The sequence below is a fragment of the Halorubrum saccharovorum DSM 1137 genome (assembly GCF_000337915.1).
In the GTDB taxonomy this organism is placed as follows: Archaea; Halobacteriota; Halobacteria; order Halobacteriales; family Haloferacaceae; genus Halorubrum; species Halorubrum saccharovorum.
Window position 1 is genome coordinate 1 of the sequence record NZ_AOJE01000060.1, and the last position, 54,828, is coordinate 54,828.

The window sequence follows — 54,828 nt, forward strand, 5'->3', positions numbered from 1 at the left end:
TGGCGGCCGCCGACGAGACGGTCCGGGACCTCCGCGACCTCGGCGCCGACGCCGTCGGGATGACCGAGCGCGAACTCGCCGACCGGATCGCCGACCGGCTGGCCGCCCACGGCGGCGAGGGGACCGCCTTCGAGACGATCGTCGGCGCGGGACCGAACGGGGCGAGGCCGCACCACGGGCACGGGGACCGCGAGATCCGTGCGGGCGAGCCGGTGGTGCTCGACTTCGGCACCCGGGTCGACGGCTACCCCTCCGATCAGACGCGGACGCTCGTCTTCGACGGCGAGCCGCCGGCCGAGTACGAGCACGTCCACGAGACCGTGCGAGAGGCGCAGGCGGCCGCGGTCGAGGCGGTCGAACCGGGCGTCGCCGCGGAGGCGGTCGACCGGGCCGCCCGCGAGGTCATCGAGGACGCCGGGTACGGCGACGCGTTCGTCCACCGCACCGGCCACGGGGTCGGGCTCGACGTCCACGAGGAGCCGTACATCGTTGCCGGCAACGACCGGGCGCTGGAGCCGGGGATGGTCTTCTCGGTGGAGCCGGGAATCTACCTCGACGGGCGGTTCGGCTGTCGGATCGAGGACCTCGTCGCCGTCACCGATGACGGGTGCGAGCGGCTGAACGACACCGATCGCGGCTGGCGGTGAGGAGACGGCCTCCTCGAAAAAGCGGCGCAGGGACCTCGCGCGCCGTTCCGGCACGCGATCGCGGGAGTCGTGTGCGTGATCCCAACCAGCACTTGCTGCCGCAGCGCATAATCCTAACACCGAATTATTTCGGGTTCCCCGGGCCGACTCGCGCGAGGTCGCCACCGCGCGGCGTCGGGCCGGGCGTCGCCCGGTTCCGCCCGCCGCCCCCGGTTCGCATCGAAACCATTAGTGTCGCCGGAGCGAAAGCGCCGGGTATGAGCGACAACGACGAGGCCGAGGCGGAGGAGACGGAGGAGCCCCCCGTCGAGCTTGGCGAGGGTCCGGACGTGGCGGGCGAGCCGATCGCCCGCGTCGCGTCCCGGCTCACGTGGCCCGCGAAGCGCAGCGACCTGCGCGCCCAGGAGGGCGACGCGACGATCCGGACGCCCGAGGGCGCCCGCGCCCTCGACGACGTGCTCGCGGAGTCGGAGGTTCCCCTCTTCGAGAGCCGGAGCGAGTTCGTGACCGAGGTCGAGGAAGTCGTCGGCCGCGGTCCGGTCGCGACCGAGTAGCCGTTCCCGATTCGCTTTCGCTCCCGGCGTCTTCTCCCGTTCGCCGCCGATATCGCCTCGACTGATTACAGCCGATCAGGTCCCCCCTCCCCCGCGTCTCGCTCCAGCCACGAGGTTGCGACCGACTCGAACGGCCCGGAGTACTGCATCAGCGTCGTGCCGAGGATCGCCATCACGAGTACGTAGCCGACCGCGAACGCGTTGATCGTCGCCGCGAGCGCCGGGTCGAACGCGCCGGCCTCGCCCGCGGTCACCGCGATCGTCGCGATGATCAGCGAGAACTCCCCGCGGGTGGTCATCCCGAGCGCGACGCGGGCCGACCGACGGGCGTCCAGGTCGAACGCGCGCCCGGCGAGGAAGCCGGTGACGAGCTTCGTCGGGGTCGTCACGACCACCGCGAGCGCGATCAGCGCCGCCACCCCGCCGAACAGGAGCGGGTCGGTGACGAGCCCGATCCAGAAGAAGAACACCGCCGCGAACGTGTCGCGAACGGGTTCGAGCAGCGCCTCGATGTCGTGTGCGTGCTCCGTCGAGGCGAACGCCATCCCGACGAAGAAGGCCGCGACCGCCTCGCTGACGCCGAGCGCGAGCGCCCCGCCCGCGACCAGCACCACCGCCGCGATCGACCGGAGCGCGACGAACTCCCGGTTGTCGGTCTCGACGAGCTTGGCGAACGCGGGCGTGCCGAACCAGACGAGCGCCAGGAGACCGAGGATGAACCCGATCGCGATCCCGATGTCGACGACGGCCGCGCCCACGTCGCCGCCGCCGAGGGCGATCGCGGACGCGACCGCGATGTACACCGCGATGAACAGGTCCTCGTAGACGAGGGTGCCGAGCATCGGCTCCGCCTCGTCGTTGGCGATCCAGCCGAGGTCGATGAGCGACTTCGTGATCACCGCGGACGAGGAGATGTAGACGATGCCGGCGATCAGGAACGCCGGCAGGAACGCCCCGAAGACGAGCCAGCCGAGGACGAACCCGACCCCGAAGTTCGCGAGGTCGATCGTCCCGGCGGTACCGATCTGGGTCCGGCGCGCGAGCAGTCGGTCGAGGTTGAACTCCAGCCCCAGGAAAAAGAGGAGGAAGACGATCCCGAGCTCCGCGCCGATCGCGATGAACTCCGACTCGGCGATATACGCTGTTCCGATCACCGGCAGCGAGAGGCGTCCGAGCACGAACTCGCCGAGCGCCATCCCGCTGACGATGTAGAAGGGGATCACCGACTGGCCGAACCGGTCCGCGAGCGCGCCGACGCCGGCGATCGCGGCGAACATGACCCCTAATTCGAGGAGGGCCTCAGCCACCGACGCTCACCTCGCCGCCGCCCGGCGAGGCAACGTCGCATCGACCGCTCATCCGGTGAGGATCTCCTCGAACGCCTCGCAGTTCTCCGGCGTCCCCACCCCGATCAGCGTGTCGCCCTCGCGGAGGGTGGTCTCGGCGCCCGGGCTGTCGATCACCTTGTCGTCGCGCTGGATCGCGACGACCGCGAGCCCCGTTCGGTTCCCGATGTCGGCGGTCTCCAGCGTCTCGCCGACGAGCGGGGATCCCGGGGGCAGCTCGTACCACTCGAGGAGGATCCCGCCCGGTAGCGTCGTCTCCTGGGTGTCGGGCTCGACCGGCTGGAAGTACGCGCCCTCGACGATCGACCCGATCGTCCGGGCGAGGTCGTCGCCGAACTCGAACACCTTCTCGGAGTCGGCGTCCGGCTCGGGTCGACGGAACACCTCGCGTTTCCCCGTGTTGTGGATGACGACGATCATCTCGCCGTCGTCGAGTTCGATCTCGAACTTCTTCCCGACGCCCGGGAGGTCGGATTCCGTGATCGGCATACCGGAGGCAAACGAGGCCACGGTCTTAGTAGTGTAGTTCGGGCCGCGGTCGGCCCCCTCCGGGCGGCGGTCCGTCCGACGGGCGTCTGTCGCGCACCAAACGCTAAGTACGCCCGGTCCGAGGGAAGTGGTATGTGGCGCTCCCGGAAGAGCCGGGACCGGCGGACGGTGATCTGCATCGCGTGTGGCGACTCCGTGCTGCGCGAGAACGCGCGCGAGTACGACAAGGAGGGTGACCGCTGGAACCGGCGCGACAAGGAGTTCGAGTACCTCTGTACCGACTGCGACGACGAGATCTGTCACCAGCCGCGGGACGGGCTCGAATCGCTGATCCTCTCGATCGAGTCGGACGGGCTCTCCCGCGAGGAGTTCCTCGACCGGTACGCCGACGCCGTCGCCGACGCCGGCGAGTCGCCCGAGCGCTCGGAGCGCGACCGGTAACGCGATCGACACGCCTTCCTCACCGCGTTCGAAACCCGAGTGACGCATGTCCCTCCACCCGACGCTCCCCGTCCCTCCGGCTCTGCTCCAGACCGCGATCGATCCGCTCCCGACGCTGATCGGCGTCGCCGCGCTGCTCGTCGGCCTCGCGTTCCTCGCTCACGGCGGGCGGGGCTCGCTCGACGCGCTCCGCGTCGCTCGCGCGACCGCCACCGACCCCCGGTCGCTGCAAGCCGGCGACCGCCGGGTGCGGGTGTCCGGACGCGCCGAACCCGCATCGGGCGCTCACGGGGGCGCCGACGACCGGGAGGACGACAAGGGGAGCGGCGACGCGGCAGCCGCCGAGACGCTCCCCGCCCCGTTCACCGACGAGGCGTGTCTCTGCTGCGCGTACGACGTGTCGGAGTACAAGAGCCAGGGACAGGGTCGGTCCTGGGTCTCGATCGACTCCGGCGAGGCGGGAGTCCCGTTCCGAGTCGTCGTCGACGGCGCCGGCGTTCGCGTCGACCCCGCGGCCGCCGGCTTCGCGTTCGGCGTCGACGAGGACGTCGAGGTCGGGGCCGACGAGACGCCGCCCGAGCGCGTCCGTCGGTTCACCGACGCGGTGGAGGCGGTCGACGAATCGGAGACCGGGTGGGAGTTCGGTCCGCTCACCCTCGGCGACGACCCAAAGCGCCGGTACCGCCAGCGCGTCCTCCGTCCCGGCGACGACGTGACGGTCGTCGGCGACGCGACCGCCTTCCCGGACGCGCCGGTCGGCGAGGTGAAAGCGCGGATCGACGGCGGCTCTCCCTTCGTCGTCGGCGACGCGAGCGCCCGCCGGACCGCGCTCCGGCTGGTCGGGCGGTCGGCGGTGCCGGTCGTCCTCGGCCTCGTCTCGCTCACCGTCGCAGCGTTCGCCCTCTCGCCGATCCTCGGCGCGGTCGTCGGGTGAGCGCCGCTCCCGTCTCGCTCTCTCGGTCGGACGAGGCCGCCTCTCCGCCCGACAGGCCTTTCTAACGGACCCGCCTTGGTCTCCGTATGTCAGACGACGAGCCGAAACCGGGGTCCGCGGAGGACCAGGGTCCCGTGACGATCACGCCGGAGCTGGCCGACCGCCTCGCCGAGAAGCGGACGGAGCTGTTCGAGGAGTTCGAGATCCGCGACGAGTTTCCGAACGAGGTCATCCGCGAGGCCGAGGCCCGGACCGAGGGCGTGTACGAGGAGATCGAAGCCGAGATCGACGAGCGGGAGGACCTCCGCGACCTGACGACGTGGACCACCGACCCGATCGACGCGCAGGACTTCGACGACGCCATCTCCATCGAGCGGGAGGAGGGCGCCTACCGGCTGTGGGTCCACATCGCCGACGTGACCCACTACGTCACCCCCGACACCGCGATGTGGGAGGAGGCGGTCCAGCGGGCCAACACCGTCTATCTGCCCGATTACACGATCCACATGCTCCCGCCGGTGCTCGCCGAGACCGTCTGCTCGCTCGTCCCGAACGAGGACCGGCTCGCGCACACCGTCGAGATGGAGATCGACGACGAGACGCTCTCGTTCGAGAACATCGACATCTACAAGTCCGTCATCAACTCCGACGAGCGGCTCACCTACAACGAGTGCGAGGAGCGGCTGGAGGACCCCTCCCTACCCCTCGGCGAGGAGAACGCGCTCGCCTTCGAGCTCGCCGACCGCATGCACGAACAGCGCAAGGAGGACGGCTCGCTCGTCCTCAATCCCCGTCGGGACCGCGCCCACACCATCATCGAGGAGTCGATGCTGAAGGCGAACAAGGCGGTCACGCACACGCTGATGTGGGACCGCGGCGTCGAGGCGATGTACCGCGTCCACCCGCAGCCGACCCCCGACCAGTGGAACGAGGCGCTCAAGGAGATCCAGGAGCTCGACTCCGTCTCCATCCCCGGCGACGCGTGGGGCGACGACCCGCGGAAGGCGGTCAACGCCGCCCTCGAAGAGTCGCCCGGCCGCCAGCTCAACAAGATCCAGCGCGCCGTGCTGAAGGTGATGCCTCGCGCGAAGTACATGAACGACCCGTTCGGCGGCCACCACGCGCTCAACTTCGACATCTACGGCCACTTCACCTCGCCCATCCGCCGGCTCTCCGACACGATCAACCACTGGATCGTCCACGAGAACGACGTGCCCGAGAACCTCATCGAACTCTGCGACCACGCCAGCGACAAGCAGAAGGACGGCGAGACCGCAGAGCGGCTCTACAAGCAGTTCCTCCAGGAGGTCGGGCTCGATCCGCACGCCGTTAACAACCGCGGCGTCGAGGTCGTCGAGGATCCCGAGGAAGCGAAGCATACCGCCTGAAGGGCGACGATTTCTGATTACTCCTCATCGTTCCACTCTCGTTTTCGGCCTCTCGTCGGCTACGTCGACGCCGTGTACAGCAGCAGCCCGACAGCGACGAGAGAGACGAGCAGGATCCACCCGACCATGATAATCCCCATCTGACGGTGCGTGAGGTTCTGTCCCTCAAGGATCTCGGAGATGCCCATACGTCGCCAAACTGACTCGGAGTATATAAGCGGTCTGGGTCGGAAGTCGGTGGCTCTTCTCACGGCTGACCGCCTCGCGTTTCCGTCGCCAGGCGGCGGGGGAACCAAGGGGCCGCCTCTTCCGTCCGGTCTGCGATCAGCCTCGTTTCGGCGAATCCGACCCAAATCGATAGAAACGAGGCCTCTGATTGCGGTTTGTGTATCCTCGAAGAAACGAACGACTAGACGGATGGAGTGAGTGAAGAAGTGGACTCGCGGGGATTTGAACCAGAACCAGACGTGCTCGCTCGCTTCGCTCGCTGCGCGCGACTGGTAGGGTTCAAATTCGCGCTCGTTACAGATTTGCGCCGCTCGCGACATTGCTCGCGGCGCAAAATTATGGACTCGCGGGGATTTGAACCCCGGGCCTCTTCCTTGCGAAGGAAGCGATCTGCCGCTGATCTACGAGCCCGCACCCGAAACCAATCGCCGTTCGTATTTGTACCTTACCTTTCGGCGACCCGCACGCGGGTGCTTCCCATTCTCACGCTGCGCGGCGGCGTCACAGCTCGCGACGATGCCCGCCGATACCGACGGTGTTAGGTACCGGGGTCGACGAGGTTCAGTCGACTTCGAGGGCGACCGATCGCCGGTTCCCACTCCCAACCCGATTAACGTTTCTGGGACGCATCTCACTTCCGTTACTCTTTTGCGTGCGGACGACCCAGATCCGGACATGGCAGAAGCGACGTCGACGGCGGACCCCGACCCGGCCGCGATCGCGGCCCTGAAACACGTCGGGCTCGTCGGCGGCCTGAGCGAGACGAAGGTGTCGTGTGCGGCCCTCGGCGACCGGCTCGACGCCTCGACGCAGACCGCCTCTCGGCGGCTCCAGACCCTCGAGTCCGCGGGGTACGTCGAACGCGACGTGGTCGGCGACGGCCAGTGGGTGCGCGTCACCGACGCAGGCGAGGCGGCCCTCCGCGCCGAGTACGCCGACTACCGCCGGCTGTTCGAGACCGACGTGGAGCTCGTGCTCCGCGGCGCGGTCACCGGGGGGATGGGCGAGGGGCGCCACTACATCACCCTGTCCGGCTACGCCGAGCAGTTCCGGTCGCGGCTGGGCTACGAGCCGTTCCCGGGCACGCTCAACGTCGATCTCTCCGCGGAGAGCGTCCGCCGGCGCGGCGAGATGGCCGGCATCGACGCGGTCCCGATCGACGCGTGGGAGGGCGAGGACCGCACCTACGGCGCGGCCTCGTGCTACGGCGTCACGCTCGTCGCCGGCGACGAGCGCTACGAGGAGGTCCACGCGATCGTCCCGGACCGGACCCACCACGACGACGACCAGCTCGAGCTGATCGCCCCCGAGCGGCTCCGCGACGCGCTCGACCTCGACGACGGCGACGCGGTCGAGGTCCGCGTGGCCGCGACGAGCCGGGCGGACGCGCCCGAGGACGAGGCGGAGTCAGAGTCGGAGTCGGAAGAGAGCGGGGCGGGCCCCGTCGAGACGGAGGTCGCCTGATGCGCGCCGACGTCGACGCCGACGCGGAGGTCGCGCCCGCGGACGCCGACGCGGGTCCCGGCTCCGACGCCGACTCCGTCCGGCGCGCGCTCGACGCGTTCCGCGCGGGCGACCCGGTCTGCGTCCACGACTTCGCGGACCGCGAGGGGGAGACGGACATTATTTATCCGGCCGGCGCCGTCGACGAGGCGGCGGTCGCCCACATGCGCAACGACGCGGGCGGGCTGATCTGCGTGGCCGTGAGCGACGCCGTCGGCGACGCGTTCGACCTCCCGTTCCTCGCGGACGCGCTCGACCACCCCGCTGTCGACGACGACCCCGAGTACGACGACCGCTCCTCGTTCTCCCTCCCCGTGAACCACCGCGAGACGTTCACCGGGATCACCGACGAGGACCGCGCCCTGACGATCGTCGAGCTCGCGAACGCGGCCGCCGCGGCCGACGCGGACCCGGACGCGTACGGTCCCGAGGACTTCGCCGCGGAGTTCCGCGCGCCCGGTCACGTCCACGTGCTCCGGGGCGCCCGCGACGGTCTGCGCGGCCGGACCGGCCACACGGAGCTCGGGCTCGCGATGGCCGAGGCGGTCGACGCCGCCCCCGCCGCCGTGGTCTGCGAGATGCTCGACGACGAGACGGGCGCTGCGCTGGCGCCCGCGGACGCCGAGGCGTACGCTCACCGGCGCGGGATCCCTTACGTCGAGGGGGCCGCGCTCGTCGAGGCGCTCGAATAACCGGCCGTCGCGCCGTGCGGTGGCGCACCTCCGAGCGGAGTTGTCGGCCGCGTGGGGCCGAGGGGCCGGAGCGTCGTTGGCGTCGATCGCGTAGACCGCCGCGTTCTCCGCATGTCACAGATTTAAGCCCGCCGACCGCAACCTCCGGGTATGGGATTCGACGAGATGGACGTCGACACGATCTGGAAGAACGGTGAGTTCCTCGACTGGGAAGACGCGACCACTCACGTTCTGACCCACGCGCTCCACTACGGGAGCGGCGTGTTCGAGGGCGTCCGCTGTTACGACACCGAGCGGGGACCGGCGATCTTCCGGTGGGACGAACATCTCGACCGGCTGTTCGACTCCGCGAAGATGTACGACCTCGACATCGAGCACTCCCGCGAGGAGATCACCGAGGCCACCCTCGAACTGCTCGACCGGCAGGACCTCGAGTCCTGTTACATCCGGCCGATCGCCTACTACGGCTACGACTCGCTCGGCGTCTCGCCGAAGGACTGCCCGACCGACCTCGTCCTCGCCGCGTGGCCGTGGGGCGCGTACCTCGGCGAGGAGGCGCTCACGGACGGCGTCGACGTGATGGTCTCCTCGTGGCGGAAGCACGCCTCCTCGCAGGTGCCGACGAACGTCAAGACCACCGGCCTGTACGTCAACTCCATGCTCGCGGGCGAGGAGGCCCGCCGAAACGGCTACGTCGAGGCCATCGTCCTGAACAAGGAGGGCAACGTCGCCGAGGGTCCGGGCGAGAACATCTTCGTGGTCAACGACGGCGAGATCTACACCACCGGTCCCGCGCAGTCGATCTTGGAGGGGATCNCGCCATCAGAGATGTGTATAAGAGACAGCGTCGAGGCCATCGTCCTGAACAAGGAGGGCAACGTCGCCGAGGGTCCGGGCGAGAACATCTTCGTGGTCAACGACGGCGAGATCTACACCACCGGTCCCGCGCAGTCGATCTTGGAGGGGATCACCCGCGACACCGTCATCGAACTGGCGGAGGAGCGCGGCTACGCCGTCCACGACGAGGCCGTCATCTCCCGTGGACAGCTGTACACCGCCGACGAGCTGTTCTTCACCGGCTCCGCCGCCGAGGTGACCCCGATCCGGTCGGTCGACGACACCGAGATCGGCGCGGGCACCCGCGGCCCGGTCACCGAGGAGCTGCAGAGCGCCTTCTTCGATCTGGTGGAGCGCCGGACCGACGCCCACGACGACTGGTTCACGTACCTGTAGGCCGGCTCTCGCCGTGGGCTTTCACTCGCCGCCGATCGGTTCCGTCCCGGATCAGTCCCCGCCGCCCGCACCGTCGCTACCCCCGTCTGTCGACCGACGCTCGGACTCCCCGGGCGTTCCGTCGGTGCGGACCCCGCCGACGCCGCCGGGGCGTCCGGTGGCTCCCTCGGGCGCGCTCTCCTCCTCGACGGGGACCTGATGCGCGGACTCGGCGAAGCCGGCCGAGAGGACGCGGGTCATCCCCTCCTCGACGGTCTCGCCGGTCTCCTCGATCTTCTCCGGTTCGACCTCGATGACGAAGCCGGTGGTGATGTTCGGGGCGGTCGGCATGAACAGGACGATCTTCCCGTCGCGGGTCTTCTTCCCGGTGCGGAACGCGGTCATGCGGATCCCCGGCCACGTCTCGATGTACACCGGGCTCTGTAGCTCGTCGGTCCCCGAGACCGCCGTCTCGATCGCGAGCTTCGAGGCGTTGTACACCACTCGCAGCGCCGGGATCCGGTTTATCGCGCCGTCCACGGTCGACTCCGCCAGCCGGCCGAGCGTCGTCCGCATGAAGTAGCCGACCGCGAGGACGCCCGTCGCGAACACCGCCAGCGCGATGATCACTCGGGAGACCGGCTCCAGCGGCGTGGGGATGATCGCCGGCTGAAGCTCCTCGATCAGCGGGATCGACGCGATGTACTGGTAGATCCACTGGAGGACGAGAAGCAGCACCAACAGGGGGGCCAGCACGATGAGGCCGCTGGCGAAGTCGCGTTTCCACGTGGACATCTATCGAGTCCGTATCTGTCGGCAATCCTTAAAGGGGCTTCTACGTGCCGAGCGGTCCCAGCGGACGCTCGCCGGAGCGTGGCCGCCCGTCATCGCCCTACGACCGCCCGCAGCGCGAACGTCAGGTTCTGTCTGCGCTCGCGGACCCGCCGGTAGAAGTACGAGAGCCACTTGGTCCCGTACGGCGCGTACTGGGCCACGTCAACCCCCTGCGCGGCGAGGTCTCGCTGGGCCGCGTCGCGGACGCCCATCAGCATCTGGACCTCGTAGTCGGTCCCGTGCTCCCGGGCGAGCCGGTCGGCGAGCGCGATCATCCCGGGGTCGTGGCTGCCGACCGCGATCCCCCGGTCGCGGCGCTCGAACAGGAACCGGAGGTCATCGCGGTACGCCTCGTTAACCCGCGACTTCTCCGTGTACGCGATCGACTTCGGCTCGTCGTACGCGCCCTTCACGAGCCGGAGCTTTCCGGGCACGTCACCGAGGCGATCGAGGTCCTCGCGGGTGCGCTTGAGGTTCGACTGGACGCACTGGCCGACGCTCCACGGGTACTCCGCGGCGATCGACTCGAAGGCGTCGAGGGTCGCGTCGGTGGTGTCGGCGTCCTCCATGTCACACCAGACGAACGCGTCCAGCTCGTGGGCGCGGGCGACGATCTCGCGGTAGTGCTCCTCGAACAGATCGTCGGACACGTCGAGGCCGATCTGGGAGGGCTTCACCGAGATGCAGGCGTCGAGCCCGCTGTCGGCGATGTCCTCCAGGAGCGCGAGGTACGCATCGGTGTCGGCGCGGGCGTCGGCGGGATCGTCGTAGTGCTCGCCGAGCAGGTTCAGAATGACGGCGACGCCGTCCTCGTTGCGCGCTCGGGCGTGCTCCAAGGCTTCCGGGACGCTCTCGCCCGCGACGAACCGCCGCGCGATCGGAGGGATCATACCGTTTCTCGGGGCGGTAGCGACTTCATTGTTGTCGACCGGGGCGGCAGTGCGGGCGGCTTTCGACTGCCGACCGCTGGCCGGTCTGTCGGCCGCCGATCGCATTCGGATCCGGGATTTATATACCCCGGACGGCCGACGGTCGGGTATGATCGGTCCGCTCGTCGCGACCGCGTTCTGGGCGATGTTGCCCGCCTACGTGCCGAACAACGCCGCGGTGCTCGCGGGCGGCGGCCGCCCCATCGACGGCGGTCGCGAGTGGCGCGGCGCCCGCCTGCTCGGCGACGGGAAGACGTGGCGCGGCACCGCGGTCGGTACCCTGACCGGTGTCGTCCTCGCGCTCGCGCTCAACGCCGTCGCCGCCCCCGCAAGCGCCGCGATCGGCGTCGATCTCCCGACGTTCGCGCTCCCGGCGGCGTTCGCGCTCGCGTTCGGCGCGATGTGCGGCGACATCGGCGCCTCCTTCCTCAAGCGTCGGTCGGGCAGGGAGCGCGGGGCGGCGTTCCCCGTGCTCGACCAGCTCGACTTCGTCGTCGTCGCGCTCGCGGCCGTCTTCGTCGTCGACACCGACTGGGCGCTCGCGGTGTTCACCCCGTCCGTCCTCGTCGTCGTGCTCGTGATGACGCCGGTCCTCCACGTCGTCACGAATGTCGGCGCCTACGCGCTCGGGCTGAAGAACGAGCCGTGGTAGGTCGCCCGGATCCTCGACACGAGTTCGCACGCCTCATCCGCTTGCTGTAGGTTTTTGCGGCGACGCGCACAAGCGATCGATCAGATGACTCCCGAACTCGACGAGATCGACCTCGACACGGTCCCGCTCGGCCGGACCGGACTCCGAACGAGCGAGCTCCAGCTCGGCACGTGGCGGTTCGGCCGCGTGACCGAGGCGGGCAACGTGGAGATCGACGAGGCCCGCGCCCGCGAGCTGCTCGACGGGTACGAGGCCGCCGGCGGGCGCTACATCGACACCGCGGACGTGTACGGCGGCGGCGACTGCGAGCGCTGGATCGGCGACTGGCTCGACGAGCGCGACCGCGAGCGCTACACGATCGCGTCGAAGGTGTACTGGCAGATCCGCGACGGCGACCCGAACAGCCGCGGCACGAACCGCAAGAACGTCCGCCACCGCGTCGACGCCCTCCTCGATCGGCTCGACACCGACTACGTCGACATCCTCTACATCCACCGCTGGGACGACGAGACGCCGGCTCGCGAGCTGATGAAGACCCTGAACGGGCTCGTCGAGTCCGGCAAGGTCCACTACCTCGGCGCCTCCACGCTCCGCCCGAACGCCTGGAAGGTCGCCCGCGCCAACGAGATCGCCCGTAACGAGGGCTGGGAGCCGTTCACAGTGCTTCAGCCGCGCTACAACCTCGTCGACCGCGAGGTCGAGGGGGATTACCTGGAGTTCGCGCGCCAGCGCGACCTCGCCGTCTCCCCGTGGAGCCCGCTCGGACAGGGCTTCCTGACCGGGAAGTACGACCGGGACGAGGACCTCCCGGAGGAGTCGAAGGCCGCCGAATCGAGCCGCTTCCAGGAGGCGTACCTCACCGAGGAGAACTTCGACGTGCACGACGAGCTCGACGCCGTCGCCGACGAGGTCGACGCCACGCCCGCGCAGACCGCGCTCGCGTGGCTCGCCGGCCGCGACGGCGTCACCGCGCCCATCGTCGGCGCGCGCACGACCGACCAGCTCGCGGAGAATCTCGCGGCCGCCGCGATCGACCTGTCCGACGAGCAGATCGACCGGCTCACCGCCGCGAAGCCCGGCCCGTACGACGGGCTGTGAGCCCGTTCGATTCCTGACTCGGGGCCTACCGCTCCGCGCAGTACTCGACGAAGTTCCGGAGGATCTGCAGTCCCGTCTCCCCGCTCTTCTCCGGGTGGAACTGCGTGCCGAACACGTTGCCCGCCTCGTTGGCGACGACGGCCGGGAAGTCGACGCCGTAGTCCGCGGTGGCGACGACCGCGTCCTGGTCGTCGGGCGCCGCGTAGTAGGAGTGGACGAAGTAGGCGTACTCCCCGTCGACCCCCTCGACCAGCGGGTGGTCGCGAGCGACGTCGAGCTCGTTCCAGCCCATGTGCGGTACCTTCCGGTCCACGTCGAACCGGACGTTGGTACCGGGGATGAGATCGAGACCGGTCACCTCGCCTTCCCCCTCGTGGTCGGCCTCCTCGCTGGAAGTCAGGAGCATCTGCATCCCGAGACAGATCCCGAAGAGAGGACGGCCGGCGTCGGCGTGGTCCGTCAGCGCCTCGCGCAGGGGGCCGGCGTTCTCCATCCCCTCGCGGAACGCGCCGACGCCGGGGAGGACGACGCCGTCGGCGGCCGCGAACGCCTCGGGGTCGTCGGTGATCTCGACCGACGCGCCGGCGCGCTCCAACCCGCGGGTCGCCGACCGGAGGTTCCCGAGGCCGTAGTCGACCAGAACCACGTCCGCCAGCGTCTCCGCGGGCGGCTCGAAGGTGCTCATACGTCCCCTCGGAGGGGGACGGAAAAGTCGGTTTCCCTTGTGACAGTCCGTCGATCGCCCGCCGTTCGTTTCAGAACTCTCCGAGTCGCGACTGCCCCCCCGACTCAGCGCCGGCGGTCCCGCTCAGCTCGCCCGCTCGCGCGATGGTCTCGAAGAACCCGTCGCGCTGGCTCCGATCGTACAGCGTCGCCGCCGGGTGGACGGAGAGCAGCACGCGCCGAGACGCCCCCGCGATACGCGCGTCGACGACCGTTCCCGACTCCGAGGTGATCGCCACCGACCGGTCGAGGAGGTGTTCGCTCGGCACCTTCCCGAGCGTCACGATCAGTTCGGGATCGAGACGGTCGATCTCGCTATCGAGGTGCCCCCGGCAGTTCGCCAGCTCCTCGGTCGTCGGGTCCCGGTTGTCCGGCGGGCGGCACCGCACGCAGTTGGTGATCCGCACGTCCGCCCGCGCGAGCCCGGCGTCGCGGAGCGCGTCGTCGAGCACGTCGCCCGAGCGCCCCACGAAGGGCTCGCCCTCCTCGTCCTCCTGTGCGCCCGGTCCCTCGCCGACGAACAGCAGGTCGGCGTCGGCCGGCCCGACGCCGTCGACGATCCGGCTCCGCGACTCGACGAGCGCCGGACAGCGCTCGCAGGACGGCACTCGGAGGTCCTCGTCGAGCGCGGCCTCGTCGAGCGCGTCCCCGTCGGGCGCGTCCCCGTTCTCGGTCATGGATCGAGGTGCGGCCGGGGTCGACATAAGTCCGTCCGCCTTCCGACGACGTTTCGCTTTGATGGAGTCTCGATCGCATGGGCGGGGTCAGGTATTCATAAGCGGTCGCTGACGGCAGATCGACGGTGAACACTTCCAAAGCCCCAGCCGCTCGGCCGTACGTGATCGGTGATTCCGCGGTGAACACTTCCAAAGCCCCAGCCGCTCGGCCGNCGGTGAACACTTCCAAAGCCCCAGCCGCTCGGCCGTACGTGATCGGTGATTCCGCGGTGAACACTTCCAAAGCCCCAGCCGCTCGGCCGTACGTGATCGGTGATTCCGCGGTGAACACTTCCAAAGCCCCAGCCGCGAGGACTCGCGCGCCTCGCTGCGCTCCTCGTCACTCGCTCCGCTCGTTCCTGCGGTGCTTGCGTCGTCGTGCTTCGTCCTCGCGACTGCCCCTTTGAGTCCCACCCCGACCGCACCGCAACCGCACCTCACGCCTCCCCAGCCTCGTCGGGCGTCCTCCGCGTTGCTCCGGACGCCCGACTCCCTCGCACGCGCTCCTCGCGACCGCCTTCGGCGGCCGCTCGGAGGCGCGCGCCACCGCGTCTTGTTATAAGCAATCAGCGTACTCCACCATTCAGTCCCGCTTTTCCACCACGATCGCCCGCAGGTCGTTGACGTTCGTCCCGGTCGCCCCGGTCCGCAGGAGCGAGCCCGCGTCGTCGAGGAGCGGGTACGCGTCGTGCCGGTCGAGGGCGTCGCGGGCGTCGTCGGGGTCGAGCGTCGTCGCGTCCCCGATGGCTCCGGCGGCGTCGGTCGGCCCGTCGAGCCCGTCCGTGTCGACGCTCGCGACGACGACTCGGGGGTCGCCCCCGTCCTCGGTCGCTGACCCGTCCCCCAGCGGCCCCTCCGCGAGCGAAAGTCCCGCGCTCGCGACGAACTCCGCGTTCGGGCCGCCAGTCCCCGGATCTTTCGCGTCTCCGACGGTCACGGTCGTCTCGCCGCCCGAGAGCAGCACGGCCGGCGGCTCGACCGGCGACCCGCGGGCGGCGCACTCCTCGGCGATCGCGGCGTGGGTCGCCCCGGCCTCGCGCGCCTCGCCACGGACGCTCGCGGAGAGCACCAGCGGTTCGTACCCCCGATCCGCCGCGGCGCTCGCGGCCGCGTCCAGCGCGGTCCGCCCGTTGGCGACGACGAACGCCGCGCTCCGGTCGAACGCCGGATCGCCCGCGGTCGGGGTCTCTGGCAGCTTCCCCTCGGAACCTGCGCGAAGGCGCTCGCGCACCGCAGCCGGAACGTCGATGTCGTACCGGTCGAGGACCGCCAGCGCGTCCGCGTACGTTGAGGGGTCGGGGACGGTGGGGCCGCTCGCGATCGTGTCGAGCGAGTCGCCGATCACGTCGCTGACCGCGAGCGTGACGGCCGTCGCGGGGGCGGCCGCGCGGGCTAACCCCCCGCCCTTCACCGCCGAGCAGTGCTTTCGAACCGCGTTGATCTCGTCGATCGACGCGCCCGACGCGAGCAGCTCCGACGTGAGCGCGCGGAGGTCGTCGACCGAGAGCGGGCCCGCGGGGGCAGCCAAAAGCGCGCTCCCGCCGCCGGTGATGACCGCGAGAACGAGGTCGTCGGGGCCGGCGCGCTCGGCCGCGTCGAGGACCCGCCGGGCGCTCTCGACGCCCCGATCGCTCGGCAGGGGATGGTCGCCCGGGAGCACGTCGATCGCGGCCGTAGACGGGGGACCTGTCGGGTCTCCGGACGAGCCGTCGGCCGGATCGTCCGTGACGACGACCCCCTCGTCGATCCCCCGGTCGTTCTGGCCGAGAACGCCGGCGACCCCCTCCGCCGCGCCAGCGGTCGCCTTCCCCGCGCCGAGGAGGACGACCCGGTCGTACGCGTCGAGGTCGTACTCGCCGACCGCGCCGCCGACGCCCTCGATCCGGAGCGTTCCGTTCCGAACCGAGACGCTGTCGCGGATCAGGCGTTCCGGGAGCGCGGCCTCGATCCCGGCCGCGAGGCAGTCGATGGCCACCTCGTGCGCCCGCGTCCGTGCGAGCCGCTCGCGGTCGCGAAACGTCACAGCGATGTCGTCGGTCATAGCGGTGGCTCTCGGCGAAGCGACATATATCCGACGCGGGCGGGCCATCGCGATCGACGACGCCGGACGAGGTCGCGGCTACCCCTCCGTCGTCGCCTCCCGGTGAGCGCTCGCCGCGATCGCGGCGATCCGGAGCGGCTCCGGCCGGCGGAACCCCTCGCGGACCAGCCCGCGGACCGCGCTGGCGGCCTCGTCCGCGCCGATTCCGACCGCACGGACGAACAGGGGTTCAGTGGGCTCGCTCGCGCTCCCACCAGACGCATCGCGTTCCACTCGAACTCGGGACGGGAGGGACCGGTAGGTGTCGAGCCGTCGCGCGAGCGCGTCGCCGTCGAACGCCTCGCGGAGCGCCGGTTCGAGCCCGGGGCCCTCCTCGTAGCTCACGGCGTACGTCGGTCGGTCGACGGCGCGGTGTATCCGCCACAGGTCGAGGAGATTGAACCACGCGGGCGCGACCCCCGCGACGGCGACGTGGCGCACGTCCTCGCGGCCGAGCCGGTCGAAGAGCGCGATGACGGCGTCGGTCGCGTCGGTCCCGCCGACGGTACAGGTTTCGAACCCCAGCCCGTCGAGGGTCCCGTCGTCTCTGACGACGGCCCCGGCTAGGCGGCTGGTTCGGTCGCCGTCTGAGAACGCGACACCGAGCGTCCGGCTCGGCGGGGTCACCCGATTACGTCTCCTCGGACTTGATCTCCTGGAGCCGGTCGAGCAGCTCGTCGTTCGACGCGCCGGGCTCGTAGTCGACGGAGCCCTCGTGTACCTCTTCCGCGGCTCGGACTCCGTCATCGTCGTCGAAATCCGCATCCAGGTCTTGGTTCTCCTGTTCGGATTCGTCGTAGCTTCCGAAGCCCATATGTGAGTACAACTAACACGCCGTGACGGATAAATCCCCGGGCGCTTTGGGGGCGAAGAGGGGCTCCGCAGGCCAGTTTCCGGATCGGGACTGACGCTTTTACCCATTCGGCGCCCCTCGTGCGCGTATGGAGCCGATCACCGTCACCGCGGACGCGGAGGAGTTCACCTGTAACGCGTACCTCGTGCCCGGCGAGGCGCCGACGCTCGTGGACGCCGGCACGATGCCGGGCGTCGACGACGTGATCGCCGACGCGCTCGACGAGGCGGGCGTCGACGGGCTCGACCGGGTCGTGTTGACCCACCAGCATCACGACCACGTCGGCGAGCTCGACGCGGTGCTCGACCGCTTCGACGCGACGCTGTACGCCAACGCCGCCCACCCCAGACGCGACGTGGCGATCGTCGACGGCGACGAGGTCCTCGTCGGCGACGAGCCTTGTGAGGTCGTCGAGACGCCCGGACACGCCGCTGACCACGTCGCCTTGGTGGGCGACGAGCGGCTCTACTCCGGCGACGTGGTCGTTTACAACGACGGCGCGTTCGACGACGGCTCGTTCGGTCGCACCGACATGGCGGGCCAGTCGCGCGAGGAACTGATCGAGAGCCTGCACGCGATCCTCGACCGCCTTCCTGACACGATCTCCGGGATGTATCCCGGCCACGGCGACGTGTACCGCGCGAGCGACGGCCCCGACACGGTCCGGGAGGTCATCGAGCGCGCGACCGAGCGCGCCGAGCGCCGCGAGCCGAAGTACCCGGACGAGTAGCGGGCGAATCGGGCGGACGACGCTGACGGCTACTTATAAAGAATGTGCGGTGGCGCGTGCCTCCGAGCGCCCAGCGGGCGCGAGGAGCACGCGCGAGGGAGCCCGCGGCCGCCAGTGGCGGCCGCGGCGAGGCTGGGGAGGTGTGAGGCTGCCGTGCTGTGCAGGGCGGGCTGGGGCTTTGAGAGTGTTCTCCGTCGATCGACAGTCACCCGCTTATAAGCGAGCGGCTGGGGCTTTGAGAGTGTTCTCCGTCGATCNGGCTGGGGCTTTGAGAGTGTTCTCCGTCGATCGACAGTCACCCGCTTATAAGCGAGCGGCTGGGGCTTTGAGAGTGTTCTCCGTCGATCGACGGTTACTTATAAACGTCCAACCGAATCGTCCGAGTCCCGATCTAGTCCCAGAACGACTGCGTCCGCGCGTACTCGCGCTCCTGGCGGAGTACGTCGCGGTAGAACTCGTCTTCGTCCTCACGGAGCTTGTTGATGATCCGCGCGGCGTTGTGCGGCCCCACCCCCCGCGCCGCCAGCGCGATCACGGCCCGTTTCCCGTGTGTCTGGACGAGGCTCGCCGCCCGATGGGCGCGCTCCGTGCGGCGCTCCTGCTCCTCGTCCTTCTCCGACGCGCGGACCGCCGCGATCGTCTCGTCGTCCCACGGGTTCAGCGCGGCGACCCGCGTCGATCCGCACTCGGGACACTCCGGCTGGTCGGGGACGCGCCGGACCTTCGTCGTCCGCTTCCAGTCGGCGCAGTGGAGACAGAAGAGGATCACCCGATCGTTCCGGATCCGCTCGCGGATCGTCTCGATCACGTCGGCGTCGGCGTTGTCGGGGACGAGGAACTCCGTGCCGGAGGACCGTCCGGCGGTCCCCAGCGGCGTGCGCTCGCGCGCGATCTCGGCGGCGAGCGACCCGTCCTGCATCCCCTCCAGCACCTCGGCGGTCTCCCCGACCGCGAGGTCGGCGTGGAACACCTCGCGGAGCGCCTCGTCGTAGACCGGGGTGCCCTCTAACGCCGCGAGCAGGCGGTCGCCGCCGAACCGCCCGCGCCCCTCGCGGTAGCGCTTGACCGAGCCGAACTTCGCGGCGACCTGCGCGAGCGTGAACTTGAGCGCGTCCGACTTCTTTAAGGCGAGTTCGAGGTACGCCTCCAGCCGGTCGGGGTCGGTCGTCTCCAACACTTCGCGGAAGGTGCCGGGGTCGACGCCGTGGGGGACCTCGAACTCGATCCGGTACGGGTCCACGTCCATCCCGATCGACGAGCCCGCGCGCTGACCGACGAGCGCGGCGAGCAGGCGCGCGAGCGTCTCGTTCACCTCGTGGCCGAAGGCGGCGTTGACCGCGACGGTGCGCGCGCTCCCCTCGATCACGACCCGGCGGTCGGTGGGAACCGGATGGTCGGCGTCGACGTGGTCGACGACGGGTTTCAGGGCGCTCGCGATCGTCGCCTCGTCGGCGGGGTAGCGCTCCGCGAGGTCGCCCGCGACCGCCTCGGGGGTCGAGCCCGCCATGAGCGCCTCCCCGACCTCGCCCCGGATCCGGCCGACCTCCTCGGCCACGGGCTTCGGGACCGGGATCTCCTGGCCGATCCACGAGGGCACCTCGCCCGCGGGGTCGGCGATCGGCGTGACGTTCACGCGCTCCTCCTCCTCGTCGACCTCGGTGATGCGCCACATCTCGCCGCGCTGGATGAACGTCTCGCCCGGCCCGGCGAAGTTGACGACGAACCGCTCGTCTAAGGTGCCGATCCCCCGCCGCGAGGACATATCGTACACCTCGTAGGTGGACTCGTCGGGGATCATCGAGAGGTTCGCGTAGAAGTACTGCCACGTTCCGCCCGACTTCTCGAGGGTGTCCGACTCCTCGTCGAGCCACAGCAGGCGGTTGCCGTCCAGTTCGCGGACGACCTCCTGGAACTGCGGCTCCGAGAGGTCGGCGAACGGGTACGCGCTCGTGACGGTCTCGTACGCCTCGCGGGCGTGCACGTCGCCCTCGTCCATCACGATCCCGACGACCTGGTTGGCGACGGTGTCGAGGCTGCCGTGGTGGATCGCGGCCGGCTCGACGAGCTCGTCGCCGGCGCGGCGCGCGATCGCCAGCGCTTCGAGCGTGTCGTCGCCGCCCTGCGTCACGACGGTCCCCTCCGACACGAGATCCCGGCGGTGCCCCGCGCGCCCGACGCGCTGGAGCAGGCGGGCGACCTCGCGCGGGCTCCCGTACTGCACCACGTGATCGACGCGCCCCACGTCGATCCCCAGTTCCATCGAGGAGGTGCAGACGAGCCCGTCCAGATCGCCCGACTTGAACCGGTCCTCCACGTCGATCCGCACGTCCTTCGAGAGCGAGCCGTGGTGGACCTCGATCTCGGTCGGGTCGTCGGCGTCCTCACCGTCGCCGTCCGCGTCGTCTCCCCCGTCGCGCTCGGTCGCCTCGCGCTCCCGCTCTGCGAGCGCCTTGAACCGCGAGCCGAGCGCCTCCGCGGTTTGCCGCGTGTTGACGAAGATCAGCGTCGACTCGTGGTCGGCGACGATCTCCCGGATCGTCCGGACGTGGCTCGCGGTCGTCTCGTCGACCGCCAGTTCCCCGGCGAGGGTCGCGTCGCGGTCCGTAATCGGCGGGTCGAGCACCCGCACGTCGGTCCGGGTCCCGGCCGCGACCTCGACGATCTCGAACGCGCGGTCGCCCTCGCGATCCGGGTCGCGTTTCCCCGAACCGACGAGGAACCGCCCGACCTCCTCGGGGGTTCCCACGGTCGCGGAGAGCCCGACCCGCTGGAAGGGCCCCGCCACCCGACGGAGGCGTTCGAGCCCGACCGTCAGTTGGGCGCCGCGCTTCGCCGAGGCGAGCTCGTGGACCTCGTCGATCACGACGTGCGCGACGTCTTCGAGGGCGAGTCGCATCTTCGATCCGGTCAGGATCGCCTGCAGGCTCTCCGGGGTCGTGATGAGCACGTCGGGCGGGTCGTCGGCTTGCTTCGACCGCTCGTACTGCGTGGTGTCGCCGTGGCGCACCGCGACCTCGACGCCGAGCCGGTCGCCCCACCACTCCAGCCGGTCCATCATGTCGCGGTTGAGCGCGCGCAGCGGGGTGATGTAGAGGGCGGAGATCCCCTCGCGGGGCTGGTCGCCGGGGGCGTCGCGGGCCTCGACGATGGCGTCGAAGACGGGGAGCATCGCGGTCTCCGTCTTCCCGGTGCCCGTTGGCGCGAGCACGAGCGCGTTCTTCCCCTCGGCGAGCGGCGGGATCGCCTCGCGTTGGGGCTCGGTGGGGGTCGAGAAGCCCTGTTCGGAGAGCGCCTCCCGAACCTCGCTCCCGAGGTGGGCGAACGCGTCCATGCCCGACGGTTCCGACATTACGTGATCGTCGAACGTTGGGCGCTCGACCGATTAAGCCCGTCGCTGTGCGAGATCCGGACGAGCGGTTGAGGCCGCTTGCGTCCGCGATAGGCCGGCCCCGTTCGGTCGACGCCAGGTAGCTGTCCGCTCAGTCGACGATCGGTAGTTCGACGACGAACACGCTACCCGTCGGCTCGTTGTCTTCGACCCACACGTCCCCGCCGTACTTGCCGACGAGCGTCTTGACGAGGTAGAGCCCGATACCCGTCCCACCGCTCTCGAGGCCCTTCTCGCCTTCTTTGAAGATCTGTTCTTTATGTTTATCCGCGATACCGGGTCCGTTGTCGGCGATCGACACGCGCACAGAATCGTCTGTAACTCGCGTCGAAACCGCGATTTCGGCCACGTCATTGTTGTTGTGGACGACCGCGTTCGTCAGCAGGTTCCGGAACACCGACTCCAACATATCGTCCGCCAACACCCTCACGTCGGGGATCGCCCCGTCGACGGAGACCGTCGCCCGGTCCTGATCCGAGCGAATCCTCTCAATCTGCTCGGAGAGTTCGTCGCGGAGGCTCATCGGGGTCCGGTCCGCGCCGACCTGTAGCAGTACATCGGTGACGTCTTTGGCGGTCTCCGTGATCTCGGCCGCCTGCTTCGCCGCCTCGATGACCGTCCGCGCGTACGTTCGGCTCTGATCGTCGGGGAGCGAGTCTTCGAGCAGTTCGGTGTACGACTCCACGACCATCAGCTGGTTCCGGATGTCGTGGCGAACGACTTGGTTGAGTAAGGTGAGGCTGTCCCGCTGCTGCTCGAGCGTCCGCTCGTACTCCTTGAGCTCGGTCACGTCGCGGGCGTATCCCAGAACGGCGTCTTCCCCCGTTTCCGGCACCTTGTAGGGAATTTTCACCGTCTGCAGGATGCGCGTTTTGCCGGCTGCCGTCGTCAACGTTTCCTCACCGATCGCCTTCGGTTCGCCCGACTCGATCACCTCCAAGTCGTCCTGTCGGAACTCGCTCGAATCCTCGGCGTCGGGGATGATTTCGGCCTCAGAGTGCCCCTCGACCTCCTCGGGCGTCTTCCCGTACGCCTCCGCGGTCGCCTCGTTGGCCAAGAGGTACTCGCCCCCGCGGTTCTTCACGAACACCAGGTCCGGCACGAGGTCGATAATCTTCCGAAGCTCCTCGCGGGTCGCCTCAAGGGCGATCTCGTACTCCTTCCGCTCCGTGATGTCTTGGAACAGCCCTAACGCACCGACGACATCCCCCGCGTCGTCGAACTGCGGATCGCCGATCGCTCTGACCCACCGGGTCTGCCCGGACGCCGTGACGATCCGCAGTTCGAGGTCGTACGGCTCGCCTTCCTCGGTTAGTCGGTCGAACGCGGTCTGGATCGCCTCTCGGTCGTCCGGATGGTAGAAATCCACGGCCTCCTCCAGATCGACCGACTCGTCAACCGGCACCCCGTGGATGCGATACACCTCGTCGCTCCACGTGAGCGACTCGTCGATCAGATCGACCTCCCACCACCCGATCGACGCGCTCTCTTGGGTCCGCTCAATGAGCTCTCGAGTGCGCTCCAACTCCTCTTCTCGTCGCTTTCGATCGTCGATGTCGAGGTGGATGCCGACCGCCCGCACCGGCTCCCCGTCAGCGTCGCGCTCGACGACTTTCCCGATGTCGCGGATCCACTTCCACTCGCCTGTCGCGGTACGCATCCGGTGCTCCGTGTCGTAGTACGTCGATTCCCCATCGATGTGCTCCGACAGTGCACCTTCGACCGGCCCGAGGTCGTCGGGGTGGACGCGACGCTCCCACTCCTCGAGGTGCGGTTCGATCTCGTCTGGTTCGTGTCCGAGCATCCGGGCCCACTGCTCGTTGAACTCCACCTCGTCGGTGGTCATGTCCCAGTCCCAGATGCCGAGTTGGGCGCCTTCGACCGCGAGTTCGAGACGGTCTTTGAGCTGCTGAAGCGCTCGTTCTCCCTCTTTCTGCTCGGTGATATTCGTCGAGACGCCACAGACGGCCACGATCGATCCCTCATCGTCGTACACGGGTGACTTTCGAGTGAGGCGGACGCTTTCCCCCGCGGGAGTCGGGATCGTCTCCTCAAGTTCGATCTGCTCTCCGCTCTGGAGGACTTGTGAGTCGTCCGACCGGGCCTGTTCCGCGATCTCCTCCGGGAAGAGGTCTTCGTCGGTCATCCCGACGGGGTCCTCTTCTACGTCGAACAGATCGCGGCACGCTTGGTTCATCAGGAGATACCGACCGTCGGCGTCTTTGAGAAACACTGCCGCCGACATCGTCTCCAACACGGTCTGGAACCGGCGGTACGTGCGCTGGTGTGCGCGCTCCTGTTCCTTTTGCTCCGTGATGTCTCGGGCGACCCCGACGATCCGCGTTATCGTTCCCTCTTCGGTGATCGGCGTCAGCTTCGTCTGCCAGTAGCCCGTGCCGCCGGGAAACGTGAGTTGCTCTTCGTACTCGATCGTTTCACCCTGTTCAATGCAGCGGCGGTAGTTCTCGGCGACGGCGGCACCCTGCTCGTCGCCGAGGAGTTCCCGCGGCGTCTGACCCCGCATCGCGTCCTCGGTGAATCCCGTCTGATCCTGGTGCGCGGTGTTGTTCTGTTGGAACGTGAACTCGTAGCCATCGCCGGTCTGCTCGACGTCGACAAGAAAAACGGCGTCGTCGATCTCGCGAAAAATCGCCTCGTACACGGTATCGACCTCCCCGTCGGCCACACCGAACGCGTTAGCGTTGTTGTTCGAATGTGTATCTCCGTCCATTATCCCTCTTACCGGTTAATTCGTTTAGTCAGCTGATAAGAGTGCGGATATCAACGCACGAAAGGATCCCCTGCGAGTCGCGTGAGCGTCAATTCCCATCGTTTTCGTCGGACGCACGACCGCTCACGACACGCCCGCGCGACGACAGCGCCACCGCCGATTCGCGCGCGTCACACGTCGGGCCGCGGTCGCTACGTCACGCCGCCCGCGTTCTTCGCGTACTCCTCGTGTACTCCCGACTCGAGGATCGACTCGATCTCGTCGACGACCGCCAGCACGTCGGCGAACGAGGTGTACGGCGCAGCCGGACACACTCGAACCACGTTCGGCGGCCGGAAGTCGACGATCACTCCGCGGTCGCTGAGGGCCGCGCTCAGCCGCTCCGCGTCGGGGTGTTCTAAGGCGACGTGACCGCCGCGAGCCGCGTGCTCGCGCGGGGTTCCGACCGAAACATCGGGAAGCCGGTCGTCGACGAGGGCGATCAGGAAGTCCGTGAGCGCGAGCGACTTCTCGCGGAGGCGCTCGATCCCCGCCTCACGCAGGAGTTCGACCGACCCCTCCAGGGGCGCGGCCGCCAGCAGCGGCGGCGTCCCGATCTGCCACGCGCCCGCGGAGTCGGCCGGGGTGTACGCCATCTTCATCTCGAACTGTGTCGCCTTCTCGTGGCCCCACCACCCCGCCAGCGCGGGCGTGAGCCCGTGATGGCGCTCGGCGACGAACAGCGCGCCGATGGATCCGGGACCGGCGTTGAGGTACTTGTACGTGCACCACACCGCGAAGTCGACGCCCGCGTCGCCGAACTCGTGGGGCACCGCGCCCGCGGTGTGGGCCGCGTCGAAGCCGGCGTACGCGCCGGTCTCGTGGGCGGCCTCGGCTATCCGCGCCACGTCGAACAGCTGGCCGGAGCGGTACAGCGCGGTGGGCATGAAGACGAGCCCGACATCGTCGTGCGCCGCCAGCGCGGCCTCGATGTCCCGGGGGTCGATCGTCCGCCCGTCGCGGCTCTCGACGACTCGGAGCTTCTCGTCGGGATCGATCCCGCGCTGACGGAGCTGCGCCCGGACCGCGTAGTGATCGGAGGGGAAGTCGAGTTCGTTGACGAGGACGGCGGGGTCGGTGTCGGGGTCGCCTCCCGGCGCCCACGTCCCGTCAGCCGCCTCGAACCCCTCTCGCTCCGGGCCGTTCCCGGCGAGGAGTTCGTCGAGGAACGTGCCGACGAGCGTGTGAATGTTCACCGTAATCGAGTTGCCGATGACGACCTCTTCCGGGTCGGCGCCGACGAGGGGCGCGAGTGCGTCGCCGAGCCGCTCGCCGACCTCGAACCACGGCGGGTCGGCGTCGGTCCACCCCGCGATCAGCCGGTCGCGCCACTCGTCGACGACGCGGTCGAGGCTCGCGAGGGCGGCGTCGCTGGCCGGGCCGAGCGAGTTGCCGTCCATGTAGAGAACGCCGTCGGGCACGCGATACCGGTCGGCGAACGAAGCGAGCGGGTCGTCCTCGTCGAGGCGGGCGGCGAGGAGCGCGGGGTCGGAATCGGCCGCGCCGCCGGCCAGCCCGTCCCCGGCGAGGGCGTCGCGCGCGGGGGCGTACGGGTCGTCCATACACGAGTGGACCTCGCCGGCGACTAAGCCCTTCCGGGCCGCCGGATCCGCTTCGAAGGGGGGCCCGAGTCGCTACTCGACGATGTCGATCGCGGGCCGACCGGGCTCAGCCTTGCGGGCCACGCTCTCGTCGGCGTCTCCGGCGCGCTCGACGCGGACCGGGGCGTCGAACTCCCGCTCGATCAGCCACGAGGCCGCGCGCAGCGCGTCGTACTCCTCGTCGCCCGACAGGGTCTCCTGGAGCGCCTCGCGGTTCGCCTGCAGGTCCTGCCCGTAGGAGGCGGCGTCGTCACCCTGTTCCCGGATGTGGCTCTCCCCCATCAGCTCCGAGATGAGGTTGTCGGCGTCGCTGTCGATCGCGATCGACAGCGCGTCGAACTTCCAGTCGGGCGCGACGACCACGTCGATCCGCTCGGGGTCCTCGATGCCGGCGACCTCGACGATGTCGCGCACGTCCTCGCGGGTGTTCGCGACCAGCCGCCGGCGGCGCTCGACCGTCTCGCGGTCGACCGTCGCGGTCGGCCAGTCGGCCTCGACGACGAACCCGTCGCGGTCCAGCGTCGACCACAGCTCCTCGGCGAGGTGCGGGACGACCGGCGCGAGCAGGCGGACGGCGACGTCCAGCCCGCGCTCGTACGTCTCCGGGTGCGGGTCGGCGTGGTCCCGGTAGCTCCGGAGCGTCCCCACGAGGTCCTGCGCCTCGCGGAGCGCGACGTTGAAGGTCAGGTCGTCGTACTCCCCGCCCGCGATGGCGACCGCGGCGTCGACCTCGTCGGCGACGTAGTCGTCGATTTCATCGCGGTCGGCGGCCTCGGCGTCGCCGTCTCCGGCGAGCGCGACCTCCCCCGCGACGTACTCTTCGACCAGATCCGTCAGCCGCGCGAGGAAGCGGTGCGTCGACTTGACGCCCTCCTCGGACCAGTCGAAGTCGCGCTCGGGCTGGGCCGCCTGCATCATGAACAGCCGGGCCGTGTCGGCGCCGTACTCGTCGACGATGCGCTGGGGGGAGACCGTGTTCCCCTTCGACTTGGACATCTTCTCGCCCTCCAGCTGGACCATCCCCTGTGCCAGCAGGTTCGTGAACGGCTCGCGGTGCTTCAACCCCTCCTCGTCGGCCAGCACCTTAGTGACGAACCGCGAGTACAGCAGGTGCATCACGGCGTGTTCGATGCCGCCGACGTACTGGTCGACCGGCATCCAGCCGTTCGCGCGGTCCAGGTCGAATGGCGCGTCGTCCAGTCCCGGCGAGACGTAGCGCAGGAAGTACCACGAGGAGTCGACGAACGTGTCCATCGTGTCCGTCTCGCGGGTCGCCGGCTCGCCGCACTCCGGACAGGTCGTCGCCTTCCACTCCTCGGCGGCGTCCAGCGGGTTCCCGGTCGTGTTGATGAACTCCGGCAGCTCGACCGGCAGGTCCTCCTCGGGCACCAGCACCGAGCCGCAGTCGTCGCAGTGGACGACCGGGATCGGGGTCCCCCAGTAGCGCTGTCGGGAGATCCCCCAGTCGCGCAGGCGGTACTGGGTGGTCGCCTCGGCGCTCTCGATGTCCGCCGTCAGGCGCTCGCGGGCCGTCTCGCTGTCGAGGCCGCTGTACTCGCCCGAGTTGATGACGACGCCGTCGTCGGTGAACGCCGCCTCGCTCACGTCCGGCGCGTCCGGGACCGTCTCGCCGCCCCAGTCGTCGGGCTCGGAGGCGATCACCGGCTCGATGTCGACGCCCATCTTCTCGGCGAACGCGTGGTCGCGGTCGTCGTGACCTGGCACCGCCATCAGCGCGCCCGTCCCCACGTCCGAGAGGACGAAGTCGGCGACGAACACCGGAATCTCCTCGCCCGTGGCCGGGTTCGTCGCGGTGAGGTCGGTCGCGACGCCGTTCGGCTCGTCGCCCTCGGGGTCGGCCTCCTCCTCGATGAAGTGTCGTACGTCCTCGTCCGAGTCGGCCAGCTCCTCGCTGATCGGGTGGTCGGGCGCGAGCGCGAAGAACGTCGCGCCGTGGATCGTGTCGACGCGGGTGGTGAACGCCTCGACGGGACCGTGCCCCTCGACGTGAAAGTCCAGCGTCGTGCCGTGCTGGCGGCCGATCCAGTTGCGCTGCATCTGGCGCACCGAGTCCGGCCACCCCTCCAGGTCGTCGATCGCGTCGATCAGCTCGTCGGCGTACTCGGTGATCTCCAAGAACCACTGGTCCAGATCGCGGGTCTCGACGGGGGTGTCACACCGCCAGCACAGCTCGTCGTCGCCCTCCACCTGCTCGTCGGCGAGGACGGTCTCACAGGAGGGACACCAGTTCACCTCGGCGTCGCGGCGCTCGACCAGCCCCGCCTCGTGGAAGCGGCGGAACAGCCACTGGTTCCACTGGTAGTACTCGGGGGTACAGGTGGTGACCTCGCGGTCCCAGTCGTAGCCGAACCCCATCGACTTCATCTGCCCCCGCATCGTGTCGATGCAGTCGAACGTCCAGTCGCGAGGGTTGGTGTCCCGTTCCTTGGCGGCGTTCTCGGCGGGGAGCCCGAACGCGTCCCACCCCATCGGGTGGAGCACGTCGTCGCCGCGCATCCGGCGGTATCGGGCGTACGCGTCCGTGATGGTGTAGTTGCGGACGTGGCCCATGTGGAGCTTCCCGGACGGGTACGGGTACATCCCCAGCACGTAGGTGGGGTCGTCCACCTCGTCCGGCGTGCGATACACGGAGGCGTCGTCCCACGCCTCCTGCCACCGTTTCTCGACCGCGGTGTGGTCGTAACCCTCCTGAGACATCTGCTTATATACTCGTGGAGGGGTCGGCGTCGTATAGCTTTCCATCCAGTGGTGCGGCGTGGCACACCCACTCGTGGGCGGCGATCGGTGCGGCGAAAAGCGGCCGCCGCCTACAGCTTCTCGGCGTTCTGCGCCTGCTCGACGCGCCGCGTCGCCTGCTCGATCCGCTTCCCCGTCGCGTTCGCGAGCCCCGGCGGGAGCCCCTCGCGCGCCGCCGCGAGCCGTTCCTCGATCCGCGCGATCCGGTCGAGCACGTTCTCCAACTGGCGGTTCGTCCCTTCACCGTCGCCCTCCCGGGCGCGCTCCGCGGCCCGCTCCGCGGCGTCGACCGCGGCGGCGAGGGCGCGTTCGAGCCCGTTGACAGCGTTCGACGGACCACCGCCGGAGCCGCCCTCGTCGCCTCCGGCCGCCGCGGCCGCCACCTCGGCCCGCGTCTCCTCGGCGATCTCAGCCACGAACCCGGCGAGCGGTGCCGCGCCGGTCTCGGGCCGCTCGATCCGGATCGGTGCGCTCGTTTCACCGGTCTCCGCATCCGGATTGACGCGGTACGCCCCGACCTCCTCGTCGGTGTCGCGCACCTCGGCCGTGTACGCGCCGCCCGCGTGGACGTACACCGCGTCACTCCCGTCGATCGCCGAGTCGTAGATCCGACCGGCGAAGTCGTCCTCGATCGCCGTTCGGGTCAGGTCGACGTCGCTCTCCGCGTCCGACAGCGCCACTTTTCGCGCGCTCTCGCGTGCGACGAGGGGGATCTCGCCGTCGACGCCGGCGGTCGTCACGGGGTCGTCGGCGGAGACGGTCAACTCCTCGCTGTGGGGGGCCTGTCCCGCGCCGTTGACCGTCAGGCGGTGGTCGCCCTCCGGGACTCCGTTCGCGACCGCGACCCCGCCGGCGAACGTCGGGACCGCCTCCGGGTCGCTCTCGATCAGGACGACCGACTCGGTGACCGCGTCGGTCGTCGTCAGCCCCTCGCCGTCGGGGGCGTCGTCGCTCTCGGTCGCCCGCGTGACGCGAGCGACGATCCCGTCGAGCTCCGCCGTCGCGGCGTCGCCGAACGACTCCTCGGCGGCGATGGCGTCGTACCGCGCGGCGAGCTCCGACCGGTGGTTGCCGGCGCTCACGTCGAGCGCGGGGTTCTCGTAGCGCGGCTGCTCCCACGGGACGCCCGTGGTCGTGATGTGGCCGGCGACGGCGTCCTCGACCGCCTCCGGGACCGCGAACTCGAAGCTCAGCTGCGGGCCGGTGAACGCCGCGATCCCCTCAAGCTCGGCGGTCTCGACGAGATCGTAGCCGATCACCGCCTCGGCGGTCTCGTCCGCGACCGGGTCCTCGCGGTCGGCGTGGCGGAAGGCGATCCCCGTCTCCCGGAGCGGGAGATCCGTCGGGGGCGATCCCAACGCGTCGAGCGACCGGACCGTGAGTGCGCCGTCGACCAGCGACTCTTCGGTGACCGACGGGAGGTCCGGGTGCTCGTAGATCGGCTCGCCCTCGTACTCGGGGACGACGAACGGGAGCCGCATCTCCTCGTCGCGGGGGAGCCCGTACGCGATGGGGATCCCGAGCAGGTCCTCGACGGTGTCGATCGTCGTGTTCGTGATGTCGGCGAGTAACCCCTCCTCGCCGACGCGCTGGAACCTGTCGGGGTTCTCGTTGACCGAGAGGGTGCTGGAGTGCGAGCCGAGCTCGGTGAGAACGCGCGGGATCGCGTCGGGGGCAGGATCGAGGAACTCGTTGTTCGGCACGCTGCGGGAGTGCGAACTGGCGACGTACAGCTGCGGATCGCCGGTGTCGAGGTCGACGAAGACGTGGAGCACCTCCCAGTCGTGCCAGTGGAAGTTCGCCGTGAACTGGTCGAACGCCGAGTAGAACCAGAACTGGACGACCGCGAGCGGCGAGTCCTCGTACCGGACCCCGTTGTAGAAGACGGTCGGGTCCGGCGGCTCGCCCGCCTCCTCGTACCGCTCGTGGTAGCCGTCGAACGCTTCGAACCCGTCGACGACCGTCTCGCCGCCCTCCTCGACCGTGTACGGCCGCGGATCGGTCGGGAACCACGGCTCGGCGGCGTCGAAGTACAGCGTCGGCGCGAACCGGGCCGCGAGGTCGTCGAGCGTGTCCGGGTCGATTCCGCCCGTTTCGGCGTCGTCCGGACCGGAGCCGGAGTCGGGATCGGAACCGGAATCGGAGTTGGCGTCAGAGCCAGGACCGGAGTCGGAACCGCAGCCGGCGACCGCGGCGCTCCCGGTTCCCGCGAGCGCGCCGAGGACGGTCCGCCGGTCGACGCCGGGCCCCGTCCGATCGTCGCCGGAGGCGGCCCGATCGGTCACGGGCGCGCCTCCGAAGCGCCCGTAGATGCGGCGTCCGTCCGGGACCGCGGCGTCGGGTGCATTTCACTAATTCACGACCACAGCGCCGAATAAGTCTTCGGACGGGCGGACATACGCGTCGACCCGACGGGAGAAGATATTTGCGCTCAGGGCCGCGACTCCACCGCATGGACGGGAAAAAGGTCCTCTACTACGGCGCGATCGCGATCGCGATCCTGATCGGGGTCAGCGTCGTCGTCTCCGTGGTCTCGGCGATCCTGAGTCTCGCGTGGGCGATCCTCTCCGGGCTCGTCTCGCTCGCCGTGTTCGTCGGCGTCGTCTACGCCCTCTACAAGGCCGGAGCGTGGCTCTTCGGCGGCGACGACGCGAACCACTCCGCGAGCGACTCGTTCGGGCGGTCGCGGTCGTCCCCCGCCTCGGCATCGTCCAGCGACGCCCCGGAGAGCCGGCAGGACCGGCTCCGCCGACAGTACGTCGAAGGGCAGATCAGCGAAAAAGAGTTCGAGCGGCGGATCGCGAGCGAGCTGGAGCCCGAGGAGCCCGACGACATCGATCGGGAGCTCGACGACATCAACCGCGAGCTCGACCGGGAGCGATAGGGGTTAAAAGCGGTCCCGCAGCTCCTCCCGCAGGTCGTCGAGGTCGAGGTCCTTCATCGCGAACAGTACCAGCAGGTGGTAGACGAGGTCGGCGCTCTCGTAGGTGAGCTCGTCTACGTCGTCGTCTTTCGCCGCGAGGATCGCCTCCGTGGACTCCTCGCCGATCTTCTCTAAGACGGCGTTCTCGCCCTTCTCGTGGGTGAACAGCGAGGCGGTGTACGACCCCTCCGGCAGCTCTTCCTTCCGCGACTCGATGGTGGCGAACAGCTCGTCGAGGACGGCCTCGGAGGGCGCCTCCGGGTCGCTCTCGTCGTCGACCTCGCCGTCGGCGCCCCCGTCCGAACCGCTCACGCGACCACCTCTTGTTCGGGGAAGAAGGCGAGGTCGTGGATCCGCGGGTCGTCGGTGAGCTCCGGGTGGAACGCGGTGGCGACGACGGGGCCGTCGCGGACCGCGACCGGACGGCCGTCGACGGTCGCGAGCGTCTCGACGCCCTCGCCCGCCTCGTCGATGAGCGGCGCGCGGATGAACACGGCGTGGAACGGGTCGTCGAGCCCGGTCACCGGAATCTTCGCCTCGAAGGAGTCCTTCTGTCTGCCGAACGCGTTGCGGTCGACGGAGACGTCGACCAGCCCGAGCGCGTCGACCCGGTCGTCCTTCGCGTCCCGCGAACAGACGATGAGCCCCGCGCAGGTGGCCAGCACGGGTTTCCCGCTCGCGACGTGGTCGCGGATCTCCTCGTCGATCCCCTCCCGGCGGATCAGCCGCGAGATGGTCGTCGACTCCCCGCCGGGCATGAGGAGGGCGTCGCAGTCGGGGACGATCCCCGAGTCCCGGACCTCCACCACCTCCGCGGGCTCGCCGTGGGCGGCCGCGGCGTTCTCGACGGCGGCGGCGTGTTCGGCCACGTCCCCCTGGACGGCGATGACGCCTGCTTGCATGGGAACCGGTCGGTGGGGGACGGGCAAAAAGGGCGCGCTACGGAGCAGGCGAAGCGAGAGGCTGACGACGGTGCTGGAAGTAGTGGGCGGAACCGAACTCCGGACGGCAGACTTACGCGACCGTCAGCGAGAGGATCTGTACGAACACGCCGAAGAGGACGCAGAACGCGAGGACGGTCTTCGGGTCGATCGCGATCGCGTCCCGGTCCTCGCTGTCGAAGTAGCGGACGAGCCCCGCGCTGGACATCAGCCCGCCGGAGTTGGAACCACTGCTCATGGCCGACTGTGCGTCTCGCGCCGTTCTAAACGTTTCGTTCGGCGCTCGACGTGGAGCGCTCCCGAAGCCTCGGGTCCACGAGCGGCGGCCGCGGTTCAAGTCGGTGCGTGCACAAGTGGGAAACCCTTATGCGCCGCCCGGCGGTAGATTGCGCCGGATAATGACTGTTCGACTGCTGGATTTTCACGCTGACTGGTGCGGCCCGTGTAAGACGCAGGACCCGATTCTGGAGGAGATCCAGGAGGACCTCGGCGACGCCTTCGAGCTACAGAAGGTGAACGTCGACGAGGAGCAGGACGTGGCCAACCAGTACCAGGTGCGTTCGCTGCCGACCCTCATCATCGAAAACGACGAGGGCGTCGTCGATCGATTCGTCGGCGTCACCCAGCGCGAGGACATCGAGGCCGCGCTCTCCGAAGCGGGCGCCTAACGGCTCGGCTCACGTCTTTTGAGGCGACTCACGGGCGCTCAGGCCGCTCAGAGGCGGCCGATCCGACCCGCCGCGTCTCGCAACCTTTTACAGCATCGGCCTGTCAGTAGCGGTATGGCCAGTTTCGACGCCGCGGAACGCCGCAACCTCGACCGACACATCTGCATGCGCTGTAACGCCCGCAACTCCCCGGACGCGGACCGATGCCGCAAGTGCGGCTACACGAAGCTCCGTCCGAAGGCGAAGGAACGCCGCGCGGCGTAGATCGGTCGCCGATCCCCCTTCGTTTCTACTGCAGATCACGCGTCCAGAGTGACCGGTGCGGAGCGATTGAGGTCCGGAGCGTGGGCTCGGTGGGTTGCTGCGATCTCGTTGCTCGACGGGACGTGATCGGTGACTCGACGGTGAGGGCCTCCAAAGCCCCAGCCGCGAGGCCGGCGTACGCTCGCTGTGCTCCTCAGTCGCTCGGTTCACCCGCTCTTTGCGGTGCTTACGTCGTCATCAGAACGCGAAGCGTTCTGATTGGCTCACGAGAGCTTCGCTCTCGTGAACGCCTACGCCGGCCTCGCGGCTGCCCCTTTGAGTCCCACCCGCAACAGCAACCACACCTCACGCCTCCCCAGCCTCGTCGCTCGCTCGGGCTCCCTTCGGTCGCCCGCTCGCGACTCCCTCGCGCGGTGCTGACTCGCGGCCGCCGATGGCGGCCGCTCGCAGGCACGCGCCACCGCACATTCAGTTAAAAACACTTAGGACTGCTCAGAACCCGCGCTGGTCGACCGCTTACGCCAACACCGCGACCGCGAGGAGCATCCCCCCGGCCGCGGCGGGCGGGATGGTGAGGTTGTCGTCGACGGCGACGCCCCGGATGATCGGCGGGAGGCCGTCGGCGACCGCGGCGGGGACCGCGCCGGAGAGCGCGACGGCGACGCCGGTGGCGGTCCCGAACGCCGGCACGGTGAAGGGGAGCGCCAGCGCGAGGCTGACGAGGAACATCGCGATCCACGCGACGGGTCGCTTCGACTCGGTCGCGTCGTTGTCCCCGAGCGCGCCGCTGACCGGGTCCCCGAGCGACACCATCCAGATCGCGGGCACCGCGAGCGTCGGCGTCATGCCGGGGACGCCCAACGCGGGGACCGCGGCCGCCGCGACCGACGCGGTGCTGACCTGATACATCGCGTAGCCGGCGACGCTGTCGGACTCGTACTCCCGCGTGAGGTGCCGGTACACGGCGTGATCGAGCCCCACGACGAGCCGGAGGAACTCCAGCAGGCCGACGACGGCGACGCCGAGAGCGAGGATCGCGGCGGTCTCGGTCCACGTGAGCCACCCGAGCAGATACGGGACCGGAAAGAGGGTACCGCTGGCGTGGACCAGCCGCCGCTCGAACTCCACCTTCGCCCGCCACTCCGCCGCCGGAAGGGGCACGGGTCAGTTGGTCTCGACGTCGGTGGCGACGGTCTCGTAACGGTCCACCAGCGCGTCGAATTCGCCGCCGGCGCGGAGCGCGGCCAGCTCCTCGGCCAGCTCTCCGGCCGGGACCCGGACCTGCGCCGCGGAGTCGCGCTCGCGGACGGTCACCGTCTCGGGGCCGTCGCCCTCGATCCCGTCGCGGTCGATCGTGACGCAGAACGGGGTACCGATCTCGTCCTGTCGGCGATAGCGCCGCCCGATGGAGCCGGAGTCGTCGTACGCGACCGCCAGCCCCGCCTCGCGGAGGTCGGCGGCGACGCGGTCGGCCAGCTCGGTGAGCCGCTCGTCGTTGGTCACCAGCGGGAACACCGCGGCGTCCTGCGGCGCGACCTCGGGCTCCAAGGAGAGGTACGTGCGCTCCTCGCCGTCGACCTCGTCCTCGCTGTAGGCGTGCGCCAGCAGGGTCTGGACCGTCCGCCCCACGCCGAAGGAGGGCTCGACGACGTGCGGCGTGAGGTGCTCGCCGTTCTCGGTCACCGTCTCGACCGAGAAGTTCGCCACGTCGGCGTCGACCTCGTGGGTGTCACCGTCGACCTCGACCGTCACCGTCTCGCCGTCGAACGCGTCGGGGTCGCGCTCGGCGAGGGTTTCGAGCGCCTCGGCGACCGCGGAGGCGTCCCCGCCGAACTCGGGACCGAGCACGGACATGTCGGGGTCGACGGTCGCGCGCTCGACCGACTTCGGCTCGTCGTAGCGTTTGAACACGGTGAACGCGTCGTCGCCGTGCGCGTCGTGTTTCGAGAGGTCGTAGTCGGAGCGGTAGGAGAAGCCCGCGATCTCGATCCAGTCGCCGTCGACCTCGCTCTCGGCGTCCCAACAGTCGGACGCGTAGTGGGCGCGCTCGCCCGCGAGGTGCTGGCGGAACCGGAAGCGGTCGAGGTCGACGCCGATCCGGTCGTACCACCGCTTCGCGACGCCGAGGTAGTAGCCGACCCACGGGGAGCCGATGACACCCTCGTCGACCGCCTCGCCGACCGTGGTCTCGACGTAGTCGCCGTCCGCCGCCTGCTGTTCGGTCGCGGGGTACAGCCGGACCGACACGTCGCGCACGCGGTCCAGCGGGGGCTCGTCCTCCTCGGGGTCGATGAACTGCTCCAGTTCCGCCTGCGTGAACTCCCGGAGCCGGAGAAGCCCGCCGCGCGGCGAGATCTCGTTGCGGTAGGCGGGACCGATCTGGGTGATCCCGAACGGGAGGTTCCCGCGGGCGTACTCCTTCAGCCGCGGGAACTCCACGAAGATCCCCTGCGCCGTCTCCGGTCGGAGGTAGCCGGGCTGGGCGTCGCCGGGGCCGATGTCGGTCGCGAACATGAGGTTGAAGTCCTCGACCGTCACGCCCGCGAGCGCGGTGCCGCAGGAGGGACAGGCGATGTCGTTGTCGGCGATGAGCTCCTCGACCTCAGAGCCGGGGAGCGCCTCCGCGTCTTCGATGTCGGTGACGGCCTCGACGAGGTGGTCGGCGCGGTGGGACTCGCCGCACTCGGGGCACTCGACGAGCATGTCGTCGAACGTGTCCAGGTGGCCGGACGCCTCGAAGACGGGCTCCGGCATGATCGTCGGCGCCTCGATCTCGCGGTTCCCCTCGCGGATGGTGAACCGGTCGCGCCACGCGTCCTCGACGTTCTTCTTCAGCGCCGCGCCCTGCGGGCCGAAGGTGTAGAAGCCGGCGGTGCCGCCGTACGCGCCGTTCGAGCCGAAGAAGAACCCGCGCCGCTTCGCCAACTCGACGATCTCCTCGGACGCCATCTATAACCCCTCCAGCAGGTCCACGTCGCGCACGATGCCGTCGAGGTCGGTGCCGTTGACCAGCGGCACCTGCTCGATGTCGTTGCTGATGAGCTCCTGTGCGACCTCCTTGGCGGTCCGCGTCCCGCTGACCGTGACGAGGTCCTCGGTCATGAAGTGGCGGACCGCGCCCACGGGCAGCTCCACGTTCCGGGTCGGGAGGTAGCGGGCGCCGGTCGCCTTGATCCCCTCCCACGACCACTCGGAGTCCTGCTCGGCGATGGAGTCGCCCGTGCTGGCCTCGCCCTCGACGACGCGGGCGACCTCCAGCACGTCGACCTCGGTGAGGATACCGGCGAGCCCGGCGTCGTCGTCGAGCACCACGGCGTAGGGGACGTTGGCCAGTCCGATCTCGCGCTCGGCGACCGGAAGCGGGGTCTCCGTGTGGGTCGCGTTGACCGCGGGAGTCGCGAGCCCGCCGACCTCGGTGTCGCCGTCGATCTCGCCGCGGGCGATGGCCCGCACCACGTCGGTGACGGTGACGATACCGACGAGCCGATCGCCGTCGACGACCGGGAGCCGGCGCGAGTTCTCGGCGACCATCGTGGCGGCGGCGTCGCCGATCGCGTCGGCGACGCCCACCGTCGGCACCTCGCGCATCAGCAGCGCGAGCTGGTCCTCGTCCGGCTGCTCGATCAGGTCGTCTCGGGAGACGAGGCCGCGGTACACCTCGTCGCCGTCGACGTCTTTCACGACCGGCACCGACGAGAAGCCGTACTCCTGGATGTACTCCAACACGTCGTTCCGGCTCCCCGGGATCTCGACGACGACGAGATCCGACCGCGGCGTCATGGCGTCTGAAACGTTCATGCACCGTCTTTCAGCGTGCCACCTCTTGTATACTGCGAAGGTGGTTCGCGAGCCCGCTGGGGTGGAGGGGACACACGGGCGTTCCCCGCGATTCGAGGTATCTCCGCCGCACGCGAGTCTCGCCGTCTCCGATCGAGACCCTGACAACGAACCGATCTGTTCGTCGGATCGACGCTCGACCCCGCCAAATCCCCCGTGATCGACGATTGACAGGGCTTCCCGTCCCCGATCTTTCTCTCAGATCGCGGATTCGCCGATGGCGGACGATCTCGCTCCGGAACGCTTATACGTACTGTGAACAATTCACAATCATGTCACGGAGTTCCACTCCATGGGACGACCCGGACCCAGATCACCGCCGGACGGCGCTGCCGACGGATCCGGCCCTCGACGCCGACGACTCGCCGGACGTGATGGCGTCGATCGACGACTCGTCGGCGTCGCGACCGGAGCTCGTGATCGCGGATGTCTCCCGGGAGAACGCGTGGGTCTCGGTCGACGAGACAGACGCCACCGTCCTCGAAGAGTGGTGTTGAATCCGCCGTAAGCGCCTCACTTTCTCCGCCGTACGAGATCACTCTGCGTCCGCTTGGTCGGCGTCCGCGGCGGGTCGAACCCCCGCCCCGACCTCCCAGCCCCTGATCAGCGACGCGATGGTTCGGCACGTCGGCGCCGACACGCCGAACCGGTCGGCGCGGTCGAGCGCGGCGCCGTAGATCGCGTCGACCTCGGTCCGCCGGCCGGCGGTGACGTCCTCGCGCATCGACGACCGGTTGGCGGCGGTGGCGGCGGCGACGCGCTCGACGGCGTCGACCACCGCCTCCTCGCCGAGACCGACCCCGTCGGCCCGCGCGATCCGCGCGACCTCCCGCGCCGCCTCGCGCGCCGCCTCGCCGCCCGGCCCGTCGAGGGTCGCCCCGTTTGAGAGTCGCGCGAGCGCCGAGGGGCCGTTGATCCCCGCGTTGACCGCGAGCTTCTCGTATCGGCGCCGGGGCATGTCCGCGGCGACGGTCGTCTCGATCCCGGCCTCGTCGAAGGCGCTCCCGACGCGCTCCGCGAGCGGGTCAGTGCCCCCGGAGAGCGTCCCGACGGCGACCTCGCCGACGCCGGTACAGGTCACGCGCCCCGGCTCGGCGAACCGCGCGCCGTAGCTCGCGGTGCCCGCGAGCACGGTCGGATCGAGCGCCGCCACCAGCCGCTCCTCCGTGAGGCCGTTCTGGAGCGAGCAGACCGCGTCGTACTCGCCGGTCGCGAGCGCCCGCGCGGCCGCGTCCGTGTCGTACGCCTTCGTCGTGACCACCGCGAGGTCGGCGGAGCGGTGCCTCCCGTCGGTGAGCGCCCGGGGATGGACGTGGGCGTCGACCTCGCCGTCGATCCGGAGCCCGTCCTCCCGGACCCGCCGCATGTGCGGGTCGCGTCCGACGAGCGTGACCTCGTGGGTCCGCGCCAGCAGTCCGCCGACGAGGCTCCCGAGCGCGCCCGCGCCGTAGACGAGGACCTCCATACGTCCTCCCAGAGGGCGAGACTGAAAAGGGATGACGGTGGCGAGGCCCCGCGAATCCCTCGGAGGCCGCAGTCAGCCCTTCAGTCCGCTCCCGGTCAGGGGGACGACCACGTCGGCGTCGCGCGCGAGGACGCCGCGCTCGCGGAGCTCGCGCAGCGCCGCCGGCGCGACGGCGCAGGTCGGCTCGGTGTAGAACCCGGCGGCGTGCAGCCGGTCGAGCTCGCGCTCCGCCGCCGCCTGCGTGACCGCGAGAGCGTCGCCGTCGGTGTCGGCGACGGCGTCGAGGATCTCCCGCTTCCGGACCGGCTCGGCGATCTGGATCCCGTCGGCGGCCGCGTTGACGCGTCCCTCGGGGTCGGCCGCGTCGGCGCCGTGAAGCTCGCGGACGATCGGCGCGACGCCCGCGGCCTGCGCGCCGAACAGCCGCGGGACCTCGTCGATCCAGCCCGCGCGCTTCAGCCGCCGGAAGCCGCGGTAGGCCCCGAGGAACAGGGTGCCGTGCCCGAGCGGGGTCACGACCGCGTCGGGGGCGTCCCAGCCGCGCTGGAACGCGATCTCGTAGGCGACGGTGGCGGTTCCCTCGAAAAAGGCCGGGTTCCACGCGTGACTGGCGTACCACGCGGACCCCGCTGCGTCACCGGTGCGTGTTTCCCCTCCGTCACCGTAACCGAGCGCGGCCACGCACGCCTCGGTCACGTCCGCGCGAGAGCCCTCGATCCGGACCGGCTCGGCTCCGGCCCGGCGGATCGCCCGGAGCTTCGACTCCTTGACGTCGGCCGGGACGTACACCGCTGCGTCGATCCCGGCGCGCGCCGCGTACGTCGCGATCGCGGCGCCGGCGTTGCCGGAGGAATCCTCGACGACGCGCTCGACGCCCAGCTCGCGGGCCCGCGTGAGCGTCGTCGTCGCGCCGCGGTCCTTGAACGAGCCGGTGGGGAAGACGTACTCCAGTTTGAAGTCGGCGTTCCAGCCGTCGTCGGGCGGGTCGCCCCCGCCCTCGGTCCCCGCGTCCGCGTCGACCAGCGGCGTCATCCCCTCGCCGAGCGTCACGCGGTCGGCCGGGTCGTCGCCGACGGCGAGGAACGACTCGAACGCCCAGAGCCCGTTTCGGGGATCTATCGGGTCGCGCTCACCGCGCCGATCGCTCTCCGGATCCGGGGCCGTCCCCTCCGGAATCGGCGGGTCCGCGAACTCCAGCGGGGCGCCGCACTCGCAGCGCCACCGGTCGCGCACGGTCGCGCCGCACTCGGGACAGGCGAGGGCGCGGCTCTGGTCGCGGTCGTCGCGAGGGCCCGGATCGGAACCGCCGTCGTCGGACATCAGTACTGGTCGACGTTGGTGCCGACCGAGCAGACGTACTCGCCGGCGGCGACCTGCGGGAGCCGCCGGGTGCGCCAGAAGACGCCGTCGTCGTCGGCGGTCACTCTCCCTTTCAGCTCGCCGAACACGTCGGTCACTTCGAAGAGGAGATCGCCCGTCGAGACGCGCTCGCCGAGATCGCGCTCGAACCGGACCAGTCCGCCCGCCGGCGACCCGTACTGGTCGAATCCCCGTGCCCTCGTCTGCCGTTCGAGGTCGACGTCCCCGTCGAGGTAGCCGTAGTGACGGAGCACGTTGAACACGCCCTCGACGCCGTACCGGATCGACTCCTCGTCCCACCCGACGCAGCCGCCGAGCTCGGGGTCGATGGTCGGAATGCCGTGTTCCGGGCCGGCGCGCGCGAGCTGCCCGTCCGGTCCCTTGATGTCGAGGACGTGGCCGCAGCCGAACGCCTTCGCCAACTCCAGACAGTCGCTGTGAAGCCGGTGGCGGATCCCGCACCGGACCCGCGTCTCGTTTATCATCCGGCTGGTCGACCCCTGGTGCAGGTCCAAGATGATGTCCGCCCGCTTCGCGGCCTGAAACGTCGCGTGTGCGATGCGCTCGCTCGTCGTTCCGTCCTCGTCGCCGGGGTACCCGCGGTTCATCTTCCGGTCGTCGATCGGGTTCCGATGCTCGGCGACTTGGAACCCGAAGTAGTTAACCACCCCGACGACGAGGACGGACCCCGACAGCTCCGACGGATCGAGCCGGGGCACGACGCGGTTGACGACGCCGAGCCCGTTGAGCTCGTCCCCGTCGCTGACTGCCTGCATGTACAACGTCTCGCCGTCCTCCGCGCCGTTGATGACGGCCACCGGCAGTCGAACGGGACTCCCGTCCCGCGTCTCGCCGACCTCGAGACGGCCCGTGTCCGTCTCCCCCGGCGAGGCGCGGGCCGTTCCAAGCGTGATCATTACGCGAACGTGGACCGGCCGCCCCTTTATCCGTTCGGTCCGCGGCGATCCCCCGACACAAGCTTTATCGCCGCATCGCTCCAGAAGTCGGTAACAACGGCCGCGTCGAACCCCGCCTCGACGATCCCGCCGCCGACCGCGGTCTCCCTCATGAGTATCGACATCGACCCACTACCCGACGCACCCGGGATCACCGTCACGGACCACATCGAGAACACGCAGTTCGAGGTGTACACCGACCGGGCGGTCGAGCCGACCGCGAGCCCCGAGGGCGCCCACTACTTCCCGATCGACGCGAGCGTGACCGTCGAGACCGGGTCCATCGAGGTCCCTCGCGTCGCGGTCGTGGAAGCCCGGTCCGGCGACGGGACGCTGCTCACCCGCGGCGACTCCTACGCGATGCCGGCGGGGACGTACCACGTCGGGATCGACCCCGCGCCGACGAAGCTGTACCTCGCGTTCGAGTCGCCGTTCTCCGTGTCGACGACGGAGCGGACGACCCGGATCGACCTCGACGCCCCCGCCGAGGTCACGCTTGGCTTCCGCTCGCTTCACCAGGTGCCGGCGGGGACGATCGAGACGCCGACCGACCCCGAGTCGCTGATGGACGCCGTCTCCCTGCTCGGCTCCGCGCTCCAGACGACGAGCCCGGAGCGGTCGTTCCCCACGCTCCGCGGGCACCCCCCGCTGATCGAGTCCGGCGACGAGCTCCGCGTCCCGGATCGCGTCGAACCGTTCGACTCCGGAGTCCGTATCGTCGTCCCCCCGGAGTACCGCTACCTCTACCCGGTGATATCGCTCGCGTACTACTTCGCGGCCGACGTGGTTTCCGGGGACGCCCCCCGGATCGAGGGCGACGGCTGGACGCACTCCCTGGAGCCCGGCTTCGAGCGACGGACCGCGGAAGTGCTCCGGCAGGCGTTCCACTTCGACTGTCTCGCCCGGACGGAGGGGTTCTACCCGGTCGACCTCCACGAGCGCGAGACCACCGACCTCGACCTCGACTGGGGCCGACTGTACGACCTCCCGCTCGCGGAGCGGCTCGGCGAGTACCTCGACGTGCCCTTCGAGCGCGTCGAGCCGGAGCTCCCCCAGTGGACCCTGACGACCGACGTGCGCCCCGACCCCGAGAACGTGGAGATGCTCCCCTTCGTCGCCGGCGAGCTCTCGATCGTTCGGTCCCCGGAGGCGGCGACCCCAGCGACGGCCGGCGAGGGCGACGGGCTCGGCTTCTTCCGCGGTCCGGGGTCCGGCGCCGACGACGCTCCGACCGGAGCGGTCCCCCTCGGCCCGGACGAGTTCGTCCGGGGCGGCACCGAGACCGAACCCATCCGCGGTGCCGACGCCTCTGCGGACCGCGGCGCGGTGCCGACCGACGCCGACTTCGTGCGGCCCGAGCCGGTCGACACGGTCGAGCACGCGTGGGTCGGCGCCGGCGTCCCGCTCGACGCCAACAAGGCAACCCTCGACGCGTACCACCGCCGGCTGGAGGCCGGCGCGGTCGAGCAGTCGCGGATCTCCGTGCTCGTCGTCTGTAACGACGAGCAGATGCGCGAGGAGGGGGAGGTCGCGGACCTGTACGGCCTCCGCGACATGGTGCAGTTCGACATCGAGGTTCGCCACGATCTCACCCGCGAGGAGATGCGCGAGGTCCTCCAGTCCGACGTCGACTTCCTCCACTACATCGGGCACGTCGACGACCGCGGGATGCAGTGCACCGACGACTACCTCGATCTCACGGCCGAGGATCTCGATGTCGGCGTCAGCGCCTTCCTGCTCAACGCCTGCCAGTCGTACCAGCAGGGCGAGGCCCTCGTCCACCGGGGCTCTCGCGGCGGCATCGTCACCCTCGCCGACGTGGCGAACTCGCCGGCGACCCAGCTCGGCCGGATCATCGCCCGCCTGATGAACAGCGGCTTCAACCTCCGCACCGCGCTTCACGTCGCGAAGCGGGAGCTGATCACGGGCCACCAGTACATCGTCGTCGGCGACGGCGGGACGACGATCTGTCAGAGTCGGAGTGGGATCGCAGTGGTACTCGACATTATGAAACAAAGCTCGGAATACGATATAACTATGAAATCGTATCCCAACGGCCCGTACGGCGTCGGTTGTCTATACTCTCCTGCAATCGAGGGTATCGGTCTCAACTACTCAGTCCCGTCTAATGCATTTATTAGCTCAATTAAAAGGGAGCAATTAGACGCGCTACTCAAGTTAGAGACTGTTCCCGTTTTTTACCAAGAGGAACTAGTCTGGAGCGACGAGATCCTGCCGAATTAGGGACCAGGCGTGGTCTGTGCAACGTTCGCCGCCGCGGGCGCCGCCTGCGTCAACAGGAGGAGCGCGGTGAACAGGACGCCGGCCATCTTCGGGTGCTCTGCCACGTAGTCTGCAACACTTTCGTGCATATTACAGAGAATATCGCGTGATATTAACATCTAAACCGTTTTGCGGTAACTATTCTGTAATATTTGAATACTTATTTAATAATAAATTAAAAGCTAAATCAGGGATACCGGACGGTCCGTTCGTTCGTTCCCACCGACGACCGGCGTCGTGAAGCCGGTTTCGGGGGTTCGGCCTACCGTTTTTTCCGCTTCCCCGACAGAGGGCGAACTATGACCGACGTCAACGCGGCCGTCCGAGAGGCGTTCGAGCACACCGACTACGACCTCGGCGACGTCGCCGTCAACCGCCGGCAGGTGCGGGTGCCGGTGCTCCAGCAGGGCGCCGATCCCGACGCGCTCACCGCGGTGATCGAGGAGGCGCTCGGCGCGGACGCGGTCGTCGCCGCGACCGTCACCACCGAGGCGATCGACGGCGAGGACACGATCGGAACCGTCGTCTCGTTCCGGTACCAGCCGTGAGCGGATCGCGGGACTGAACGGCGCGCGGATCGGCGCGCCCGACCGCCTCGCCGCGCCTAACGCGGTACGGTTAACAGTACGGTGTCCGTACACAGGGATCACACGATGACGGGCGACGACGGACACGACGGCGCACAGTATCTCGCCGGATCCCCCGTCCGGGTCGCGATGCTCCGCGCGCTCCGAGGCGAGCCGCGTCGCCCGGCGGGCCTCACCGCCGCGGTCGACGCGACGCGGACGACGGTCCAACGCATCCTCTCCGGGTTCCGCGAGCGGGACTGGGTCGTCAAGCGCGACGCGGCCTACCACGTGACGCCGACCGGGGAACGGGTCCACGACGCGTACGAGGCGTTGCTCGACGAGATCGAACTCGCGGACCGGTACGGGCAGTTCGCCGCCGACCTCGAACGCGTCGGCGCCGACTTCCCGCCGTCGGCGGTCGACACCGGGAAGCTGACCGTCGCAGCCGAACGGAACCCCCTCGCCGTCGTCGACCGACTCACCGAGCTCCTGCGCGAGGGGAGCGGCTCGGAGATCCGCGCGGTATCGCCCGTCGTCATCCGGCAGTTCAACGACGCGGCGGCGGAGGCGCTCGACGAGGGCGCCGAAGTCGAACTCGTCATCGACCGCGACGTGGTCGAGGAGTCGATCGCGGAGTTCGGCCCGGCGACCGACCGGGCGCTCCGCGACAACGGCATGACGGTTCACGTCTCTCCGGAGCCGATCGAGTACGGGATCTTCCGGTACGACGATATCGCCTGCGTGGCCGCCTACGACCGCAGAAACAACCCTCGGTGCGTGCTCGAATCGACGGATCCGGCCGTGATCGAGTGGGTCGACGACCGGTTCGAATCGTTCGTCGCCGAGGCTCGGCGTCTCTCCGCGGTCGTCGAGAACGCCTGAGTCGGCTACCGGTCCGCGCGTCCGTCGTCCGCCGCGTCCCCGGATTCGTCGCTGTCGTTCTCCGGCTCGAAGTTGGCGGGGACGACCGTCGGGTGATCGATGCCGACGGACGGCTGGCTGTGTGTGCTCATGGCTCTACCTACGCGTACTCGACCCACACTCTAAAAATTACCCATGGGCATAACGCATCCGCAGTGCCGATGGGTATGTTCGGTGGTTATCCGATCGAGGGATCGGGGCGTCTCGATTTCCCGGTCGGGCTTACTGGAACTCCTCGTCGTACAGGTCCTGTGCGTGTTCGATCGCGTCCTTCGCGGCCTGCTTGTCCTCCCATCCGAGGGTCTCGACCTCCTTGCCCGCTTCGAGGTTCTTGTACGTCGAGAAGAACTCGTCAATCTCGTCGCGGATCTGCTCGGGGATGTCTTCGAGGTCGTCGATGTGGTCGAACCGCGGGTCCTCGGTCGGCACCGCGATCACCTTGTCGTCCTGCTCGCCGTCGTCGTCCATCTTCATCAGCGCGACGGGACGGGCCTCGATCACGCAGCCGGGGAACGTCTGGTCCTCGACGAGCACCATCACGTCGAAGGGGTCCTCGTCGTCGTAGTACGACTGCGGGATGAAGCCGTAGTCGTACGGGTAGTGGACGTTCGAGTGGAGCACGCGGTCGAGGACGACGCCGGGGATGTCCTTGTCGTACTCGTACTTGTTCCGCTCGCCTTTGAGACACTCAACGACGGCGTAGATCTCGTCCGGCGCGTTCGGTCCCGTCTCGAGGTCTTCCCAGAGGTTGGCCATGTACGAGGCACTCCGTCTATGGCTCGCAAAGTCTTTTCGGGTTCTCGCCGTGACTTCCGCCGACGGACGATCTCCCCCGTCGGCTTTCAGTCGGCCATCTCCCCTGCCCATACCGGTCCTCGTGGCGAAACACCACCTCACCCGCCTCAACGCCGTATTCTACGGAGCAATACCGCTCTCTCTCTCTGAGTCCTGTGCTCTCCCTCGGGACGCGCAGTATCCGGCGAGATACACCGCTATTCCGAGTGACGTATTTCGTCTAAACGCTCGCGTTCCGTCGATAAATTGTCGTGTATCTGCGCTCACGGTAGTAGATCACTCGATCACGAGATCACGCCGGATCGAACCGTTCGAACTCGTTACCACAGGTATCGGCATGATTCGCTGGTTTGAGTGGCGATGAAGTATTAAAACATTTGTAAACCTTGAGAAGGGTTATAAGTTCGGGTTCCCTTAACTCAACTATGTCAGAGGCACAATCAGTCACTGATGAGGTAACGACGCGGACGGCGGCGGACCTGACGGCGTTCCAACAGAACATCCTCGGGATCCTCTCGGAGGAGCCCATGTACGGGCTCGCGATCAAACGCGAGCTCGAGTCGTACTACGGCTCCGAGGTGAACCACGGGCGGCTCTACCCGAACCTCGACGACCTCGTCGAGGACGGGCTCGTCGAGAAGAGCGAGCTCGACAAGCGGACCAACCAGTACGAGCTCACCGAGGCGGGGCACGACGCCGTCCTCGGCCAGCTGGAATGGGTCCTCGACCGGTTCGTCACCGACGAGGCGCGCGCGGACGAGGTCCGCGCCCTGCTCAACGAGTAACGACGACCGCGTCACCGGCGTCCCGAGCGGCAACCGACATTTCTGGCACACGCGCGCGGCGAAAGCCGCGCACGCTCGACCGCTGAGCCCCCGCTCTGTGGACTCCGAACCCCCCGGTCTACGACTCTTCGGGACCGTCAACGTCCGCCGCGGCCGACTCGATCACGTCCAGCGACTCGTCGACGACGGCTAGCTGCTCGTCGCTCGGCCAGCCGTTCCGCGGGAGGTACTCCTCGCGGAACTCCGCGCGCATGTCGGGCGTCGCGTCGTCGACCGCGCGCACGTAGTGGTTGCTCATGAACGCCGCGAAGCTCTCGGCGGTGTCGGCGTGCGGATCGCCGTGCGCGTCGGCGACCGCGTCGGCGACCGCGTCGTTGTACGCGGCGATCTCGCGGTAGCGGTCGGCGTCGCCGGGTCCTGACAGCGACACCTCCACGGCCCGGTCTGTCGTCTCGATCCGGTCGAGCTGGACGGTTCCGTCCTCCATCCACTCCTCGGGGTACAGCACCAGCGTGTCGTCCTCCTCGCGGAGCCGCGGGACGTAGTCGTGCCCCTCGACCAGCTCGTCGCGGCGCTCGCGGTAGAACGCGGCGGCCGCCTCGCTCTCCGTCCGCCGAGCGAGCCGGGTGAGCCGCTCGGCCTCGTCGACGCTCTCGGCCGGCACGTCGGGGACGCGGTCGCCGTCGGCTGCACCGCCCTCCGCGCCCCCGCCGCCGGTTTCTCCCGTCTCCCCGTCGTCGCTCGGTTCCTCCGCCGCCATCACTTCACGGGCCCGCTCTTTCGCCCACTCCGGGGGCTCGTCGTTAGTTCGCGTCATCGAGTGCCTCGTTCGCCAGATCGTCGGCGCGGTCGTTTATCTCCCGCGGAACGTGGCCGATCGACCACCGGTCGAACCGCTCCAACAGCTCCCGGACGCGGACCCGCCGCTCGCGGAGTTCCGGATCGTTGGCGTTCCACTCGCCGCGCACCTGCTTGACGATCAGCTGGGAGTCGCCGCGCACGTCGATCTCGTCGAAGCCGTACTCGTCGGCGGCCTCCAGCGCGCGGATCAGCGCCGCGTACTCGGCCTGGTTGTTGGTGGCGCGCCCGATCCGCTCGCCGCCCTCGGCGACGATCCCGTCGGACGTGACCAGACACCAACCGACCGCGGCCGGACCGGGGTTCCCGCGCGAGGCGCCGTCGAAGTAAACGTGTGCGCGCCCGCCGCCCTCGTTTAGCAGGGCCGTCAGGCGGGTCGGGTCGCTCCCCTGCACGACGACCTTGTCGTCGTACGCGACGGCGACGGCGCCCTCCCGCTCCGCGCGCCACCGCTCGTGAGCGGTGTTCCCCTCATCGATCCGGACGCCGGCGTCTGCTAGGCGGGACCGCGCCGTCTCCGGATCGCAGTCGATCGTCGGCATTCGATCGGGTTCCGCGCTCGCGGGACAAAGGGCTGTCCGTCCGGTGTGGTGCAGCGTTCGACCGTCGGAGCCGTGTGACAACACGGCACCCTCACGAACTTTTAAGTCAATTCGTTTGGATAGTATATAAATGCGATGACACGGCCAACCCGGCAACGGGATCACGACCGGCAGCGTGTGCGGGACGAGGACGCCGACGAGACCGAAACCGACGCCGAGGGGGTCGAAGGGGTCGACGCCGACGAGTTGGACCCCGAGGAGTTCGACCCGGAAGAACTCACCCGGACGGCCGACGGGGAACTGATACACGAGGAGACGGGTATCATCATCGAGGAGGAGCAGATCGATCCCGGTCCGGAGTGGCGCGCGTTCAACCACTCGGAGCGACAGGAGAAGTCGCGCGTCGGCGCCCCGACGACGAAGACGATGCACGACAAGGGGCTGACGACGACGATCGACTGGAAGGACAAGGACGCCTACGGGCGCTCCATCTCCTCGAAGAAGCGGTCGCAGATGCACCGGCTGCGCAAGTGGCAGGAGCGGATCCGGACGAAGGATGCCGGCGAGCGCAACCTCCAGTTCGCGCTCTCGGAGATCGACCGGATGGCCAGCGCGCTCGGCGTCCCGCGATCGGTACGCGAGGTCGCCTCCGTCATCTACCGACGCGCGCTCAACGAGGACCTGATCCGGGGGCGCTCGATCGAGGGCGTCTCCACCGCCGCCCTCTACGCCGCCTGTCGCAAGGAGGGAATTCCGCGTTCGCTCGAGGAGATCTCCGACGTGTCGCGGGTCGACCGCAAGGAGATCGGGCGGACGTACCGCTACATCTCCCAGGAGCTCGGCCTGGAGATGCGCCCGGTGGACCCGAAGAAGTACGTCCCCCGTTTCTCCTCCGAGCTCGAACTGAGCGAGGAGGTGCAGTCGAAGGCCAACGAGATCATCGAGACCACGGCCGACCAGGGACTGCTCTCGGGGAAGTCCCCCACCGGATACGCGGCCGCCGCGATCTACGCCGCGTCGCTGCTGTGTAACGAGAAGAAGACCCAGCGCGAGGTCGCCGACGTCGCGCAGGTGACCGAGGTCACCATCCGCAANTACGCCGCGTCGCTGCTGTGTAACGAGAAGAAGACCCAGCGCGAGGTCGCCGACGTCGCGCAGGTGACCGAGGTCACCATCCGCAACCGGTATCAGGAGCAGATCGAAGCGATGGGGATTCACAGTTAGGCGTCGCCGGCGGAATCGGTTTTCACGTCGACTCGCCCGCCAGCAACGTTCAAGCCGCCGCGCCGCCAACGGTCGACGAATGCGGCTCGACGAGTTCATCGAGTTCGAGGCGAACGAGCGCGCCGAGCGGCGGCGCCTCGCTGCCGAGAAGGATTACGGGATCTTAGATCACCTCGACTCCTTCGAGCGGCGGTTCGAAGAGCACGTCTCCGACGACGCCGTGGTCGGCAGCGTCTCCCCCTCCATCTTCGTCGGGCGCTCGAACTACCCGAACGTCTCCACGGGCCTGCTCTCGCCGGTCGGCCGCGAGGACCGCGCCGAACGCTTCGAGACCTCCGCGGCGTGGTACGACGAGGGCGTCTCCATCGCGGACGTGTTCGACCGGCGGACCAGCCTGCTCAACTCGACGCGGGGGGTCGACGTGGCGGACGCCGGCGCGACCGGCGGGGTGAAGTCGGTCGGCACCGGTGACGGCCCGGCCGAGAGCGTCCACGACGCGTGGGACGGCTGGCTGGGTGTCCAGCGCGAGGTCGCGATCGCCGACCGCCCGGTCGACGTCGAAATCGGGCTCGACGGCACCCCGGACCTCGACTTCGATATCGGCACGGCGGACATCAAGACGCCGACCGGACCGCGCGCCGCGGCCCGGACCGCCGACCTCGGCGAGAACCCGCACGTTCCGCGCCCGGTGAAGAAGACGCTCGAAGACGACGACTGGCGCGCCGAGGGGGCGATGACGTACCTCTACCGCCGCGGATTCGACGTGTACGATATCAACACGATCCTCTCCGCGGGCGCGCTCGGCCGCGGACGAAACCGCCGGCTCGTCCCGACGCGCTGGTCGATCACGGCGGTCGACGACACGGTCGGGCAGTTCCTCCGCGGCTCGATCCGCGACACCCCGACGGTCGACCGGATCGAGGTCCATCGGAACGAGTACCTCGGCAACGCCTTCTGGGTGATTCTGGTGCCGGGACGGTGGGAGTACGAACTCGTCGAGATGAAGTCGCCCGGCTCGATCTGGAACCCCGACCCGGAGGCGGGCGTCTACCTCGCGGCCGCCAGCGAGGGACGCGAGGGCCGGACCGGCTACGTCGAGGAGACCGCGGGCGCCTACTACGCGTCCCGGCTCGGCGTCCTCGAACACCTCGACGACCGCGGGCGGCAGGCGAAGGCACTCGTGTTGCGCCACGTCTCCGACGACTACTGGGGCCCCGTCGGCGTCTGGCAGGTGCGCGAGGCGGTCCGGAACGCGTTCGAGGGCGAGTTCGGGACCGCCGAGACGTTCGGCGAGGCGGTCCGCGGCGTCGCCGACCACCTCCCGATATCGCTGGGTCGCCTCCGGCGGAAGTCGACGATGGCGGCCGGGCTGCAGGCGAACCTCGGCGACTTCGTCGACGCGGGGTGATCGCGGTCGCGGCGAGGCTCGCCGCCCGCGCCCGATCCGTTTTAGTTGCGTCGCCGAGTTGGTGGCCCCATGCTTCCGACGGTCCCCGCGTTCGGCGGCGTCCCCGGCGGTCCGGAGCTGTTGATCATCCTGATAATCTTCGTGCTCCTCTTCGGCGTCCCCCTCGTCGTCATCGCGGGCGCGGTGCTGTTCCTCACGCTGCGCTCCGACGACGAGCCGGACGCCGACCGGATCGCGGAGCTGGAGGCGGAGGTCGAACGGCTCCGCGAGCGGGTGAGCGACGAGCCGGAGGAGGCCGACGGCGACGATCAGTCCTCGGCCCAGTAGTACAGCTCCTCGCGTGGCGCGTCGCAGTTCGGGCAGTTCTCGGGGAGTTCCGTCCCGATCTCGCCCATCTCGCCGCACTCCCAGCAGCGCCACATCACGTAGGCGGTGCCGAACACGTCGCGGGCGTCGGTGAGCCCCAGCGACTCCGACCCGGACGGCGACGAGACGTAGAACCCGTCGTCGTCGACGCCGCGGACCGTTCCGAGTTCGTCTCCGTCCTCGTCGTACACGGACTGGCCGATGCTCACGTCGGCGAATACGGGTTCTTCGGAGGCCATGTGCGAGGGTACGCATCGCTCCCTCATAAGTGTGGTACGTGAACTCGCCCCACGGTCGGTACGGTTCGTTCGGCGGGTGACGGACAGATCGGTAACGAGACGCGACGCTCAGGCGACCGGGGTCCGCTCGACCACCGTGCCGTTCACGGTCGGGTACTGCTCGACGATCTCGCCCTCCGCCAAGTCGCCGTCCTCGACCATCTCCTCGAGGAGCCACCACGCGACCTCGACGTGGTCGGACTTGACGGTGTAGAACTCCTCGGGGACCCCGAGCGCCTCGAAGCGGTCGGCGTCGGCGAACGCCTTCCCGTAGACGAGGGTGCCGTCGTCGGTCACCTCGTCGAACTCGCGCCGGATGTTCTTCGCCATCCGCTTCAGGCGGTTCCGGTGTTGGGCGGCGTCCTTGAACACGGACGTACAGAAGTACACCTTCTCGTGGCTCGCCATCTCGGAGACGATCGCGTCGTCTTTCGACCCCTCGACGGCGGACATGTGGCCCTCCTGCAGTTCGAAGCCCTCCTCCTGCATCCGGCGGTAGTTCCCGTCGGACATCTCGAACTCGTTGATGTTGCAGAACTCGGCGGCGCCCTCGTCCAAGAACTCCAGGAACTCCGGCTCCGCGCGGATGCCGGGGATCTCGAAGGCGGGCGTGAGCCCCTCCTCGCGGGCGATATGGAGTATCTCCTCCCACTCGGTGCCGTGCATGTCGCCCCACATCTCCAGCGGCGGATGGAAGCGGATCTCGTCGAGGCCCGCCTCGGAGAGGCGGCGCATGTTCTCGCGGCCGCCCGGGATCCCGGTGTAGAGGTGGGTGTGGTGGTCCTCGCCGAACTCGTCTTTCAGCAGTTCGAGATACCGGGTCGTCTTCCCCATCGCCTCCTGCGGCTCGCCGCCGGTGATCGAGGTGCCGAGCGCGCTCATGCGCTTGGCCTCCTGAATCACGTCCTCGTCGGACTCGACCTTCCGCTCGTTGGCGTACACGTCGGTGACGTTCTTCCGGTTCTCTCCGAGGGGGCAGTAGAAGCAGTCTCGCTGGTCGCAGTAGCCGTAGACGAACAGCACCATCTTCCCGCCCTTGGCGCACTGTTCACAGCCCTTGGAGATCATCTACCCCGATCTACCGGCTCTGGCCTCAAAAAGCGTCCGAACCGTACGGTCCCGGGAGACGCGTTGGCACGGCCGCAGGTCGGGTCGTTCGAACACAAAGTATGTACCCCCGCCCTCGTCAATGCCGACCATGGAACGAGGACCGACCGCCGACGAGCCAGTCGAGAACCGGAACGCGAGCGACGCGGTCACCCGTCGCCGGGCGCTCGCGGCCGGCGGCGCGTTGGGGCTCGCGAGCCTCGCCGGCTGTACCGCGCTCGACGTCGCCACCGGCGACGAGCCTGCGGAGTTCGCCGCCGGCACCGCGACGGTCGGCGACGCGACGCTCGACGAGAGCGGGTACGAACTCAACGACGTGTCCGAGGAGACGCTCTCCCGGGAGGTCGAGGTCGCCGGACAGACCCGCGAGGTTCGGGTGACGAACACCGTCGCCGAGTACGACAAGGCCGTCGAGCTGTTCGGCGAGCGCTACCAGGCCGCCGTCTTCGCCGCGGTGACGACGCCGCAGATACAGGTGCTCGGACAGGCGCTCAACCCGATCGCGGAGTTCAGCACCCGCGAGCGCGCCGAGATCATCCTGAGCCGCTACGACGGGGTCGGCGACCTCGAACGCGGCTCGGAGTACACGACCGAGGTCCTCGGCTCCGACGCCGAGGTCGTCGTGTACACGGCCCAGGGCGAGATCGAGGGGACGGGCGCGAGCACCGAGCTGGAGCTGCACATCGGCGAACCGGTCGGCGTCGACGACGACTTCGTGCTTCCGCTCGCGGCGTATCCCGCGTCGTTCAGCGACGGCGAGAACGTCCGCGGGATGATGAACGGGCTCGAACACGAGCCGAACGACGAGAGCTAGGGGAGCGCGGGCGCGGCGAGCGCGACGAAGGCGAGCAGCACGTACGGCGGACCCGACGCTCGGCCGCACCGACGCGGTCGCCGAATTCGCGCCGCGCCACGCCGCGCCACGCCGCGCCGAGCCGAAAACATATGGCGTCCCCTCGCGTAGGCTCGGTACGATGCTGCTCGTCCTCTGCGTCGACCTCGACGACGACCTCGGCCGGAAGACGGGGATCCCCACTCCCGTCATCGGCGCCGACGAGGTCACCGAAGCCGCGGTCGCGCTCGCGACCGCCGACCCGGAGGACTCCGACGTGAACGTTCTCTTTCAGGGCGTCAATGTCTACGACGAGCTGGCGGCCGGCGGCGAGGCGGTCGAGGTCGCCGCGGTCACCGGGGTCGACGGCTCCGACGTGAAGGCGAACCGCGCGGTGGGTCAGGAGGTCGACCGCGTGCTCGCGGAGCTGTCGACCGGCGAGGAGGTCTCGGCGGTCGTCATCACCGACGGCGCGCAGGACGAGTCGGTCCTCCCCGTGATCCGCTCGCGGATGCCGATCGACGGGATGCGCCGGGTCGTCGTCCGGCAGGCGCAGGACCTCGAATCGCTCTACTACACGATCAAGCAGGTTCTCGCAGACCCGGAGACCCGCGGCACGATCCTGGTGCCGCTCGGCGTGCTCCTCCTGATCTACCCGCTCGTCGTCGTCGCCAACCTGTTCGACGTCGCCGGCGCGGCCGTCCTCGGGATCCTCTCCGGGATCGTCGGGCTCTACTCGCTGTTCCGCGGGCTCGGTCTCGAAGACACGGTCGACGGCGCGGCCGCGTCGGTCCGCAACGTGCTCTACACCGGCCGAGTGACGCTGGTCACCTACGTCGTCGCGCTCGCACTGATCGTCGTCGGCGGGGTCCAGGGGATGGAGACGGTCGACGTCGTCCGCGGCGTCCGCGGCGGGGGCGTCACCGCCGGCGTCGCGCTCGCGGCGTTCGTCCACGGCTTCGTCCAGTGGCTCGCGGTCGCCGGCGTCACCTCCAGCCTCGGGCAGATCACGGACGAGTACCTCGCGGGGCGGTTCCGGTGGCGGTACCTCAACGCGCCCTTTTACGTGCTCTCGATCGCGGTCGTGCTGTACGCCGTCTCGGGGTTCTTCCTGCCGACCGCGCCCGGCGTCACGTCGCTCGGGCTCTCCGACCTCGCGATGGCGCTCGCGGCCGGGACGCTCACCGCCGTGTTGAGTACGCTCGCGTTCGCGGTCGCGGAGTCGCAGCTTCCGTCGGCGGATCCGGCTTGAAAAGGGGCAGGGGGCTCGTCTCCCGACTCAGTCACCGCGGCGTCCACTCCTCGCAGGCGTCCATGTCGTCCATCAGCTCGTCGTGGTGGCCGCAGTACGGCTGCATCCCCTGTTCCGTGCGGACGTAGTCGAACTGCGCGCAGTTCCCGCAGTAGGTGTCGCCCGGGCCGTCGCGCGCGGCGGGCGAGGCTCCTGGAGTGACCGGACCGCTCGGGCCGGACGACCCCTCAGAGCCGTTCTCCCCCTCCTCGTCGAGCGGAGATCGGATGTCGGTCGCGGTCGCGCCGCCGTCGCTCACGCCCGTGGTGCCCGTCCCCGGTGCCTCCATGCCGCCGGTCGACCGCGATCCGGCGGGGCTCGACCCGGCGGCGTTCGATCCGCTCCCCGTTCCGGCGGAATCGGCGGAGTTCGACCCGGAGGCGCTCTCACCGCGCCGGTTCGTCTGCGTCTCCACGTCGCCGTCGGGGGTGCCACCGAGCAGACCGACGCCGCCGCCGCGGTTGAGTTCGGCGCGGTCGACCTCGATCACCTTCGTCTCGCCTTTGTGGGTCACCTCCATCGTGACGGTGCCGCCCGGGTCGTTCCGTGTCTTGAAGTTGGCGACGCCGACGAACACGCTCCACAGGGTCG

57 protein-coding genes and 1 tRNA gene (1 of these 58 only partly in view) are annotated in these 54,828 nt (G+C 69.3%); 24 read left to right on the plus strand and 34 right to left on the minus strand.

Going from position 1 to position 54,828, the window contains the following annotated elements; genetic code table 11:
- Positions 1–647 (plus strand): M24 family metallopeptidase (locus C471_RS11230; protein WP_004049088.1); only part of this gene is annotated, 647 nt, incomplete at its 5' end.
- A 257-nt stretch (positions 648–904) separates the two neighbouring features.
- Positions 905–1,201, plus strand: a complete 297-nt coding sequence (locus C471_RS11235) for a DUF5789 family protein (protein ID WP_004049089.1) — start codon at positions 905–907, stop codon at positions 1,199–1,201.
- A 65-nt stretch (positions 1,202–1,266) separates the two neighbouring features.
- Here C471_RS11235 and C471_RS11240 read toward each other — a convergent pair whose 3' ends face one another.
- Both C471_RS11240 and C471_RS11245 read right to left on the minus strand, forming a co-directional pair.
- The gene (locus C471_RS11240; RefSeq protein WP_004049090.1) at positions 1,267–2,478 is read right to left on the minus strand and encodes a cation:proton antiporter; all 1,212 of its coding nucleotides are present in this window, start codon (positions 2,476–2,478) and stop codon (positions 1,267–1,269) included.
- Positions 2,479–2,556: 78 nt separating this feature from the next.
- Positions 2,557–3,036 carry a cation:proton antiporter regulatory subunit gene (locus C471_RS11245; RefSeq protein WP_004049091.1) on the minus strand — a complete coding sequence of 160 codons (480 nt, stop codon included), beginning with the start codon at positions 3,034–3,036 and terminating at the stop codon, positions 2,557–2,559.
- Between the two features lie 132 nt (positions 3,037–3,168).
- On the opposite strand from C471_RS11245, the gene C471_RS11250 reads away from it, so the two are divergent.
- The 3 genes from C471_RS11250 (at position 3,169) to C471_RS11260 (ending at position 5,799) form a co-directional block, all read left to right on the plus strand.
- Entirely contained in the window at positions 3,169–3,477 is a 309-nt protein-coding gene (locus tag C471_RS11250) for a DUF7562 family protein (protein WP_004049092.1), read from the plus strand.
- A 46-nt stretch (positions 3,478–3,523) separates the two neighbouring features.
- The gene (locus tag C471_RS11255) at positions 3,524–4,411 is read left to right on the plus strand and encodes a hypothetical protein (protein ID WP_004049093.1); all 888 of its coding nucleotides are present in this window, start codon (positions 3,524–3,526) and stop codon (positions 4,409–4,411) included.
- Between the two features lie 86 nt (positions 4,412–4,497).
- Complete coding sequence (locus C471_RS11260; RefSeq protein WP_004049094.1) at positions 4,498–5,799, plus strand: ribonuclease catalytic domain-containing protein; 1,302 nt, start codon at positions 4,498–4,500, stop codon at positions 5,797–5,799.
- Positions 5,800–5,858: 59 nt separating this feature from the next.
- Here C471_RS11260 and C471_RS18230 read toward each other — a convergent pair whose 3' ends face one another.
- Complete coding sequence (locus tag C471_RS18230; RefSeq protein WP_004049095.1) at positions 5,859–5,987, minus strand: hypothetical protein; 129 nt, start codon at positions 5,985–5,987, stop codon at positions 5,859–5,861.
- 379 nt (positions 5,988–6,366) lie between these two features.
- A tRNA-Ala gene (locus C471_RS11265) sits at positions 6,367–6,438 on the minus strand.
- Positions 6,439–6,702: 264 nt separating this feature from the next.
- On the opposite strand from C471_RS11265, the gene C471_RS11270 reads away from it, so the two are divergent.
- From C471_RS11270 to C471_RS11280, 3 genes are all read left to right on the plus strand, one after another.
- Complete coding sequence (locus tag C471_RS11270) at positions 6,703–7,491, plus strand: DUF120 domain-containing protein (protein WP_004049096.1); 789 nt, start codon at positions 6,703–6,705, stop codon at positions 7,489–7,491.
- On the plus strand, positions 7,491–8,222 hold the full coding sequence (gene ribB, locus C471_RS11275; protein ID WP_004049097.1) for a 3,4-dihydroxy-2-butanone-4-phosphate synthase: 732 nt from the start codon (positions 7,491–7,493) through the stop codon (positions 8,220–8,222). The genes C471_RS11270 and ribB overlap by 1 nt, the downstream gene beginning before the upstream one ends.
- Before the next feature lie 150 nt (positions 8,223–8,372).
- Positions 8,373–9,455, plus strand: a complete 1,083-nt coding sequence (locus C471_RS11280) for a branched-chain amino acid transaminase (protein WP_004049098.1) — start codon at positions 8,373–8,375, stop codon at positions 9,453–9,455.
- 51 nt (positions 9,456–9,506) lie between these two features.
- Here C471_RS11280 and C471_RS11285 read toward each other — a convergent pair whose 3' ends face one another.
- Both C471_RS11285 and C471_RS11290 read right to left on the minus strand, forming a co-directional pair.
- Positions 9,507–10,229 (minus strand): DUF502 domain-containing protein, encoded by a 723-nt coding sequence (locus C471_RS11285; RefSeq protein WP_004049099.1) that lies wholly within the window; start codon positions 10,227–10,229, stop codon positions 9,507–9,509.
- An 89-nt stretch (positions 10,230–10,318) separates the two neighbouring features.
- Entirely contained in the window at positions 10,319–11,158 is an 840-nt protein-coding gene (locus C471_RS11290) for a proline dehydrogenase family protein (protein ID WP_004049100.1), read from the minus strand.
- A gap of 148 nt (positions 11,159–11,306) precedes the next feature.
- Between C471_RS11290 and C471_RS11295 the strand changes: the two genes are divergently transcribed.
- Complete coding sequence (locus tag C471_RS11295; protein WP_004049102.1) at positions 11,307–11,849, plus strand: CDP-2,3-bis-(O-geranylgeranyl)-sn-glycerol synthase; 543 nt, start codon at positions 11,307–11,309, stop codon at positions 11,847–11,849.
- Between the two features lie 84 nt (positions 11,850–11,933).
- The gene (locus tag C471_RS11300) at positions 11,934–12,947 is read left to right on the plus strand and encodes an aldo/keto reductase (RefSeq protein WP_004049104.1); all 1,014 of its coding nucleotides are present in this window, start codon (positions 11,934–11,936) and stop codon (positions 12,945–12,947) included.
- Between the two features lie 25 nt (positions 12,948–12,972).
- Here the strand turns inward: C471_RS11300 and hisH are convergent, their stop codons facing one another.
- The 5 genes from hisH to C471_RS11325 form a co-directional block, all read right to left on the minus strand.
- Positions 12,973–13,632: an imidazole glycerol phosphate synthase subunit HisH gene (hisH, locus tag C471_RS11305; protein WP_004049106.1), complete on the minus strand. Its 660-nt coding sequence runs from the start codon at positions 13,630–13,632 to the stop codon at positions 12,973–12,975.
- A 70-nt stretch (positions 13,633–13,702) separates the two neighbouring features.
- Positions 13,703–14,347, minus strand: a complete 645-nt coding sequence (locus tag C471_RS11310; protein WP_004049108.1) for a uracil-DNA glycosylase — start codon at positions 14,345–14,347, stop codon at positions 13,703–13,705.
- 622 nt (positions 14,348–14,969) lie between these two features.
- Positions 14,970–16,427 carry a glycerate kinase type-2 family protein gene (locus C471_RS11315; protein WP_004049110.1) on the minus strand — a complete coding sequence of 486 codons (1,458 nt, stop codon included), beginning with the start codon at positions 16,425–16,427 and terminating at the stop codon, positions 14,970–14,972.
- 78 nt (positions 16,428–16,505) lie between these two features.
- Positions 16,506–17,093, minus strand: coding sequence for an endonuclease dU (locus C471_RS11320; RefSeq protein ID WP_004049112.1), 588 nt, complete (start codon positions 17,091–17,093; stop codon positions 16,506–16,508).
- A gap of 4 nt (positions 17,094–17,097) precedes the next feature.
- On the minus strand, positions 17,098–17,280 hold the full coding sequence (locus tag C471_RS11325; RefSeq protein WP_004049114.1) for a DUF5786 family protein: 183 nt from the start codon (positions 17,278–17,280) through the stop codon (positions 17,098–17,100).
- A 127-nt stretch (positions 17,281–17,407) separates the two neighbouring features.
- Between C471_RS11325 and C471_RS11330 the strand changes: the two genes are divergently transcribed.
- Complete coding sequence (locus C471_RS11330; RefSeq protein ID WP_004049116.1) at positions 17,408–18,049, plus strand: MBL fold metallo-hydrolase; 642 nt, start codon at positions 17,408–17,410, stop codon at positions 18,047–18,049.
- A 391-nt stretch (positions 18,050–18,440) separates the two neighbouring features.
- On the opposite strand, the gene C471_RS11335 is transcribed toward C471_RS11330, so the two are convergent.
- The 5 genes from C471_RS11335 to C471_RS11355 form a co-directional block, all read right to left on the minus strand.
- Positions 18,441–21,398, minus strand: coding sequence for a DEAD/DEAH box helicase (locus tag C471_RS11335; protein ID WP_004049118.1), 2,958 nt, complete (start codon positions 21,396–21,398; stop codon positions 18,441–18,443).
- Positions 21,399–21,528: 130 nt separating this feature from the next.
- Positions 21,529–24,168: a PAS domain-containing protein gene (locus C471_RS11340; RefSeq protein WP_049909329.1), complete on the minus strand. Its 2,640-nt coding sequence runs from the start codon at positions 24,166–24,168 to the stop codon at positions 21,529–21,531.
- A gap of 191 nt (positions 24,169–24,359) precedes the next feature.
- Positions 24,360–25,769: a kynureninase gene (gene kynU / locus C471_RS11345; RefSeq protein WP_004049122.1), complete on the minus strand. Its 1,410-nt coding sequence runs from the start codon at positions 25,767–25,769 to the stop codon at positions 24,360–24,362.
- A gap of 72 nt (positions 25,770–25,841) precedes the next feature.
- Complete coding sequence (gene leuS, locus C471_RS11350) at positions 25,842–28,526, minus strand: leucine--tRNA ligase (protein ID WP_004049123.1); 2,685 nt, start codon at positions 28,524–28,526, stop codon at positions 25,842–25,844.
- A 110-nt stretch (positions 28,527–28,636) separates the two neighbouring features.
- Complete coding sequence (locus tag C471_RS11355) at positions 28,637–30,850, minus strand: hypothetical protein (protein WP_004049125.1); 2,214 nt, start codon at positions 30,848–30,850, stop codon at positions 28,637–28,639.
- Positions 30,851–31,017: 167 nt separating this feature from the next.
- On the opposite strand from C471_RS11355, the gene C471_RS11360 reads away from it, so the two are divergent.
- On the plus strand, positions 31,018–31,449 hold the full coding sequence (locus tag C471_RS11360) for a hypothetical protein (protein ID WP_004049127.1): 432 nt from the start codon (positions 31,018–31,020) through the stop codon (positions 31,447–31,449).
- A gap of 3 nt (positions 31,450–31,452) precedes the next feature.
- On the opposite strand, the gene hisE is transcribed toward C471_RS11360, so the two are convergent.
- From hisE to C471_RS11375, 3 genes are all read right to left on the minus strand, one after another.
- Positions 31,453–31,800 carry a phosphoribosyl-ATP diphosphatase gene (gene hisE / locus C471_RS11365; RefSeq protein WP_004049135.1) on the minus strand — a complete coding sequence of 116 codons (348 nt, stop codon included), beginning with the start codon at positions 31,798–31,800 and terminating at the stop codon, positions 31,453–31,455.
- Entirely contained in the window at positions 31,797–32,390 is a 594-nt protein-coding gene (pdxT, locus tag C471_RS11370; RefSeq protein ID WP_004049137.1) for a pyridoxal 5'-phosphate synthase glutaminase subunit PdxT, read from the minus strand. Before pdxT ends, hisE begins: the two co-directional genes overlap by 4 nt.
- A gap of 112 nt (positions 32,391–32,502) precedes the next feature.
- Positions 32,503–32,667 carry a preprotein translocase subunit Sec61beta gene (locus tag C471_RS11375; RefSeq protein WP_004049141.1) on the minus strand — a complete coding sequence of 55 codons (165 nt, stop codon included), beginning with the start codon at positions 32,665–32,667 and terminating at the stop codon, positions 32,503–32,505.
- 160 nt (positions 32,668–32,827) lie between these two features.
- Between C471_RS11375 and C471_RS11380 the strand changes: the two genes are divergently transcribed.
- Entirely contained in the window at positions 32,828–33,097 is a 270-nt protein-coding gene (locus C471_RS11380; RefSeq protein ID WP_004049143.1) for a thioredoxin family protein, read from the plus strand.
- A gap of 114 nt (positions 33,098–33,211) precedes the next feature.
- A complete protein-coding gene (locus C471_RS11385; protein WP_004049145.1) occupies positions 33,212–33,361 on the plus strand; it encodes a 50S ribosomal protein L40e in 150 nt (49 codons plus the stop codon).
- 516 nt (positions 33,362–33,877) lie between these two features.
- Here C471_RS11385 and C471_RS11390 read toward each other — a convergent pair.
- From C471_RS11390 to C471_RS11400, 3 genes are read right to left on the minus strand one after another with little or no spacing between them, the layout of a single operon-like run.
- Positions 33,878–34,522 carry a hypothetical protein gene (locus C471_RS11390; protein ID WP_049909331.1) on the minus strand — a complete coding sequence of 215 codons (645 nt, stop codon included), beginning with the start codon at positions 34,520–34,522 and terminating at the stop codon, positions 33,878–33,880.
- Positions 34,523–34,525: 3 nt separating this feature from the next.
- A complete protein-coding gene (glyS, locus tag C471_RS11395) occupies positions 34,526–36,310 on the minus strand; it encodes a glycine--tRNA ligase (RefSeq protein ID WP_004049150.1) in 1,785 nt (594 codons plus the stop codon).
- On the minus strand, positions 36,311–37,159 hold the full coding sequence (locus tag C471_RS11400; RefSeq protein WP_004049152.1) for a CBS domain-containing protein: 849 nt from the start codon (positions 37,157–37,159) through the stop codon (positions 36,311–36,313). It lies immediately after the preceding gene.
- Between the two features lie 311 nt (positions 37,160–37,470).
- Between C471_RS11400 and C471_RS11405 the strand changes: the two genes are divergently transcribed.
- Positions 37,471–37,695 (plus strand): DUF7556 family protein, encoded by a 225-nt coding sequence (locus C471_RS11405; RefSeq protein ID WP_004049153.1) that lies wholly within the window; start codon positions 37,471–37,473, stop codon positions 37,693–37,695.
- Between the two features lie 38 nt (positions 37,696–37,733).
- Here C471_RS11405 and C471_RS11410 read toward each other — a convergent pair whose 3' ends face one another.
- The 4 genes from C471_RS11410 to C471_RS17475 form a co-directional block, all read right to left on the minus strand.
- Complete coding sequence (locus tag C471_RS11410; RefSeq protein WP_004049155.1) at positions 37,734–38,663, minus strand: ketopantoate reductase family protein; 930 nt, start codon at positions 38,661–38,663, stop codon at positions 37,734–37,736.
- Between the two features lie 72 nt (positions 38,664–38,735).
- Positions 38,736–39,983 carry a threonine synthase gene (locus C471_RS11415; RefSeq protein WP_004049157.1) on the minus strand — a complete coding sequence of 416 codons (1,248 nt, stop codon included), beginning with the start codon at positions 39,981–39,983 and terminating at the stop codon, positions 38,736–38,738.
- Entirely contained in the window at positions 39,983–40,939 is a 957-nt protein-coding gene (locus C471_RS11420) for a succinylglutamate desuccinylase/aspartoacylase family protein (RefSeq protein ID WP_004049158.1), read from the minus strand. Before C471_RS11420 ends, C471_RS11415 begins: the two co-directional genes overlap by 1 nt.
- A gap of 26 nt (positions 40,940–40,965) precedes the next feature.
- Complete coding sequence (locus C471_RS17475) at positions 40,966–41,103, minus strand: hypothetical protein (RefSeq protein WP_160163148.1); 138 nt, start codon at positions 41,101–41,103, stop codon at positions 40,966–40,968.
- Here C471_RS17475 and C471_RS11425 point away from each other — a divergent pair.
- Positions 41,090–43,222, plus strand: a complete 2,133-nt coding sequence (locus C471_RS11425; protein ID WP_004049160.1) for a caspase family protein — start codon at positions 41,090–41,092, stop codon at positions 43,220–43,222. The genes C471_RS17475 and C471_RS11425 overlap by 14 nt on opposite strands.
- Here the strand turns inward: C471_RS11425 and C471_RS18235 are convergent.
- The gene (locus C471_RS18235; RefSeq protein ID WP_004049163.1) at positions 43,219–43,350 is read right to left on the minus strand and encodes a DUF7503 family protein; all 132 of its coding nucleotides are present in this window, start codon (positions 43,348–43,350) and stop codon (positions 43,219–43,221) included. The two genes, C471_RS11425 and C471_RS18235, sit on opposite strands and share 4 nt — an antisense overlap.
- Before the next feature lie 210 nt (positions 43,351–43,560).
- Between C471_RS18235 and C471_RS11430 the strand changes: the two genes are divergently transcribed.
- Positions 43,561–43,809, plus strand: a complete 249-nt coding sequence (locus C471_RS11430; RefSeq protein ID WP_004049165.1) for a hypothetical protein — start codon at positions 43,561–43,563, stop codon at positions 43,807–43,809.
- A gap of 105 nt (positions 43,810–43,914) precedes the next feature.
- Positions 43,915–44,712, plus strand: coding sequence for a helix-turn-helix transcriptional regulator (locus C471_RS11435; protein WP_004049166.1), 798 nt, complete (start codon positions 43,915–43,917; stop codon positions 44,710–44,712).
- A 5-nt stretch (positions 44,713–44,717) separates the two neighbouring features.
- On the opposite strand, the gene C471_RS18240 is transcribed toward C471_RS11435, so the two are convergent.
- Positions 44,718–44,843, minus strand: a complete 126-nt coding sequence (locus C471_RS18240; RefSeq protein WP_004049168.1) for a hypothetical protein — start codon at positions 44,841–44,843, stop codon at positions 44,718–44,720.
- A gap of 130 nt (positions 44,844–44,973) precedes the next feature.
- Positions 44,974–45,507 (minus strand): inorganic diphosphatase, encoded by a 534-nt coding sequence (locus C471_RS11440; RefSeq protein ID WP_004049170.1) that lies wholly within the window; start codon positions 45,505–45,507, stop codon positions 44,974–44,976.
- A gap of 464 nt (positions 45,508–45,971) precedes the next feature.
- Between C471_RS11440 and C471_RS11445 the strand changes: the two genes are divergently transcribed.
- Positions 45,972–46,331 carry a PadR family transcriptional regulator gene (locus C471_RS11445; RefSeq protein ID WP_004049172.1) on the plus strand — a complete coding sequence of 120 codons (360 nt, stop codon included), beginning with the start codon at positions 45,972–45,974 and terminating at the stop codon, positions 46,329–46,331.
- A 118-nt stretch (positions 46,332–46,449) separates the two neighbouring features.
- On the opposite strand, the gene C471_RS11450 is transcribed toward C471_RS11445, so the two are convergent.
- The gene (locus C471_RS11450) at positions 46,450–47,148 is read right to left on the minus strand and encodes a DUF7108 domain-containing protein (protein ID WP_049909334.1); all 699 of its coding nucleotides are present in this window, start codon (positions 47,146–47,148) and stop codon (positions 46,450–46,452) included.
- Positions 47,135–47,731 (minus strand): ribonuclease HI, encoded by a 597-nt coding sequence (gene rnhA / locus C471_RS11455; RefSeq protein ID WP_004049175.1) that lies wholly within the window; start codon positions 47,729–47,731, stop codon positions 47,135–47,137. The genes C471_RS11450 and rnhA overlap by 14 nt, the downstream gene beginning before the upstream one ends.
- A gap of 135 nt (positions 47,732–47,866) precedes the next feature.
- Between rnhA and C471_RS11460 the strand changes: the two genes are divergently transcribed.
- The 3 genes from C471_RS11460 to C471_RS11470 all read left to right on the plus strand — a co-directional run bounded on the left by C471_RS11460 (position 47,867) and on the right by C471_RS11470 (position 50,690).
- The gene (locus C471_RS11460) at positions 47,867–48,955 is read left to right on the plus strand and encodes a transcription initiation factor IIB (RefSeq protein WP_049909336.1); all 1,089 of its coding nucleotides are present in this window, start codon (positions 47,867–47,869) and stop codon (positions 48,953–48,955) included.
- A gap of 79 nt (positions 48,956–49,034) precedes the next feature.
- On the plus strand, positions 49,035–50,363 hold the full coding sequence (nreA, locus tag C471_RS11465; protein ID WP_004049179.1) for a DNA repair protein NreA: 1,329 nt from the start codon (positions 49,035–49,037) through the stop codon (positions 50,361–50,363).
- A gap of 69 nt (positions 50,364–50,432) precedes the next feature.
- Positions 50,433–50,690 (plus strand): hypothetical protein, encoded by a 258-nt coding sequence (locus C471_RS11470; protein WP_004049181.1) that lies wholly within the window; start codon positions 50,433–50,435, stop codon positions 50,688–50,690.
- Here the strand turns inward: C471_RS11470 and C471_RS11475 are convergent.
- Positions 50,672–50,968, minus strand: a complete 297-nt coding sequence (locus C471_RS11475) for a DUF7130 family rubredoxin-like protein (protein ID WP_004049183.1) — start codon at positions 50,966–50,968, stop codon at positions 50,672–50,674. The two genes, C471_RS11470 and C471_RS11475, sit on opposite strands and share 19 nt — an antisense overlap.
- Positions 50,969–51,076: 108 nt before the next feature.
- On the minus strand, positions 51,077–52,075 hold the full coding sequence (locus tag C471_RS11480) for a radical SAM protein (protein ID WP_004049185.1): 999 nt from the start codon (positions 52,073–52,075) through the stop codon (positions 51,077–51,079).
- Between the two features lie 130 nt (positions 52,076–52,205).
- Between C471_RS11480 and C471_RS11485 the strand changes: the two genes are divergently transcribed.
- Both C471_RS11485 and C471_RS11490 read left to right on the plus strand, forming a co-directional pair.
- On the plus strand, positions 52,206–52,928 hold the full coding sequence (locus tag C471_RS11485) for a DUF6517 family protein (protein WP_004049187.1): 723 nt from the start codon (positions 52,206–52,208) through the stop codon (positions 52,926–52,928).
- Positions 52,929–53,088: 160 nt separating this feature from the next.
- Positions 53,089–54,198 (plus strand): DUF373 family protein, encoded by a 1,110-nt coding sequence (locus C471_RS11490; RefSeq protein ID WP_004049189.1) that lies wholly within the window; start codon positions 53,089–53,091, stop codon positions 54,196–54,198.
- 31 nt (positions 54,199–54,229) lie between these two features.
- Here the strand turns inward: C471_RS11490 and C471_RS11495 are convergent, their stop codons facing one another.
- Positions 54,230–54,828, minus strand: the 3' portion of a protein-coding gene (locus C471_RS11495; protein ID WP_004049191.1) for a DUF7139 domain-containing protein. Its footprint extends 406 nt past the window's final position; only the last 599 of its 1,005 coding nucleotides appear in the window; the start codon falls outside the window, past its right edge; its stop codon occupies positions 54,230–54,232.

Bases quoted from the DNA above. Each gene is read 5' to 3' on its own strand.
- C471_RS11240 (WP_004049090.1), bottom strand. From the start codon at position 2,478: ATGTTCGCCGCGATCGCCGGCGTCGGCGCGCTCGCGGACCGGTTCGGC.
- C471_RS11430 (WP_004049165.1), top strand. From the start codon at position 43,561: ATGACCGACGTCAACGCGGCCGTCCGAGAGGCGTTCGAGCACACCGAC.
- rnhA (WP_004049175.1), bottom strand. From the start codon at position 47,731: ATGCCGACGATCGACTGCGATCCGGAGACGGCGCGGTCCCGCCTAGCA.
- C471_RS11285 (WP_004049099.1), bottom strand. From the start codon at position 10,229: ATGTCCACGTGGAAACGCGACTTCGCCAGCGGCCTCATCGTGCTGGCC.
- C471_RS11445 (WP_004049172.1), top strand. From the start codon at position 45,972: ATGTCAGAGGCACAATCAGTCACTGATGAGGTAACGACGCGGACGGCG.
- C471_RS11480 (WP_004049185.1), bottom strand. From the start codon at position 52,075: ATGATCTCCAAGGGCTGTGAACAGTGCGCCAAGGGCGGGAAGATGGTG.
- C471_RS11385 (WP_004049145.1), top strand. From the start codon at position 33,212: ATGGCCAGTTTCGACGCCGCGGAACGCCGCAACCTCGACCGACACATC.
- C471_RS11380 (WP_004049143.1), top strand. From the start codon at position 32,828: ATGACTGTTCGACTGCTGGATTTTCACGCTGACTGGTGCGGCCCGTGT.
- C471_RS11440 (WP_004049170.1), bottom strand. From the start codon at position 45,507: ATGGCCAACCTCTGGGAAGACCTCGAGACGGGACCGAACGCGCCGGAC.
- C471_RS11410 (WP_004049155.1), bottom strand. From the start codon at position 38,663: ATGGAGGTCCTCGTCTACGGCGCGGGCGCGCTCGGGAGCCTCGTCGGC.
- C471_RS11335 (WP_004049118.1), bottom strand. From the start codon at position 21,398: ATGTCGGAACCGTCGGGCATGGACGCGTTCGCCCACCTCGGGAGCGAG.
- pdxT (WP_004049137.1), bottom strand. From the start codon at position 32,390: ATGCAAGCAGGCGTCATCGCCGTCCAGGGGGACGTGGCCGAACACGCC.
- C471_RS11315 (WP_004049110.1), bottom strand. From the start codon at position 16,427: ATGACCGACGACATCGCTGTGACGTTTCGCGACCGCGAGCGGCTCGCA.
- C471_RS11470 (WP_004049181.1), top strand. From the start codon at position 50,433: ATGCTTCCGACGGTCCCCGCGTTCGGCGGCGTCCCCGGCGGTCCGGAG.
- leuS (WP_004049123.1), bottom strand. From the start codon at position 28,526: ATGTCTCAGGAGGGTTACGACCACACCGCGGTCGAGAAACGGTGGCAG.
- C471_RS11310 (WP_004049108.1), bottom strand. From the start codon at position 14,347: ATGACCGAGAACGGGGACGCGCCCGACGGGGACGCGCTCGACGAGGCC.
- C471_RS18230 (WP_004049095.1), bottom strand. From the start codon at position 5,987: ATGGGCATCTCCGAGATCCTTGAGGGACAGAACCTCACGCACCGTCAG.
- C471_RS11270 (WP_004049096.1), top strand. From the start codon at position 6,703: ATGGCAGAAGCGACGTCGACGGCGGACCCCGACCCGGCCGCGATCGCG.
- C471_RS11340 (WP_049909329.1), bottom strand. From the start codon at position 24,168: ATGGACGGAGATACACATTCGAACAACAACGCTAACGCGTTCGGTGTG.
- C471_RS11475 (WP_004049183.1), bottom strand. From the start codon at position 50,968: ATGGCCTCCGAAGAACCCGTATTCGCCGACGTGAGCATCGGCCAGTCC.
- glyS (WP_004049150.1), bottom strand. From the start codon at position 36,310: ATGGCGTCCGAGGAGATCGTCGAGTTGGCGAAGCGGCGCGGGTTCTTC.
- C471_RS11490 (WP_004049189.1), top strand. From the start codon at position 53,089: ATGCTGCTCGTCCTCTGCGTCGACCTCGACGACGACCTCGGCCGGAAG.
- C471_RS11405 (WP_004049153.1), top strand. From the start codon at position 37,471: ATGTCACGGAGTTCCACTCCATGGGACGACCCGGACCCAGATCACCGC.
- kynU (WP_004049122.1), bottom strand. From the start codon at position 25,769: ATGGACGACCCGTACGCCCCCGCGCGCGACGCCCTCGCCGGGGACGGG.
- C471_RS11250 (WP_004049092.1), top strand. From the start codon at position 3,169: ATGTGGCGCTCCCGGAAGAGCCGGGACCGGCGGACGGTGATCTGCATC.
- hisH (WP_004049106.1), bottom strand. From the start codon at position 13,632: ATGAGCACCTTCGAGCCGCCCGCGGAGACGCTGGCGGACGTGGTTCTG.
- C471_RS11435 (WP_004049166.1), top strand. From the start codon at position 43,915: ATGACGGGCGACGACGGACACGACGGCGCACAGTATCTCGCCGGATCC.
- C471_RS11325 (WP_004049114.1), bottom strand. From the start codon at position 17,280: ATGGGCTTCGGAAGCTACGACGAATCCGAACAGGAGAACCAAGACCTG.
- C471_RS11290 (WP_004049100.1), bottom strand. From the start codon at position 11,158: ATGATCCCTCCGATCGCGCGGCGGTTCGTCGCGGGCGAGAGCGTCCCG.
- C471_RS11295 (WP_004049102.1), top strand. From the start codon at position 11,307: ATGATCGGTCCGCTCGTCGCGACCGCGTTCTGGGCGATGTTGCCCGCC.
- C471_RS17475 (WP_160163148.1), bottom strand. From the start codon at position 41,103: ATGTCGATACTCATGAGGGAGACCGCGGTCGGCGGCGGGATCGTCGAG.
- C471_RS11330 (WP_004049116.1), top strand. From the start codon at position 17,408: ATGGAGCCGATCACCGTCACCGCGGACGCGGAGGAGTTCACCTGTAAC.
- C471_RS11360 (WP_004049127.1), top strand. From the start codon at position 31,018: ATGGACGGGAAAAAGGTCCTCTACTACGGCGCGATCGCGATCGCGATC.
- C471_RS11450 (WP_049909334.1), bottom strand. From the start codon at position 47,148: ATGACGCGAACTAACGACGAGCCCCCGGAGTGGGCGAAAGAGCGGGCC.
- C471_RS11375 (WP_004049141.1), bottom strand. From the start codon at position 32,667: ATGAGCAGTGGTTCCAACTCCGGCGGGCTGATGTCCAGCGCGGGGCTC.
- C471_RS11415 (WP_004049157.1), bottom strand. From the start codon at position 39,983: ATGTCCGACGACGGCGGTTCCGATCCGGGCCCTCGCGACGACCGCGAC.
- nreA (WP_004049179.1), top strand. From the start codon at position 49,035: ATGCGGCTCGACGAGTTCATCGAGTTCGAGGCGAACGAGCGCGCCGAG.
- C471_RS11260 (WP_004049094.1), top strand. From the start codon at position 4,498: ATGTCAGACGACGAGCCGAAACCGGGGTCCGCGGAGGACCAGGGTCCC.
- C471_RS11235 (WP_004049089.1), top strand. From the start codon at position 905: ATGAGCGACAACGACGAGGCCGAGGCGGAGGAGACGGAGGAGCCCCCC.
- C471_RS18240 (WP_004049168.1), bottom strand. From the start codon at position 44,843: ATGAGCACACACAGCCAGCCGTCCGTCGGCATCGATCACCCGACGGTC.
- C471_RS11420 (WP_004049158.1), bottom strand. From the start codon at position 40,939: ATGATCACGCTTGGAACGGCCCGCGCCTCGCCGGGGGAGACGGACACG.
- C471_RS11485 (WP_004049187.1), top strand. From the start codon at position 52,206: ATGGAACGAGGACCGACCGCCGACGAGCCAGTCGAGAACCGGAACGCG.
- C471_RS11425 (WP_004049160.1), top strand. From the start codon at position 41,090: ATGAGTATCGACATCGACCCACTACCCGACGCACCCGGGATCACCGTC.
- C471_RS11300 (WP_004049104.1), top strand. From the start codon at position 11,934: ATGACTCCCGAACTCGACGAGATCGACCTCGACACGGTCCCGCTCGGC.
- C471_RS18235 (WP_004049163.1), bottom strand. From the start codon at position 43,350: ATGCACGAAAGTGTTGCAGACTACGTGGCAGAGCACCCGAAGATGGCC.
- C471_RS11255 (WP_004049093.1), top strand. From the start codon at position 3,524: ATGTCCCTCCACCCGACGCTCCCCGTCCCTCCGGCTCTGCTCCAGACC.
- C471_RS11400 (WP_004049152.1), bottom strand. From the start codon at position 37,159: ATGAACGTTTCAGACGCCATGACGCCGCGGTCGGATCTCGTCGTCGTC.
- C471_RS11245 (WP_004049091.1), bottom strand. From the start codon at position 3,036: ATGCCGATCACGGAATCCGACCTCCCGGGCGTCGGGAAGAAGTTCGAG.
- ribB (WP_004049097.1), top strand. From the start codon at position 7,491: ATGCGCGCCGACGTCGACGCCGACGCGGAGGTCGCGCCCGCGGACGCC.